Annotated in this window: 32 protein-coding genes, 1 tRNA gene and 1 pseudogene (1 of these 34 running past the window's edge); 15 read left to right on the plus strand and 19 right to left on the minus strand. The window is 67.5% G+C overall.

Features of this window, described 5'->3' with window-relative positions:
• Positions 1 to 88: 88 nt before the first annotated feature.
• The gene (locus GOOTI_RS13865) at positions 89 to 634 is read right to left on the minus strand and encodes a YbhB/YbcL family Raf kinase inhibitor-like protein (protein WP_007239226.1); all 546 of its coding nucleotides are present in this window, start codon (positions 632 to 634) and stop codon (positions 89 to 91) included.
• 327 nt (positions 635 to 961) lie between these two features.
• Between GOOTI_RS13865 and GOOTI_RS13870 the strand changes: the two genes are divergently transcribed.
• Together GOOTI_RS13870 and GOOTI_RS13875 are read left to right on the plus strand one after the other, a co-directional pair.
• Positions 962 to 2194: an alanine racemase gene (locus tag GOOTI_RS13870; RefSeq protein ID WP_007239227.1), complete on the plus strand. Its 1233-nt coding sequence runs from the start codon at positions 962 to 964 to the stop codon at positions 2192 to 2194.
• A 14-nt stretch (positions 2195 to 2208) separates the two neighbouring features.
• Positions 2209 to 3510, plus strand: a complete 1302-nt coding sequence (locus GOOTI_RS13875) for a D-arabinono-1,4-lactone oxidase (protein ID WP_039994119.1) — start codon at positions 2209 to 2211, stop codon at positions 3508 to 3510.
• Between the two features lie 45 nt (positions 3511 to 3555).
• Here GOOTI_RS13875 and GOOTI_RS13880 read toward each other — a convergent pair whose 3' ends face one another.
• On the minus strand, positions 3556 to 4914 hold the full coding sequence (locus GOOTI_RS13880; protein WP_007239229.1) for a M20/M25/M40 family metallo-hydrolase: 1359 nt from the start codon (positions 4912 to 4914) through the stop codon (positions 3556 to 3558).
• A 97-nt stretch (positions 4915 to 5011) separates the two neighbouring features.
• Between GOOTI_RS13880 and GOOTI_RS13885 the strand changes: the two genes are divergently transcribed.
• Positions 5012 to 5097 (plus strand) — tRNA-Leu (locus GOOTI_RS13885).
• Positions 5098 to 5262: 165 nt separating this feature from the next.
• Here the strand turns inward: GOOTI_RS13885 and GOOTI_RS13890 are convergent.
• Positions 5263 to 6186: a mechanosensitive ion channel family protein gene (locus GOOTI_RS13890; RefSeq protein WP_174299143.1), complete on the minus strand. Its 924-nt coding sequence runs from the start codon at positions 6184 to 6186 to the stop codon at positions 5263 to 5265.
• Between the two features lie 45 nt (positions 6187 to 6231).
• On the opposite strand from GOOTI_RS13890, the gene GOOTI_RS13895 reads away from it, so the two are divergent.
• Positions 6232 to 7266 carry a nucleoside hydrolase gene (locus GOOTI_RS13895; protein ID WP_007239231.1) on the plus strand — a complete coding sequence of 345 codons (1035 nt, stop codon included), beginning with the start codon at positions 6232 to 6234 and terminating at the stop codon, positions 7264 to 7266.
• A 77-nt stretch (positions 7267 to 7343) separates the two neighbouring features.
• Positions 7344 to 8294 (plus strand): LLM class F420-dependent oxidoreductase, encoded by a 951-nt coding sequence (locus tag GOOTI_RS13900; RefSeq protein WP_007239232.1) that lies wholly within the window; start codon positions 7344 to 7346, stop codon positions 8292 to 8294.
• A 34-nt stretch (positions 8295 to 8328) separates the two neighbouring features.
• Here the strand turns inward: GOOTI_RS13900 and GOOTI_RS13905 are convergent, their stop codons facing one another.
• Both GOOTI_RS13905 and GOOTI_RS13910 read right to left on the minus strand, forming a co-directional pair.
• Positions 8329 to 9198: a siderophore-interacting protein gene (locus tag GOOTI_RS13905; RefSeq protein WP_007239233.1), complete on the minus strand. Its 870-nt coding sequence runs from the start codon at positions 9196 to 9198 to the stop codon at positions 8329 to 8331.
• 5 nt (positions 9199 to 9203) lie between these two features.
• Positions 9204 to 10544: a lysine N(6)-hydroxylase/L-ornithine N(5)-oxygenase family protein gene (locus GOOTI_RS13910; RefSeq protein ID WP_007239234.1), complete on the minus strand. Its 1341-nt coding sequence runs from the start codon at positions 10542 to 10544 to the stop codon at positions 9204 to 9206.
• 221 nt (positions 10545 to 10765) lie between these two features.
• On the opposite strand from GOOTI_RS13910, the gene GOOTI_RS13915 reads away from it, so the two are divergent.
• Entirely contained in the window at positions 10766 to 12019 is a 1254-nt protein-coding gene (locus GOOTI_RS13915; RefSeq protein WP_007239235.1) for an isochorismate synthase, read from the plus strand.
• A 54-nt stretch (positions 12020 to 12073) separates the two neighbouring features.
• Here GOOTI_RS13915 and GOOTI_RS13920 read toward each other — a convergent pair whose 3' ends face one another.
• Genes GOOTI_RS13920 through GOOTI_RS13930 form a run of 3 tightly spaced genes read right to left on the minus strand, consistent with a single transcriptional unit; the run spans position 12074 to position 15109 of the window.
• Positions 12074 to 13303, minus strand: a complete 1230-nt coding sequence (locus GOOTI_RS13920) for a cation:proton antiporter (protein ID WP_007239236.1) — start codon at positions 13301 to 13303, stop codon at positions 12074 to 12076.
• 16 nt (positions 13304 to 13319) lie between these two features.
• Positions 13320 to 14846, minus strand: a complete 1527-nt coding sequence (locus GOOTI_RS13925; RefSeq protein WP_007239237.1) for a tryptophan 7-halogenase — start codon at positions 14844 to 14846, stop codon at positions 13320 to 13322.
• Entirely contained in the window at positions 14843 to 15109 is a 267-nt protein-coding gene (locus GOOTI_RS13930; RefSeq protein WP_007239238.1) for a phosphopantetheine-binding protein, read from the minus strand. The genes GOOTI_RS13925 and GOOTI_RS13930 overlap by 4 nt, the downstream gene beginning before the upstream one ends.
• Before the next feature lie 192 nt (positions 15110 to 15301).
• Here GOOTI_RS13930 and GOOTI_RS13935 point away from each other — a divergent pair, with 192 nt between their 5' ends.
• From GOOTI_RS13935 to entS, 4 genes are read left to right on the plus strand one after another with little or no spacing between them, the layout of a single operon-like run.
• The gene (locus GOOTI_RS13935) at positions 15302 to 18349 is read left to right on the plus strand and encodes a non-ribosomal peptide synthetase (RefSeq protein ID WP_007239239.1); all 3048 of its coding nucleotides are present in this window, start codon (positions 15302 to 15304) and stop codon (positions 18347 to 18349) included.
• Positions 18346 to 25824, plus strand: coding sequence for a non-ribosomal peptide synthetase (locus tag GOOTI_RS13940; protein WP_007239240.1), 7479 nt, complete (start codon positions 18346 to 18348; stop codon positions 25822 to 25824). The genes GOOTI_RS13935 and GOOTI_RS13940 overlap by 4 nt, the downstream gene beginning before the upstream one ends.
• A complete protein-coding gene (locus tag GOOTI_RS13945; protein ID WP_007239241.1) occupies positions 25821 to 39290 on the plus strand; it encodes a non-ribosomal peptide synthetase in 13470 nt (4489 codons plus the stop codon). Before GOOTI_RS13940 ends, GOOTI_RS13945 begins: the two co-directional genes overlap by 4 nt.
• Positions 39287 to 40594, plus strand: coding sequence for an enterobactin transporter EntS (entS, locus tag GOOTI_RS13950; RefSeq protein ID WP_007239242.1), 1308 nt, complete (start codon positions 39287 to 39289; stop codon positions 40592 to 40594). The genes GOOTI_RS13945 and entS overlap by 4 nt, the downstream gene beginning before the upstream one ends.
• Positions 40595 to 40654: 60 nt before the next feature.
• Here the strand turns inward: entS and GOOTI_RS13955 are convergent, their stop codons facing one another.
• Positions 40655 to 42232, minus strand: coding sequence for a (2,3-dihydroxybenzoyl)adenylate synthase (locus GOOTI_RS13955; protein WP_007239243.1), 1578 nt, complete (start codon positions 42230 to 42232; stop codon positions 40655 to 40657).
• 23 nt (positions 42233 to 42255) lie between these two features.
• Between GOOTI_RS13955 and GOOTI_RS13960 the strand changes: the two genes are divergently transcribed.
• The 3 genes from GOOTI_RS13960 to GOOTI_RS13970 are packed head-to-tail and all read left to right on the plus strand — an operon-like array spanning position 42256 to position 44701.
• Positions 42256 to 42960, plus strand: coding sequence for an isochorismatase family protein (locus GOOTI_RS13960; RefSeq protein WP_007239244.1), 705 nt, complete (start codon positions 42256 to 42258; stop codon positions 42958 to 42960).
• Positions 42953 to 43666 (plus strand): 2,3-dihydro-2,3-dihydroxybenzoate dehydrogenase, encoded by a 714-nt coding sequence (locus tag GOOTI_RS13965; protein ID WP_007239245.1) that lies wholly within the window; start codon positions 42953 to 42955, stop codon positions 43664 to 43666. The genes GOOTI_RS13960 and GOOTI_RS13965 overlap by 8 nt, the downstream gene beginning before the upstream one ends.
• An 18-nt stretch (positions 43667 to 43684) precedes the next feature.
• A complete protein-coding gene (locus GOOTI_RS13970; protein ID WP_007239246.1) occupies positions 43685 to 44701 on the plus strand; it encodes an ABC transporter substrate-binding protein in 1017 nt (338 codons plus the stop codon).
• A gap of 102 nt (positions 44702 to 44803) precedes the next feature.
• On the opposite strand, the gene GOOTI_RS13975 is transcribed toward GOOTI_RS13970, so the two are convergent.
• The 4 genes from GOOTI_RS13975 to GOOTI_RS13990 all read right to left on the minus strand — a co-directional run bounded on the left by GOOTI_RS13975 (position 44804) and on the right by GOOTI_RS13990 (position 51322).
• The gene (locus GOOTI_RS13975) at positions 44804 to 45997 is read right to left on the minus strand and encodes a lipase family protein (protein WP_083835921.1); all 1194 of its coding nucleotides are present in this window, start codon (positions 45995 to 45997) and stop codon (positions 44804 to 44806) included.
• 93 nt (positions 45998 to 46090) lie between these two features.
• Positions 46091 to 47083: a methylmalonyl Co-A mutase-associated GTPase MeaB gene (gene meaB, locus GOOTI_RS13980; RefSeq protein ID WP_007239248.1), complete on the minus strand. Its 993-nt coding sequence runs from the start codon at positions 47081 to 47083 to the stop codon at positions 46091 to 46093.
• A gap of 16 nt (positions 47084 to 47099) precedes the next feature.
• Positions 47100 to 49391 (minus strand): methylmalonyl-CoA mutase, encoded by a 2292-nt coding sequence (scpA, locus tag GOOTI_RS13985; RefSeq protein WP_007239249.1) that lies wholly within the window; start codon positions 49389 to 49391, stop codon positions 47100 to 47102.
• Positions 49388 to 51322, minus strand: coding sequence for a methylmalonyl-CoA mutase family protein (locus GOOTI_RS13990; protein WP_007239250.1), 1935 nt, complete (start codon positions 51320 to 51322; stop codon positions 49388 to 49390). Before GOOTI_RS13990 ends, scpA begins: the two co-directional genes overlap by 4 nt.
• Positions 51323 to 51466: 144 nt before the next feature.
• On the opposite strand from GOOTI_RS13990, the gene GOOTI_RS13995 reads away from it, so the two are divergent.
• Positions 51467 to 52177 carry a TVP38/TMEM64 family protein gene (locus GOOTI_RS13995; RefSeq protein WP_051997978.1) on the plus strand — a complete coding sequence of 237 codons (711 nt, stop codon included), beginning with the start codon at positions 51467 to 51469 and terminating at the stop codon, positions 52175 to 52177.
• A 25-nt stretch (positions 52178 to 52202) separates the two neighbouring features.
• Here GOOTI_RS13995 and GOOTI_RS14000 read toward each other — a convergent pair whose 3' ends face one another.
• Genes GOOTI_RS14000 through GOOTI_RS14010 form a run of 3 tightly spaced genes read right to left on the minus strand, consistent with a single transcriptional unit; the run spans position 52203 to position 54752 of the window.
• Positions 52203 to 53432 carry an SPFH domain-containing protein gene (locus GOOTI_RS14000; protein WP_007239252.1) on the minus strand — a complete coding sequence of 410 codons (1230 nt, stop codon included), beginning with the start codon at positions 53430 to 53432 and terminating at the stop codon, positions 52203 to 52205.
• A complete protein-coding gene (locus GOOTI_RS14005; RefSeq protein WP_007239253.1) occupies positions 53433 to 53861 on the minus strand; it encodes an NfeD family protein in 429 nt (142 codons plus the stop codon).
• A 60-nt stretch (positions 53862 to 53921) separates the two neighbouring features.
• Entirely contained in the window at positions 53922 to 54752 is an 831-nt protein-coding gene (locus tag GOOTI_RS14010) for a DUF3097 domain-containing protein (protein ID WP_174299144.1), read from the minus strand.
• Between the two features lie 108 nt (positions 54753 to 54860).
• On the opposite strand from GOOTI_RS14010, the gene GOOTI_RS14015 reads away from it, so the two are divergent.
• On the plus strand, positions 54861 to 55655 hold the full coding sequence (locus GOOTI_RS14015) for an Rv1486c family protein (RefSeq protein WP_039994124.1): 795 nt from the start codon (positions 54861 to 54863) through the stop codon (positions 55653 to 55655).
• A 42-nt stretch (positions 55656 to 55697) separates the two neighbouring features.
• Here the strand turns inward: GOOTI_RS14015 and GOOTI_RS14020 are convergent.
• The 3 genes and pseudogenes from GOOTI_RS14020 to inhA all read right to left on the minus strand — a co-directional run.
• Positions 55698 to 56072, minus strand: a pseudogene (locus GOOTI_RS14020) (SAM-dependent methyltransferase); the annotation flags it as partial.
• 135 nt (positions 56073 to 56207) lie between these two features.
• Positions 56208 to 57371, minus strand: a complete 1164-nt coding sequence (locus tag GOOTI_RS14025; RefSeq protein WP_007239257.1) for a ferrochelatase — start codon at positions 57369 to 57371, stop codon at positions 56208 to 56210.
• Positions 57368 to 57671, minus strand: partial view of an NADH-dependent enoyl-ACP reductase InhA gene (inhA, locus tag GOOTI_RS14030; protein WP_007239258.1) — the final stretch only. It continues 533 nt past the right edge of the window; the window shows 304 of its 837 coding nt (coding positions 534-837); the start codon falls outside the window, past its right edge; it ends in the stop codon at positions 57368 to 57370. The genes GOOTI_RS14025 and inhA overlap by 4 nt, the downstream gene beginning before the upstream one ends.

Here is a 57671-nt window from a genome sequence, read left to right on the forward strand (position 1 = left end):
CGAAGGACTCGCAGCCCGCGTGCGCGCCGCCGGATTCGCCACCATCTCCGAGGCGATCGGCAGCGCGACGCGCAGCTGACGAGGGTGCTCAGACGTTCTCGGCGGGCAGTTCGTAGGTTCCGATGATCCGCGCCCGCCCGATCGCGTGCGAGAACAGGTTGAACCCGAGGTAGGCCGGCGTCGCGTTCTCCGGGAGTTCGAGGGAGTCGACGTCGACGGCGTGCACGACGATCATGTAGCGATGCGGGCCGTGCCCGGGAGGCGGGGCTGCCCCGACGAAACGCTTCAGGGACGCATCATTGGCCAGGGTGACCGCGCCTGCGGGCAGTCCGCTACCGTCCTCGTCGCCCGCACCCTCGGCCAGACTGGTCACGGATGCGGGGATGTCGGCGACAGCCCAGTGCCAGAAACCAGCGGCAGTCGGAGCGTCGGGATCGTAGACGGTGACTGCGAAACTCTTGGTGTCCGAAGGGAATCCGGACCACGAGAGTTGTGGGGAGGCGTCGTCGCCGCCCGCACCCATGATTCCGCTCACCTGCGGATTCGCCAACGGTGCGCCATCGGTGACATTCTCCGACGTCACCGTGAACGTCGGCAGGCTGGGTAGGTCTGCATAAGGGTCGTACGAGGTCATCGAACACCTTTCTCTCGCGAGCGTGGCCCTGGATGGCCGAGCGTGCGTGCACTCGTTCGCGAGTCTAAACCGCGTCGCCGCGATCGACGCCCACCACGGGCGAGCCGATCTCGGCTGCAGCACGGATGCACCCGCGCGCCGTCGGGTGAACTCGCAGAGTTCTCGGCCTGATGCCCGCTTTCACATCTCGCGCCTCCCGCGTGTGTAGTACGGTCAGTTGACCAAATGGTCAACTTTGGGAACTGGCCCCGGTTTCCAGCCACGACACCCCTGGGAGCAGCACTTATGCGTCGTCTCGACGCCCCGCCCGGCCGAGCAGTCCCGCGCATGTGGGAGAAGGATTCGGCGGCCCACTACGCAGAGATCGACTCGGCCGTCCGCGACGCAGGACTCGACGCACCTGTCCTGGCGCTCGACCTGTCCGCGCTCGAACACAACGTCGCCGATCTCCTCGCGCGCGCAGGGGGCGTCCCGATCCGACTCGCGAGCAAATCACTGCGGGTCCGCAGGATCATCGACGACGTGGTCGCACGCGACGGCTTCGCCGGTGTCCTCGCGTTCGACGTCGCGGAGGCGAGGTGGCTGGCGACCGAATCGGGAATCTCCGACGTGCTCCTCGGCTATCCGACGGTCCGGCGCGCCGCCCTGGCCGATCTACTCGCCGACCCGCTCGCCCTGACACGCGTGACGCTGCTCGTCGACGACATCGCCCAGTTGGACATCGTCGATTCCGTTGTGTCGCCCAACCTCCGCCCGACGGTCCGCGTCGCCATCGACCTCGACGCCTCGCTACGCCTGTTCGGTGGTCGCGTCCACCTCGGCGTCCGACGCTCCCCTGTCCACGACTCGACGGCTGCACTGACGCTCGCCCGAGCGATCGTCGCGCGCCCCGGATTCGCACTCGTCGGCGTCATGTCCTACGAGGCGCAGGTGGCCGGGGTCGCCGACGATGTCGACGGCAGATTCCTGATGAACAGGACCACGCGCGCCATGCAACGCATCTCCATGCTCGAATTGCGTCGTCGGCGCGGTGCGATCGTCACGTCGTTGCGCGAGATCGCCGACATCGAGATCGTCAATGCAGGCGGAACAGGCTCACTCGAGGAGACCTCCCGTGATGACTCGGTCACCGACATCGCTGCCGGCAGTGGACTTTTCGGCGGCCATCTCTTCGACGGATACCGCCGCTTCCAACCCGCCCCGGCATTGACCTTCGGACTCGACGTGACACGCAGGCCCGCACCGGGAATCGTCACGTGCGCGGGAGGCGGCTGGATTGCATCCGGGCCACCCGCCGCCGATCGTCTGCCGCGACCAGTCTGGCCCGAGGGCCTCTCGTACATCACGACCGAGGCGGCGGGCGAGGTGCAGACGCCGTTGACCGGCGCAGCGGCGTCGAATCTGGTACCTGGGGACCGGGTATGGTTCCGCCACACCAAATCAGGTGAGGTCTGCGAACGCGCGAGGACTGTTGCACTGATAGGTCGGGACGCGAACGGGCACGCCCGTGTCGACGATCTCGTTCCGACATACCGAGGGGAAGGGCGGTGCTACCTGTGACCACACAGCAGCAGATGACGGACAAGCAGTGGCACAACTGGAGCGGAAACCAGTCCGCCACAACCACAGTCGCCGCCCCCGACAGCATCGACGCTGTCGCCGAGCTGGTTCGCAAGGCGGCAGCCGACGGGACCAGGGTCAAGCCGATCGGTTCGGGTCACAGTTTCACCGGTATCGGTGTGCCTGAGGGCATTCAGCTCGATATGTCGGCACTGCGCGGGATCGTCGGCGTCGACGGCCGTCGCGTGCGGATGCGTGCGGGCACGCGGCTGCACGAGATCCCCGCGCTGCTCGCACCGTACGGACTCGGGATGCGCAACCTCGGCGACATCGACCGCCAGACGATCACCGGAGCCACCTCGACCGGCACCCACGGAACAGGCCTGGCGTTCGGCGGCATCTCCACCCAGATCGTCGGTGCGACGATCGTCACCGGTACCGGCGAAGTGGTCACCGTGACCGATGAGGACGACGAACTACGCGCTGTCGCATTGGGGTTGGGCGCACTGGGAGTCATCGTCGATCTCACCATCGAGTGCGTCGATGCCTTCAGTCTTCGAGCCCACGACCAGCCCCTCGACCTCGACGACGCCGTCGGTGGATTCGTGGATCGTGTCGAGAGCTGTGATCACCACGAGTTCTACTGGTTTCCCCACACGCGGCGGGCACTGGCCAAGACCAACACCAGGCTTCCCGCCACGGCAATGCGGAGTGGCCCGGGCAGGGTACGCAGGTACATCGACGACGAGGTGATCAGCAACAAGGTCTACGGCGTGGTCTGTGAGCTCGGACGGCGGCTGCCCTCGACCGTGCCGACACTCAATCGTGTTGCGAGCCACGCACTGTCGGAGCGCACCTACACGGCACCATCCGCAGAGGTGTTCGCGTCGATCCGCGACGTACGTTTCCGCGAGATGGAGTACGCCGTGGAGTTGCCCGCCGTCGCCGAGGTGCTCACCGAGATCGACAGGCTCATCGAGCGGAAGGGGTACAAGGTCAGCTTCCCCGTGGAGGTGCGCGCGGCCGCCGCCGACGATCTGATGCTCTCGACCGCGTCGGGCCGCACCACCGGCTACATCGCCGTCCACCGCTACCATCGCGACGATCCCGCCGACATCGCCGCGTTCTTCGCCGACGTCGAGGAGATCATGGTCGCCCATCACGGGCGGCCACACTGGGGCAAGCTGCACACCCGCGACGCGGAGTACCTCCGGAGTGTCTACCCACGTTTCGACGAGTTCCTCGCCCTGCGTGACGAATTCGACCCCGAGCGCGTCTTCGGCAACGCGTACCTCAGACGCGTACTCGGAAGCTGACCCAGCCGACCTGCGCCGCAGCTGAACAGTAGGTCGGGGGACCGCTCAGCTGTGGTGCAGGAAGTGCTCGAACACACGGGTGCCGAAGAGAACGGACTCCACGGGGACACGCTCGTCGACGCCGTGGAACAGCGCGGCGAAGTCGAGCTCCGGCGGCAGCCGCAGCGGCGCGAATCCGAAGCACCTGATGCCGAGCTTGGCGAATGCCTTGGCGTCTGTCCCGCCCGACATCATGTACGGCACGGTGCGCCCGTCGTCGTCGTAGGCGAGGATGGCGTCGTTCATCGCGTCGACGAGATGTCCGTCGAATGTCGTCTCGTAGGAGTCGAGGTGCGTGATCCATTCTCGTCGAACGTTGGGGCCGATTAACTCGTCGATCTCAGCCTCGAATGCCTTCTGGCGTCCGGGCAGCACACGACAATCGACGACTGCCTCGGCCTTCTGCGGGATGACGTTGGCCTTGTAGCCGGCCTTGAGCATGGTCGGGTTCGCCGTGTCGCGCAGCGTCGCACCGAGGATCCGGGCGAGGCTGCCCAGCTTGAACAGCGCGGTCTCGAGGTCTGGTGTGTCTGGACCGAGATCCCAGCCGGTCTCCTCCGACACCGCCTCGAGGAACTCGGCCACCGACTCGCTGATGACGAGGGGGAACGTGTGGTTGCCGATCCGGGAGACCGCCGAGGCGATCTCGGTGACCGCGTTGTCGGAGTGCAGGAACGATCCGTGTCCGGCACTGGCTTCCGCGGTCAGGCGCATCCACGACAGGCCTTTCTCGGCTGTCTCCACCAGATAGAGGCGACGCTGTGTGCCGTCGGGACGGTCGACCGTCAGCGAATAGCCACCGACCTCGCCGACGGCCTCGGTGATGCCGTCGAACAGTTCTGGCCGATGCTCGACGAGCCAGTGCGAACCCCACGTGCCGCCGGCCTCCTCGTCGGCCAGGAACGCGAAGACCAGTTCGCGCGGCGGGACGGTGCCCTCACGCGCGAACTGTCGCGCAAGTGCCAGCGCCATGCCCGCCATGTCCTTCATGTCGACGGCGCCGCGGCCCCAGATGTAGCCGTCGGAGACCGATCCCGAGAAGGGATGGACGCTCCAGTCGGCGGGCTCTGCGGGCACGACGTCGAGGTGGGCGTGAATCAGGAGCGCCCCGCGATCGGAATCGGGCGGACCGGGCAGGCGGGCGAAGACGTTCCCGCGTCCCGCACGTCCGGACTCCACGTACTGGGTGGTGTAGCCCACCTCCTCGAGCATTCCCGCGACCCACTTGGCGCAGTCTTCCTCGCCTTTGGTCGTCTCGGGCTCGCCTGTGTTCGTGGTGTCGAAGCGAATCAGTTTGCTCACGATGTCGACGACTTCGTCGACGGCCTTGATGGTCTCGGTGGGGTTCTCGGGCTCCGAAGTCACCCCTCACTCCTACGGGATTTGGGATACGGGGGCAACCTCGGTTAGTGTTATCCGGCCCGGTGCGAAACGGAGAAAGCCGCGAGTACCGAAGCACCGAGTCCGAGTGGCGGAATGGCAGACGCGCTAGCTTGAGGTGCTAGTGCCCTATTAACGGGCGTGGGGGTTCAAGTCCCCCCTCGGACACCGCACGAGCCCGCCGGAAGCAATTGCTCCCGGCGGGCTCGTTTCGTTTCGTGGGCACGAACACGCGGGTCCGCCACCGGCCGCACATGGTGGCACTCGCGCTTGTCGCAAGCACGTGTCCCGACCCCGAGCATCGGTCAAGGCGCGAGTGCCGACGATGGCAGCCTAGTTCGGCGAGGTGGTGATCAGCTGCCCGCGCGGATAGGGCAGTTCGATGCCGTTCTCGTCGTAGGCACGCAGGATCTCGCGGCGCAGGGTGCGCTGGACCTTCCACTGTGAGTTCGGTCGTGTGGTGACCGTCATCCGCAGCGTCAACTGGTCCGCGGAGAGCTCCTGGACGCCGAGCATCTCCGGTTCCCCGGTGACGTCGTCGCTCAGTGACGACGATTCGGCGGCCTCGTGCGCGGCGTCGAGCGCGACCTCCTGCGCTCTGTCGACGTCGGCGGTGAGTGCCACGGGAACCTCGACGCGTGCGACCGCGTACTCCTGGCTCATGTTGCCCACTCGCGCGATCTCACCGTTCCGGACATACCAGAGCGTGCCGTCGAGGTCGCGCACCGTGGTGATGCGCAGTCCGACGGACTCGACCTCACCGACGGCCTCCCCCAGATCGACGACGTCGCCCACGCCGTACTGGTCCTCGAGGAGCATGAAGATCCCCGTGACGAAATCACGCACCAGGTTCTGTGCACCGAAGCCGATGGCGAGACCGATCACACCCGCCGACGCGATGAACGGCGCGATGTTCACGCCCAGTACAGACAGCACCGCCAGCACCACCCACGTGAGCAACACGATCGACACGACCGACTTGAGCACCGACCCGATGGTGCGGGCGCGCTGTGCACGCCGCTCGTTGATCACGGCGCGACTGGCGCCCGACGGAGCGCGATCGCGTAGGTGGCGCAGCAACGGCGGCACAGAACCCTTCTGGCTCGGCTGACGCCGAGTGACGCGGTCGATGAGGCGATTGCAGAGGAACCGCACGACGAGCGCCACGACCACGTATCCGACGATCCTGATCGGGTTCTCGATCAGCCATTCTCGATTTGTCTCCGTCCATTCGAAAGCCGTTGTGTACGTTGCCATGAACCCGACCGTACGTACTCGACGCGAATCCATCAGAATCGACTCGTGACACAGCACCTGTTCTTCGACTGCGACACCGGCATCGACGATTCGGTCGCACTGCTGTATCTGCTGGCACGCACGGATGTCGACATCGTCGGAATCGCCAGCACCGCGGGCAACGTGCCGGTCGACGTCGTGGTGGCGAACAACCTCGCGTGGTTGTCGCTGTGCGGTCGTGGTGAGATCCCCGTACATCGGGGGCCCGATGGGCCTCTTGTCGCACCTCTCATGACCACCGAGGAGACGCACGGTCCGCTCGGCGTCGGCTATGCCGAACTGCCCACCTCCGATCTACCGGTTGCCGACACCGACGCCGTCGATGCCTGGCTCGACGCCGCGCACGCGCATGACGGCGAGCTCGTCGGGCTGGTCACCGGGCCTCTCACGTCGTTGGCCTCCGCGGTGAGGCGCGACCCCGGTCTGCCGCGTCGACTGCGGCGACTGGTGATCATGGGCGGCGCATTCCACGTCCACGGGAACACCACGCCTGTCGCCGAATGGAACGTCGCCGTCGATCCGGAGGCGGCCGCCGAGGTCTTCGCGGCATTCGGAGTCGACGGAGCGCCAGCACCCATCATCTGTCCGCTCGACCTCACCGAAACCGTCGCGCTCCTGCCCGACCACCTGGTCAGGCTCGCCGCCGCGGCGGGCAGCCATCCTGTCGAATACCTCGATCCGACCGACGAGCGAGGTATCCGGTCTGTCGCCGACAACCCGCTCGTACGTCACCTCGTCGACGCCATGCGCTTCTACCTGGAATTCCACGACGCGCACGACGAGGGCTACCTGGCACACCTGCACGACCCGTTCGCTGCGATCGTTGCGCTCGATCCCGCGGTGGCCCGAACGATGCCGGCCCAGGTGGGTGTCGAATTGTCCGGTGCACTCACTCGCGGCATGACCGTCGCCGACGAACGCGGCATGTGGGGCGGTGCACCGAATGCCGCTATCGCCACCGCGACCGACGTCGACGCGGTGTTCGACCACCTCATCGAGACGATAGCCACACTCGCACGGCAGCTCAGCGCAGCTCCGTAGCCTCGCCGAATCCCCACCTCGCCGAATCCCAACCTCGCCGAATCCCAGCCTCGCGCGATCGCGGTAACGTCGGCGAGGTGACGACACTCGGCTACCAGATCCCGAACTTCACCTACCCCGACACCGCTCCCGACCGACTCTTCCCGACCATCGCCGCTCAGGCTGTCGAGGCGGAGAACTCCGGCTTCGACACCGTCCTGGTGATGGACCACTTCTATCAACTACCCATGCTCGGCGCGCCTGACGAGCCGATGATCGAGTGCTACACGCTGCTGTCGGCGCTCGCCCAACACACATCGCGGGTCCGACTCTCCGCTCTCGTCACCGGAAACACCTATCGCAACCCGACGCTGCTCGCCAAGACCGTCACCGCCCTCGACGTCGTGTCCGGCGGCAGAGCCCAATTGGGTATCGGCGCAGGGTGGTTCGAGTTCGAGCACGAGTCCCTCGGCTTCGACTTCGGTACCTTCACCGATCGATTCGAGAAGCTCGAGGAAGCCCTCCAGATCATCCTGCCGATGCTGCGCGACGAGCGGCCCTCGCTCGACGGTCGGTGGTACCGGGTCCACGACGCCATGAATTCACCAGCACCGCTCAGCCGTATCCCCGTCATGATCGGCGGCGGCGGTGAGAAGAAGACGCTACGGATGGTCGCGCAGTACGCAGACGAATCGAATCTGCTCGCCGCCCCCGCGGATATCCCCCGCAAACTCGACGTCCTGGCGGCGCACTGCGAACGTCTGGGACGCGACCGATCGGAGATCACGGTGACCGCGCAGACCTCGGCCTGTGTCGCTCCCACCGAGGACGAGGCGAGAGCGGAGTTCGAGTCCTACGTGGCACGCAATCCGGCAGCCGAGGGGCGTCGTGCCTCGACCGTCATCGGTTCGCCTGAGCAAGTGGCTGCTCAATACTCCGAACTGCTCGCCACGGGTATCGACGGAGTGACGGTCAACGCGCCGGCCAACGGTCACATACCGGGTCGGGTGACCCTCCTCGGTCAGACCCTCTCCCCGCTCATCGGCTGAATTCGACCGTCGGCGCACCGAACGTGCGTGCCGATCAGTGCTCGGAGTCGTCGTCTGCGACGTGGTGGTCGAGGTTGACCGTTCCGGTGCGCCAGTAACCGTCGACCTTGACGCAGTCCTTCGGTCTGCCCAACTCGCGTCGCAGATGGCGCCGAATCGGTTTGAGGGACAGGGCTTCTCCAGCGAACCAACTGTAGAAATCGCCGTCGGGGAGCTCTAGTTCCTCCAGAGCGCGCAGCATGTTGACACCACGCCCGACGTGATCGGCTCCGCGGTGCACGAAATGCACGCGGGCATTCGGACGTTCGGGAAGCTCGATCTCGGTCTCGGGCCCGGTGACCTCGGCGAAGGCGATCACAGGCTTGTCGGCGGGGAGTTCCTCCAGCCATCTCGCCAGCGCGGGCAGGGCGGTGTCGTCTGCGCCGAGGAGATACCAGTCGTAGCCGGTGGGATAGATGTGGGAGCCACGCGGACCGAGCATGCCGAGTCGGTCGCCTGCGACTGCATTGCCTGCCCACTTGCCCGCAACTCCGTGGTCATGGAGCACGAAGTCGATGTCGAGTACACCGCGTGCGCGGTCGAATGCGCGGATCGTGTAGTCACGGTAGATCGGAAATCTGCCCTCGGTCGGCAGACGCATCCCCTCGGCCCCGACCCCGGGCATGAGGATCTCGCCGGTATCCGGGTCAGGGAAGAACAACTTGATGTGGTCGTCGGGTGCCATGTGCACCACGACGAAACTCTCGGGCGAGCTGATGGAGAAGCGCACCCGACGCATGTCCGCGCTCAGGTCGATGGTCTCGACCACCTCGACCGTGCGGGGCAGCAGGTCGTACATGGTCATCTTGACCTCGGTCGGGTGGGGTGTGGTGTCCTGCCCCTCCACGGTTTCCAGCCCGGTCACACTACTCACCTCTCGAGAATCGACGCGCCGCGCGCGCTGTGGCCAACAGGGACGGCCGTCGTGATCGGTTCGTCCGCACCATGTCGCACGATGGCGTCGAGGATCTCGCCCGATCGGATGGCCACATTCGACAGTAGCGTCGACGTCAGTCCGTGTGTGTGTTCCGAGTTTCCCTGGACGAAGATCTGCCCGGTGATCTCGGAGGCGGTCTGCAACCTGTAGGCGCGGTCGAGCACGGGACGACCGTGTTGATCGGCCGCGCAATGCGCAGCGAGTTCGCCCAGCATGGCCGCGACCGGCGTCGGCTCGAATCCTGTCGCGAACACGACGGCATCACAGTCGAGGTCGAGTTCTTCGCCGGTGGTGCGATGTGCGACGCGCAACCGTGCGGTGTCGTCGGTCTCATCGAGATCGATGACCTCGGTGGCGCCGTGTACGAACAGTCGCCGATCCCCCGACACCCGCTCGGTGTACTCGCGCCGATACAGGTCCTCGATCAGAACGGGGTCGACGGCCGAGTAGTTCGTACTGCGGTGGTACTGGAGCAGCCGATCACGCCATGCGGGCTCGGCTGAGAAGTATTCGTCGACGGCCTCCGCGTCGAAGATTCGGTTCGCGTACGGGCTGTCGTCCGCCGGCGTGTAGCCGTACTTGGAGAAGACGGCGTGCACTTCGGCATCGGTGGTCTCGTGCAGGAAGGCTGCGACCTCTGCTGCGCTCTGTCCGGCACCCACGACGGCAAACCTCCGGTGGGTCAACGGCGGTAGCCGGGTCAGATTGGGCAGGACGTGGTGGTTGTGGAAGACACGGCTACCCGCGACGACACCTGCGGGCAACTTTGCCCGAAGGCCGCCTCCAAGAACGAGATTGCGCGTTCGAACGTTTTCACCCGCCGCCGAGGTGAGCTCGAAGGCGCCGTCGGAGAAGCCGACGGAGGTGATCTCCGCGCCGTACTCGACGGGAACGCCCACGCGGTCGGCAGCCCAGCGGAGATAGTCGTGGAACTCGGCGCGCAGCGGGAAGAAGTCCTGGCGGTTGATGAAGTGGCCCAGCCGGTCATGCTCGGCGAGGTAATTGAGAAATGAGTAGGAACTCGACGTGTTGCGTTGCGTCACCAGATCTTTGAGGAAAGACACCTGCATGGTGGCACCGGGGAGAAGCATGCCGGGGTGCCATCCGAACTGTGCCTTCTTCTCGAAGAATCGGGCCTCGAGCGCCCGCCTGCGCGCCGTGTCGTCACGTCGTATCGCGTCGTTGTGCTCCTCGACCGCGATGGCCAGAGCCAGGTTCGACGGTCCGAATCCGATGCCGACGACATCGAGTTCGGAGTTCCGCTCACTACACACGCGCCGCTCCTAGATCGTCGTGATACCCGCGCGGTGCGGGTTGTCGTGCTGGTGTCCCCGACGCCGTCCGGGACAGTTGTCTACGGCAGTGCACTCTGTGCCGCGTGTTGCATCGGCATGGGTCTCCGCCACCTGAAGTGCTAGGTAAGTCTAACCTAATCATCAGCTGGCGTTCACATACCCCCGCGAGACGCGGCATCACCCGAGGAGGAACCGGCACGATGAGCCTCTCGACCCCGTCGGTCACACGCGGCCACGCCGACAACGGCGACACTCGACGCGTCGACAAGGCGTCCACCACTCACTTCGACCTGGCCGGGACCAGCCACCACGTCATCGCGAGCGGCACGCTGGCCTCGTTCGACGACCCCGCGCGTGCCGCCGAAGCGCTGGCGCGGGGTACCTACACAGCGGTCGTGGGCGCTCTCGCGTTCGACACCGACTCGCCCAGCGCGCTGACCGCACCCGTGTGTCTCCGCATCGATGCGCCCGGGGTGTCGCAGGCGCTCGAGTCGCCGGCACCGCGGCAAGTGGTCCGCACACGAATCCGCGGGGCCGATCCGTCAGCGGCTGGCCATCGCGGACGGGTCGCGGCCGCGGTCGCGGTGCTCGCAGACCCGGCAACACCACTCGCCAAGGTGGTGTTGGCGCGAAAACTGCTGTTACACAGCACCCCTGCCCTGACCCCCGAGCTCCTCGCGTCGATCCTCGCCGCACAGAACCCGCACTCGCCGATCTTCCGCACCGACCTCACCCCTGCGGGCGGAAACCACCGCGACAGGCATCTGGTCGGCGCGAGCCCCGAGGTTCTCGTCCGTCGACGCGGGAACCAGGTGAGCGCGCACCCCCTCGCCGGATCGGCGCCGCGCCACCCCGACCCCGCCGTCGACGCCGAACGTGCCAGGGCACTGGGCGCGTCGATCAAGGATCTCGGCGAGCATCACTACGTCGTCGACGCGCTTCGGAATGCACTCGCGCCGCTGTGCAACCACCTCGAGGTACCCGAAAGGCCGAGCGTCGTGAGCACCGCGTCGATGTGGCACCTGGGCACACCGATCATCGGTCGGCTGGCCGATGAGTCAACCACCGCACTCGACCTCGCGCTCGCCGTGCATCCCACTCCGGCGGTGTGTGGCACACCGACGAAGGCAGCGCGCGACTACATACTCACCACGGAGGGCGACCGGGGGTTCTACGGGGGCGCGGTCGGCTGGTGCGTCGGTGATGTGTCCGCGGGCGTGCGCAGCGGAGCGCTGAGCGGCCCGGCCGACGGCACCGCGCCGGTCGGTGTCACCGCAGGCGACGGAGAATGGCTCGTCGCGATCCGATGTGCCGAAATCGATTCGAGGACAGGCGATGCGACGACCTGGGCCGGAGGCGGGATCGTCGCCGGTTCCGACCCGGACGACGAACTGGCCGAGACCACGGCCAAATTCCGCACCGTGCTCCGTGCTCTCGGAGTCGAGGACGCCTGACCGATCGGCTACCACCGAGTGTGTGGCAGCAAGCGCGCTCGGGGGGCAGCGGTCTCAGTCGCCGACGAGGAGCGAACGGCGAGCCGTCGGCCGCGCTCGTCTGGCCGCCGCAGCAACCATCGGGCCGGCCATCACCGAAGTCACCACGGCCATCACGACGATGATCATGTAGGTCTCCTCGCTGAAGACAGCCAGAGTCAATCCCGTTGTCGCGATGATGATCTCGACCACGCCTCGCGCATTCAGACCACTGCCGACCGCCAGCGAATCCCATCTCGACAGCTGGGCGAGCCGTGCTCCGAGGTATCCACCGAGGAGCTTTGCCGACACGGCCACCGCGATCACACCGACCGCGACACCCGCCACCGCCGGACTGCCGAGGGTTCGGAGATCGACGTGCAGTCCGGCAGAGGCGAGGAACACCGGCGCCAGTACGGATGTGGTGACGATACGCAGCGGTGCGACCACCCTCTCGGGACGTCGGCCACAGGCGATTCCCGCGAGCAGTGCGCCGAGCACCGCCTCGAGATGCATGGCGTCGGTCGCGGCGGCGCCAGCGACCATCGCGATCACCATGACCGCCGCCGACTGTGCGTCGTGCCCGGCCGTCTCCAGACGTGTCAGGACCCGGCCGATCACCGGTCGCAGAATCAAGGCAACGGCGATCGAACCGGCCGTGGCAAGCAGCGTCAGCGGGAGGTGCCACCCGCGGAGCCCGACGGTGACGACGGCCGACACGGCCGCGAGCATGACCCAGGCAGCCAGGTCGGTCAGCGTGCCGACGGACAGGATGAGCCGGCCCAGAGTGCTTCGTAACAGGTCGAGATCCCCCAGAATCCGCGCGATCACCGGGATCGCACTCACCGACATCGCCACGCCGAGCAGCACCGCGAATGCGGTTGTGCTCGCGGCCTGTCCGATGTAGCGCGCGGGTAGGACGAACCCGAGAGCAACCCCTGCGGCAAGTGGCACAACGAAGGAGACCGCACCCACGACACCGATGGTGCGTGCATGTCCACGGAGGAACTGGGCGTCGAGCTCGGTCGCTGCCAGGCCGACGAGCAACACCACGGCGAGGGTGGCGACGGCCGCGACCGCCGTCGTCGGGGTGCCGTCGGAATCGACCACGAGCCCCGTCACCGTAGGAGCCACTAGCCCGAGCACCGAGGGGCCGAGCAGCACTCCCGCAACCAATTCTCCTGCCATCGCGGGGAATCCGAGCCGGCGCGCCAGTGCGCCGCACACGAGGGCTGCGCCGAGAATCAGAGCCAGTGCCGTCAGCATGGCCTGTGCCGGTGGGTCAGACCGCAGCCGGAGAGGGCTCCGCCCAGCTCAGGCCGTCCGCCGAGGGTACGAGACCACCGTCGAGCAGCGGGGGTTCACTGCCGTCGGCACCCGTCGCGCCGCGGGCCTGCAGCGCGTTCATCTCTTCCATCACGTCGCGGACGACCTGCGTACCGAAGAGATGGCCCATCCGTTGGCCGGAGTCCGTATCCATGCCGCCGGTACGCGTCGAGGCCTCGGTGAGCGCCGCCGTCGACGCGGAGAACCGCTTCACGATCTGGTCGGGATCGGTCAATGCTTGTTCACCCGAGTAGGCACCTGCGACCAACGACACGAACGCCGTCATGTCGTTGCGGTCGAAGTTGGTCACCTTGCGGGCCTTCCAGAAGTACGAATCCTCCGACTGCTCCATGTCGTAGAAAGCGGAGAGGAATTCGTAGAACACGGCGTATTCGCGGCGGTAGCGGCCCTCGAACTCGGTGAACGCACGTTCCTCGGTCAGCGCACCTGTCAGCACACTGTTGATCGACCGTGCCGCAAGGACTCCGGAGTAGGTCGCGAGGTGCACACCGGTGGAGAACACGGGGTCGATGAAGCATGCGGCGTCGCCGACGAGGACCATGCCGTTGCCCCAGAAACGAGTGTTGGCATAGGAGTAGTCCTTGCGGATACGGATCTCGCCGTACGTGCCCTCGGTGACACGTGTGGCGTCGGCGAGCATGTCCTTCACGATCTCGCAGCGATCGATGTAGTGCAGCAGTGTCTCCTCCTGCGCATTGAGCGCGTGCTCGGCCTTCTCGCGCGAGATGACCGCGCCGACACTGGTCAGGCTGTCCGACAACGGGATGTACCAGATCCACCCCTCGTCGAAAGCGGCGCACAGGATGTTGCCGCTATCGGGTGCGGGGAAGCGCTTACCGTTCTCGAAGTATCCGAACACCGCGACATTCTGGAAGAAGTCGGAGTAGATACGTTCTCCGCCTGCGTGTTTCGACAGCCGCGTCGTGTTCCCCGACGCGTCGACGACGAACCGCGCGTCGATCTGGTGCTCGACCCGGTCTGCGTCCAGGTAACGGACACCTGTGACCCGACCCGTCTCGTCGGTGATGGTCTGGTTCACGCGGCACCGTTGACGCACGTCGACGCCCTTGTGCGCGGCGTTCTCGAGCAATATCTGGTCGAACTTCATGCGTTCGACCTGATAGGCGTACGACCCCTCACCCGCGAACTCGGGCGAGATGGCGAACAGGAAGTTCCACGGCACGGGATTCTTGCCCCACCGGAAGCTCCCGCCGCGCTTGTGCATGAACCCGGCGTTCTTGATCTCCTCGTCGACGCCGAGGAGCTTGCACACGCCGTGAATCGTTGACGGGAGCAGGGATTCACCGATCTGGTACCTGGGGAACGTCTCCTTCTCCAGAAGCACCACACGATGCCCGCTGCGCGCCAGCAACGTCGCGACGGTCGAACCGCCCGGGCCACCACCGACAACCACCACGTCCGCGGATTCGGAGGCGCGCGCGTTCGATCGGGCGTCGCTCACCGGTTCTCTCCTTCGTGACCGGACTCGTCGGTCAGTTCACGAATCCACGACCCGACGACCGGGTCGGCGGCCATGCTGACCAGGTCGGCCCTGTGTGCGCCTGCGGCACGCCAGCGTTCGATCAGCGACATGAGACGGACCGAATCCAAGCCGACATCGAGAACGTTTGTCTCGTCGGTGATTTCGCTCTCCTGCACGCCGAGGATGCCCGCGATGTCCGCGATGATCCGTTCTCGGGTGAGTACCGTGTTCGTGGTGGCCATGCCGTCCTCTCTCGTGACATGCTGCGAATGGCGAGCAGCGGAGCCCGTCTTCTGGTAAGCATAGGCTTACCAAATTCACACACGGGGGCCACCCCTGCGCTTCGTTAAGGCTAGGGTAAGCTAACTTTTCATGGTTGGCTGCAGTCGAGTGCCCGAGAGCGCGGCCTCACGGTTTCCCGGGGCGGGATGTTGATGCGCGCCACGTCTGCGCAGCAGGGATTGTGGTTCGCTCACCGGGTTGCGCCGAGCCCCGACGTCTTCACCATCGGTCAGCTCATCGACTTCGACGGGCAGCCCGATCTCGTCCGTCTCACCGCTGCCGTGCACGCCGCCCTCGACGAAGCCGACGGCCTGCGGTCGCGGTTCACCGAACGGAACGGGTCGGTCATCGTGAGCCTCGGCGACGCCATCGACGTCCCCGTCCGCGAGCTCGGGGGCGATCCGGACGCGATCGACGCCTACGCCCATTCCGCCGTGCGGGTGCCGATCGATCCCGCAGCCGGTCCGTGCGCGGCAATCGAGATCCTCGTCGCCGGTGACCGCATCGCCCTGCTCGTGGTGGCACACCACATCGTGCTCGACGCCTACGGACTAGGGCTTCTCGTTCGACGCGTCGGCAGGCTGTACTCAGATCCACGCGATGATAAGCGACTCGGGAGCGTCGCCGATCTTCCGCGCGAGCCCGACGTCGGGACAGACGCGATCTTCTGGGAGCGCGAACTCGACGGAGTCCATGGAGCACTCACTCTCGGCAGCGTGCCGCGCAGCCACCGCGTTGCGGCCGACACACACTCGGTCAGCATTGCCGTCCCCGGCGCCGGTGCGCTGGCGATGTCACCCGAGCGTCTCGTCGCGGCAGTCGCTGCATTCTGTGCGCGCACGACAGGGACCGATGATGTGGTGATCGGATTCCCGATGATGAACCGATTCGGCTCCCCCACAGCCAATGTCGCGTGCACGACGGTCAACGTGGTTCCGTTGCGGGTCGCTGTTTCCCCCGCGGCCACCGCGGACGACCTCGCCGCTGACGCCGCAGACGGCATACGTCGAATCGCACCACACGCGCGTTATCGTGGCGAGGACATCGTGCGAGACGCACGCCGTCGTGGAGTCGACGGAGTCGTGGGACCCACGGTGAACGTCAAACCCTTCGGCTCCACGATCTCATTCGGATCGCTCGACGCAACCGTGCGCTCGCTGCGTCGCGGACCGGTCGTCGACCTGTCGATCACGGCGCTCGACCTCGGATCGGGATCGCGCGACCACACCGATCTCGAACTGACGCTCGACGCCGACACCGCGCTCTACAGTCGGGCCGACGTCACGCGCATCGCGAAGTCCCTCGCCTCGTTCGTCGCCGCGCTCCTCGACGAGCCGACGCGCCCGGTCGGCGCCCTGCGACTCGACGACGACGTCCAGAACACGCCTCCGTCGGGCACGTCCGCACCGATCGACCCGACCCCCCTCGACGTCCGTATCGCGGCCGCCCCATCCGATGCCGTAGCAGTGCGTCACGGCGACGACGTCGTGGACTACCGCGAACTCAATCGTCGGGCCGACGAACTCGCCGGCCGCCTCGGGTCCATCGGAACCGAGGCCATCGTCGCCATCGCCCTCCCCCGTGGTGTCGACTTGATCGTCGCGCTCCTCGCTGTGATGCGCAGTGGCGCAGCCTTTCTCCCGCTGGACCCAGGTTTTCCCGCCGATCGCAACGCGGCCGCCATCGCCGATGCGTCGCCGGTCGCGGTACTCGAACAAGGCGACGACGGGATCTCACTGCGTCGACTCGACGGCCGGAGCGACACCGCGGTGTCGGGCACCGACAACCGCGACGGCGCTGCCTACCTGATCTACACGTCGGGGTCGACTGGAACACCCAAGGGTGTCGTGATCCCGCGCCGCGCGCTGGCGAACTTCACCGACCACATGATCGGCGACCTCGGTCTCGGGCCCGGCCGTGCCGTACTCGCGGTGACCACCATCTCGTTCGACATCGCGATACTCGAGACGCTGGTTCCCCTTGCGGCCGGCGCCTGCGTGGTTCTCGCGAGCAACGACGACGTCCACGATCCGGCACGACTCGCTGCACTCGTCACCCGACATCGACCGGATGTCATCCAGGCGACGCCGTCCCTGTGGTCGGCGTTTCTCGAAGCGGGCCACGGCCCCTCACTTGCCGCTGTCGACGTGCTCGTCGGCGGTGAGCAGTTGCCGACCGACGTCGCGCGGGGACTCGCGTCCCACGCGCGGTCGGTGCGCAACATGTACGGCCCGACAGAGACGACCATCTGGTCCACGACGGCATGGGTCGACGACGCCGACGACATCACGGTGGGTACACCGATCGCCAACACCGGCGTGCGTGTGCTCGATGCGACACTGCACCAGGTCGGCCATGGGCACGTCGGAGAGATGTATCTGAGCGGCGCCGGAGTGGCACGCGGATATCGGAACCGTCCGGATCTGACCGCCACCCGTTTCGTCGCCGATCCGTTCTCCGACGGCGCGCGCATGTACCGGACCGGTGACCTGGCACGCGTCCGCCCCGACGGACGCGTCGAATGTCTCGGACGCACCGATCATCAGGTCAAGGTGCGGGGCTTCAGGGTCGAACTCGGCGACATCGAAACGGCACTCACGGCGCTTTCCGGGGTGTCCGGCGCCGTCGTCAGCTCGGTGGACGGCCGGCTGGTCGCGTATGTGACCGCTGACTCCTCCTGCACGGAAGTCGATCTCGCGCAGTCGACCTGGCGACGCGATCTCGCTGCGGTCCTGCCCGACTACATGGTTCCCTCGGCATTGGTCGTCCTCGACGCCTTTCCCCTCACGCCCAACGGCAAGATCGATCGACGGGCACTGCCCGCGCCTGACTACGCGGCATACGCCGCTCGGTCGCGTCCTCCGTCGAGCCCGGCCGAGCGCGATCTCGCCGGGGCCTTCGCCGCTGTTCTCGGCCTTCCCGCGGTCGGCGCCGAGGACGACTTCTTCGCCCTCGGCGGTGACAGCATCGTCGCCGTCCGGGTGGTGAGCGCTGCGGCCCAGGCCGGGTGGGAGATCACGCCACTGCAGGTCTTCGACCATCCGACGGTCGCCGCACTCGCCACCGTCGCACGACGTCGCGCGTCTTCCGACCCGCTCGACCGGTCGCGGGCACCGCGCAATGCCGTCGAGAGCGCAACCACCGCTATGGGGATCGACGAGGACGAACTCTCTGAACTGATGCAGGAGGATCTGCTGTGACCGCGGCGCTCGAGGATGTTCTGCCCCTCACCGGTCTGCAGGAAGCGATCGTCTACCGGTCGACGTCGCCGCGAGTGCAGGGCGACGTCGACCCCTACCTGATCCTCGCCGATCTCGCGCTCGACATGACACCCGGCGACACGGTCGACGTCGAGCGACTGCGCCAGGCGATTTCCGCGGTCGTCGCGCGACATGCCATGCTGCGGACCTCCTTCACCAGGCGTCGGAGCGGCGAACCCGTCGCACGGGTACACACGGACGTGGAGATCGAGCTCCCAGTGGTCGACATCGCCACCGTCGACGGCGGGCTCGTCGGATTCCGCGACCGTGCCCGAGCCGACGGCATCGCGTTGAATACGCCTCCCCCGCTACGGTTCACACTCCTCACGGAAGACGACGGTCCGCACCGGCTCTTCGTCGTCGCGCATCATGTCGCGCTCGACGGCTGGTCGCTGCATCTGATGCTCAGCGAGATCGTGCGGACCTATCGCGGAGACGCACTGCCGCCGGTGCGCGCGATCAGCGAGTACTCACGCTGGCTTGCCGACCGCGGGCGCGAGGTCGCACCGTGGGTCGAGGCTCTCGACGGTGTCGAAGCATCGACGACCGTCGACATCGTCGGACCGCCCATCCCCGCGACCCCGTTGCGCAGACGTCTCGACGCCGAGCTGTCCACATCGCTCCGGTCATTGGCCGCAGGCTGCACCGCAACGCTCAACACCGTGGTCCAGCTGGCATGGGCGCTCGTCCTCGCCGACTCGAACGACTCCGACGACGTCGTGTTCGGAACGGTGGTGTCCGGTCGTGACCCGTCGGTGCCCGGTGTGGACGAGATGATCGGCATGCTCGTCAACACCATCCCGGTCCGCGTACGCATCGACCCGACGGAGACCGTCGGCCGCGCTCTGACCCGGCTGCAGCGCGAGCAACTCGCCCTGCTGGCCGGCCACCACGTCCCGCTCGCCGACATCACCTCCGCGGTCGGCATCGACGGGCTGATCACCTCACTGGTCGTGTTCGAGAGCTTCCCGCGCGGCGAGGTACGTCCCCGCATCGAGGACGACAACGACTTCGCCGCAACACTTCTCGTCGAGGACGATCCCGAGATCGGACTCGTTCTCGAACGTCGCGGCGCCGATGCACGACTGCTCGACGACGCCGTCGCGTGGCTCGAGGTGCTCGCGTCGTCCCGCGACATCCCACTCGGACGGTTATCCGTCTCGTCGTGGTCTGAGCCGCTACCGGCGCCGCAGTCCGTGCCCTACGTCCCGGTGGGCGAGCAGATCTCGGCGGCGGCACGCCGATCGCCACGGCGTACGGCCCTGATCGCGGGCGAGCGCAGCGTCGGCTACCGCGAACTCGATGCCATGGCGGGCCGGTTGGCCCACGTGCTCTCCGCGCGCGGTGTCGGCACCGAATCCGTTGTCGCCGTCGCACTGCCACGCGGCGTCGACATGGTCGTCGCGCTTCTCGCCGGTGTGCGACTCGGCGCGGTCGTCATGCCGATCGATCCCTCCTATCCCGAGCGTCGTATCCGATTCATGCTCGACGACGCCGCACCCGACATCGTGCTCGACGACGAGGAATACGCCCGGCTCCGCACGGCAGCGCTCGACGCGCCGATCTCCGAACCCGCAGCACCGCATCCTGAGTCAGCCGCGTACCTCATCTACACGTCGGGGTCGACCGGCGTCCCGAAGGGCGTCGTAGGGACCGCAGCGGCACTGGCGAACCGCATCGCGTGGGCCGCCCGACGCTGGGACGGTTCGGTCGTGCTCGCCAAGAGCGCCATCGCCTTCATCGACGGCACCACCGAGATCCTCGGCGCGCTGGCGGCGGGCGCGACCGTCGTCGTCGCCGACGACGATGCCGCCCGCGATGCATCCGCGCTCATCGATCTCGCCGCCCGCCACAGCGTCGACCAGATCACGGCGGTGCCCTCTCTCGCGCGGGCGATGGTCGACGTCGCCGCCGCGGGCGAGGCATGCTCGATCGGCCGCTGGATCGTCTCCGGTGAGCCACTGCCCGCCACCACCGCAACCCGACTCGTCTCGACCGCTGACACCGTGATCAATTCTTACGGCTCCTCGGAGGTCGCCGGGGACGTCACGACCGAGACGATCACGAAGAGCGCCGGCCCCATCACCGTGGGCGCGCCAGTACCCGGCGCTGATGTCGTGGTGCTCGACCGTCACCTGCACCCCGTGTCGGCCGGTCGCCCCGGCGAGGTCTACGTGACCGGCGTTCAACTCGCACGCGGTTACCACGGGCACTCCGATTGGACGGCGACCAGATTCGTCGCCAACCCCGATGGCACCGGCGGTCGCATGTACCGCACCGGTGATCGCGGGATCATCGGCGCCGACGGAGCGCTGCGCCTCCTCGGGCGGTCCGACTCACAGGTCAAGATCCGCGGCGTACGGGTCGAGCTGGGTGAGGTCGAACAGGCACTTCTCGCCCTCGACGGCGTCGACGACGCCGCCGTGACGGTCGGTCACGACCACGACGGCACAACCCGGCTCGATGCGTACGTCACGGGAGACCTGGCACCCGACACGCTGTCCACCGAGTTGTTCGAGTCGGTATCTGCGGCGATGGTCCCGGCTACCTGGACCCGACTCGCCGCCCTCCCACGCACACCCGGCGGAAAGATCGACCGCACGGCGTTGCCCGAACCACGGGTGTCGCGGACGGCTTCGCGGCGCGAGCCGACCACCGATCTCGAGAAGCTCGTCGTCGACACCGTGGCAGATGTGCTCGGGATCGACACCCCCGGCCTGGACGACAGCTTCTTCGAGGTGGGCGGCAACTCGCTGTCGGCAACCCGCGTTCTCACACGGCTGCGGGTGGCCACGGGCCGTGTCGTTCCCGTCGCGGACGTCTTCGCGCACCCCGTACTGGCAGAGCTTGCGGCGTTGTTCGCCGACACGGGAGCCTCGATCGAGAACGACATGACCGACCGCACCCCCTCGGTGCCGCGTCCGGAACGCGTACCCCTGTCGCCCGCGCAGCGTCGACTCGCGTTCCAGAACGGTGTCGGCGACGCCGCCTACACGATCCCCTTCGCGGTCAGATTCGACGGCGCACTCGATCTCGCACGACTGAGCTGCGCACTCGATGGCATCGTGGCACGTCACGAGGTACTGCGCACGCGGATCGTCGACGACACGCAACACGTCGATCCGGTGGAGGATGCGAGAATTCAGATCACCGAACACGCCATCGCGCCGACGCAACTGGATGTGACGATCGCCGATCTGATCGGCCGCCCGTTCCACCTGGCGGACGACCTTCCACTGCGCGCCGACCTCCTGCGCACCGCCGCGGATTGCGCCGTCCTGCTGCTCACGGTGCACCACATCGCCGCGGACGAATGGTCGGCGGGCACACTCTTCGACGAACTCGCCGCCGGATACAACGGCGTCGACGTGCAGGCACCCGACGTCCAGTACGCCGACCACACGGTGGCCGAACTCGCCCGCCTCGGCAGCACCGACGATCCGGACTCCCTGTCGTCACGTCAGCTCGACTACTGGCGCCGACAACTCTCTGGCGCTCCGGCCGAACTCGGGCTGCCCTACGACCGGCCGAGGCCGCTCGACCCGGATCCGTGCGGCGGTCAGGTCGAGATCGTCGTCGGCGCAGAGATTCTCGACGGACTACGTGCTGCGGTCCGTGCGCTCGACGCCACCGTGTTCATGGGCGCACATGCCGCCGTCGCGCTCGCACTCAACGCCTCGGGAGCGGGCAGGGACATCGTGGTCGGAACCCCGGCCGCCGGGCGCTCGTCGGCAGCGGCCCACTCGCTCATCGGCATGTTCGTCAACACACTCGCGCTACGGACGGACCTCTCCGGGAATCCGACGCTCGTCGAAGTGCTCGGCCGCGTGCGCGAGACGGATGTCGCCGCACTGGCACACCAGGACGTGCCGTTCGACGAGATCGTCACCGCTCTCTCGCCTGAGCGCTCGCTCACCCGGCACCCGGTCTTCCAGACGATGGTGCAGTATCGAGATCCCATCGTGGCGCCCACTTTCGACGGCCTGGACGCCGAACCGGTCTTCCCACGGTCGGCGACCGCGAAATTCGACCTGACCTTCGAGTTCGTCGAACTCCCCGAGTCGGCCGGGATCCGGCTGCGCGTCGAATACGCTGCCGCACTCTTCGACGAGCAGACCGTGATGGACCTCGCCGAGCGGGTCCACGACGTCCTGCGTGCGATGGTGCAAGCCCCCACACGACACCTCGCGCAGCTACGACTCGGCCCGACGGCCGCGCTGCCCGTCCTCGACGCTCCCACTCACTCCACCGATCCGGAATCCGGCAGGAGCACCCTGGTCGACGTGTTCGCCGCCACGGCGGACAGGTTCGCCGACCGTGCGGCGGTCACCGCGGGTTCGACCACACTCTCCTACCGCGAGTTGGACGCACGGAGCGCGGCCATCGCGTCACAGCTGCACCGTGACGGTGTCCGACGGGGCGACCTCGTCGCGCTTGTCCTCGACCGGTCAGCCGACCTCGTGGCCGCGATCATCGGCGTGTTGCGTGCAGGGGCTGCCTACGTTCCGATCGACCCCGCCTACCCGCAGGAGCGGATCGCGACCACCCTCGCCGACGCCGATCCCGCGATCGTGGTCGACGCCGATTATCTCGACGGTGTCGCTCCATCCGACAGGAATGTCCCGGCCCGCGACAGCGAGATCGTCACCCCGGCGATCGGGACGGCCGATCCCGCATACGTGATCTTCACCTCCGGCTCCACCGGCAGGCCCAAGGGTGTCACCGTCACACACGGCAACGTCCTCGCGCTCCTCGACGCCACCGCCGACCTGTTCGACGTCGACGAGCGGGACGTGTGGACGCTGTTCCACTCGTACGCATTCGATTTCTCCGTCTGGGAGCTGTGGGGTCCACTGTCCACCGGAGCTCGCATCGTCGTACCCGACCGCGCCACGACGCGTTCGCCTGCCGACTTCGCGGCCCTCATCGAGTCCGAGGCAGTCTCGGTGCTCAACCAGACGCCGTCGGCGTTCTTCGCGCTCGATGCCACCGACACGGAGAAGGCTGATCGCGATCTCCGCTCGGTGCGCTACGTGATCTTCGGCGGAGAGTCGCTCGACCTTCCGCGACTGGCCGGGTTCGCCCACCGCTATCCGGACACGCGGTTGGTGAACATGTACGGGATCACCGAAATCACAGTTCACGCAACCTATCTCGCTATCAGCGAGGAAACCGTCACCGGGACGGTGGGCAGCGACGTCGGAGCCCTGTTGCCCGGGTTCACCGGTGATCTGCTCGACGACCACCTGCGCCCCGTGCCGGTGGGCGCGGTCGGCGAACTCTACCTCGCGGGCCCCCAGGTTGCGGCGGGCTATTCCGGCCGACCCGCGCTGCACACGACTCGTTTCGTCGCCGACCCGGCTGGCGACGGCTCGGTGCTCTACCGCACCGGCGACCTGTTCCGCCGGACCAGGCAGGGCGCATTGATCTATCTCGGCCGCGCCGACACCCAGATCAAGATCCGCGGTTTCCGTATCGAACTCGGCGAGATCCGGGCTGCGCTCACGGCGCTGCCGGGTGTCCGCGACGCAGCCGTCATCACGCGGCCCGGGCCCACGGGCGCCGACCGGATTCTGGGTTATGCGGTCACGACGGAACTCGATGGCCAGGCGCTCCGCTCGCAACTGAGCGACGTGCTTCCCGAACACGAAGTGCCCTCGGTGGTCACCGTGCTCGACTCGATTCCGCTGACGGTCAACGGAAAGGTGGACAGCCGTTCATTACCGGAGCCCGAGGTGGTCTCCGGCGCCAGTCGGACACCCGAGTCGCCCCTCGAGGTGGCACTTGCCGACATCTTCGCCGACACGTTGGGGCTATCAGATCCGCCCGGCGTCGACGACGACTTCTTCGCGCTCGGTGGCGACAGTATCGTCTCGACGACTTTGGTCAACCGCGCACGGCGAGAGGGCATCCGGTTCACGCCACGCGACGTGTTCGGTCACCGCACCGTCGCCGGACTCGCCACGGTCGCCGAGTGGATCGTCGATACCCCGCCGGTCGCCGCAGCAGAGCACTCAGCGGGGGCACTGAACTCGACGAACACCCGGCCGACCCCGATACCACTCCTGCCCGTCGTGCACCGGCTCCGCGAGATCGGGGGAACGATCGACCGATTCAACCAGGCACTCGTCGTCGACACCCCACCGGAGCTCGACGTCGACACCCTCCGTGTCATCCTCACGGCCCTCGTGGATTCCCATGAGGCACTGCGCAGTTCGTTGCAGGTCGTCGCGGGCGTGCTCTGGAGTATGCAGAGCACGCCGCCCGGCTCCGTCGACGTGGACGATGTCGTGCAGGTCGTCCCCGTCGACCGGCCGGTCTTCGACGATGACGATGCGCTCTCGGCCGTCGTCACAGCCGAATCGTCCGCGGCCACACGCCGATTGGCACCCACGTCCGGCAGGATGATCGCCGCGACGTGGTTGACGCCCAGTTCACCGGAGGATTCGGTGGCTGGACGACTCATCCTCGTCATCCACCACCTCGCGGTCGACGGTGTTTCGCGGCGAATCTTGCTCGACGACCTGCATGCACTGTGGGACGCCACGCGCAACGGAGGCGACACGCTTCGGCTCGCGACGCCGACGCCCCTGCATCGATTCACGACGGCGGTCACCGAGCGAGCAGCCGATCCGGCGCTTCTCGACGAGGCGACGCACTGGGCGCAGGTGTTGGCGCCCGGCGGCGAGCTCGTACCGGGCCGACCGCCCGTAACCGGCACAGTCGCCGGCCAGCGTCGCCACGTCGTCACCCTGTCCGCGAGCACCTCCGCGGCACTGGTGTCGGACCTGCCCGCGCGACGCGGGGTGGGGATCACATCGCTGCTCATCGGAGCCCTACGCGTCGCCGCGACCCGCGTCCTCGGCACCGCAGATCTCATCATCGACACCGAACGTCACGGTCGTGACGCGCACGAATTCGGTATCGACGCCGACCTGTCCCACACCGTCGGGTGGTTCACCACCATCGCACCGATCCGTCTGGACCCAACCGACGACATCGACACCGCCATCCACGCCGCAGAGGAGGCGTGGACGACGATGCCGTCCGCGGGCGCAGGATTCGGCATGCTCCGCTACCTCAATCCGCAGTTGTCCGCAGCACTCGCCGCCATGTCCCGACCGTCGGTGCTGCTGAACTACCTGGGCCGCTTCACCGTCGGCGGAGGCTCGCCATGGCAACCGTCCGCAGAATCGACAGCTCTCGCCGCAGACCCTGATCCGGGCCTCGGCGTCGCATATCCACTCGAGATCGACATCGTCTGTCGTGACGAGACGACGGGCCCCGTCGTCGCCGCGACACTGCGCTACCTCCCCGACCACCTCGACGACGCCGCCGTGCGCGCACTCGCCGACGAACTGTGCGCGACGCTCGACTCGCTCTCGGCGTCGGCAGAATCCGGAGCCGATCAGTGACCTCGACCCCGCCGGACACATCCGCCGACGACGCGGGATACGCGACCGCCGACACCGACGGTCCGCACGCCACGCTGCCGACGCTCGCCGGACAGCGCGACATCTACCTGTCGATGCAGGCGTCGCCGGATCCGACCCTGTACATCACGGGCCTCTACGTCGAGGTCGATGCCGGCATCGACGTCGAGCGTCTCCGGACGTCGCTGCTGGCGGTCCTCGACTCCGCGGAGGCCATGCGTGCGGTGTTCGTCGAGGAGGCGGGCCAGGTACGCCAGAGAATACTGCCGACAGCGGATTTCGACGTCCCGTTCCGCGACATCCCCGCTGCCGAGGTGGACCAGTGGATGACCGCCGAGTTGTCGCGGCCGATGGACGTCACGGTTGGCCCGCTCACCGAGTGCACGATCATCAGGAGCCTGGCACCGGACGGTCGTGTCGAGGCCGTCCTGGCACTCCTCAAGGTCCACCACCTCGTGTGCGACGGAATGGGTCTCGGATTCTTCACCCAGGCGGTGCAAGAGCACTACGACAGCACACGCATCCCCGCTGACGGAACCGACCCGGCCGACCGGTCGGGTGCCGAGACATCGACGGGCACCAGGGACTGGAGGTTGCGGCCGGTCCTCGACGCCGAAGCACAGTACCGCGAGGGACCCGATTTCGCCGCTGACGCCGACTACTGGCTCGAGCGAATGGGTGACCGACCGCAACCCGTGCGTCTGCTCGACGACGATCTCGCTCCCGGCCGCGGAGTCGTGGCCGCGCGCTTCGACATCCCACTCGACGATCTCGAAGCACTACGCGCCGTGGCGCGGGGTGCGGGGGTGCGACCCACCGTGCTGTTGATCGCAGCCGTCGCAGCGTTCGCACACGTGCGGACCGGGCAGACCGACCTTGTCCTCGCACTTCCGGTGACCGGACGCCTCGACCGCAGCGCTCGCACGACCCCGTCGATGGTGACGAGTGTGCTACCGCTGCGCGTCGACGCCGGTCCGCGCGACAACCTCGCCGACCTCGCCGCGCGAACCGAACGTGCGGTGTTCGCGGTGGTCGCCCACAGTCGTTTCCGCGGCGAGGATCTCGGTCGCGCACTCGCCGCGCAGGAGAGTCGGGCCGGCGGGCCGGCTGCGTCCGTTCAGCCTTACCGCATGTTCGGTCTCGGCGTGAACGTCATGGCCAACACCTCCCGGCAGACCATCGGCGGACAACCGCTCGCCCTGCACGCGCTCGCCTCGGGACCCGTGTCCGACATCGAGATCCAGATCCAGGTGCGGCGGCGAGAACGCCCGGCCGAGGTGGTCATCCGCACGGTCGACGACGCACGCGACGAGGCCCGACTCGTCGGTGCGGAGTTCGCCGTGTTCCTGCACTCACTCGCCATGAATCCGGGCGCACGGCTGCGCGCCTTCTCGCCCGACGGTCGAATCGACGCTCCCGCGCCGTCCGCGGGCCCGGTGGTGGCCGACGACGGTGTCGGCGCGGTACCACTCACACCGGCTGTAGCACGGTTGCGCGAACGGCAGATCGACCCGGAGTCGCTACCGCCGCGCGTCGTGCGAGCACGAGCCGCCTCGTCGGTGTCCGTCGATGATGTCCGTGAGATCGCCGCAGCACTGGTCGCCAAGCACCCGGCGCTGCGCACGACACTGAACCGCCCGGCACCCATCCTGTGGACGATGACGACAGGCGCCGTCGGCGACGTGGTGCTTCCCGTCACCGAGGCCGACGTCGAGCCGACCGACCCGTCGGCACCCGGAGTGACACTTGTGCCCGCGACCGGCGACGTGATCGCCGCATTCGACCCCGTGCTCGTCGACCCGACGTCCGCGGAGATCCTGCGCGCGGATCTACAGACCGCACTCGACGACGCGGCTGGGGCACGGCACATCGAGTTCGACGTTCCGAGCGCTGGACTCCGCACGCTGGCAACGGCATTGGCCGCTCAGGCAGCCGATGTCGCCGGACTGCCGCACTATCTCGAGACCCTGGCGCCAGGCGCTACCCTCCCGAGGGTCGGGGATGAATCCGCATCATCGCCATGCGATCGCGCGACAGTCACCTCACGTATCGACGTCGACGATCCGAGTATCCCGGCCCCGACGCGACAGGCCCTGGTACTCGCCGTCGCGCGTGCCACCGCTGATGTGTACGGATCCGATGCACCCACCCACCTGCTCATCGACGTCGCGCTCGACCTACGCAACGCAGAGGGGGCGGGTACGGTCGGCCCCCTGCAGGCACTCGAACCGCTACGTGTCGATCTGGCGAACCCGTCGGTCCCCGACACGCGCGCGAACACCACCGGTCCGTGCCTCGACGTCGTGCGCTACCTGTCACCGCAGGTGAGTGCTGCGCTGACGGCCGCCGCCACCGCGGGTCAGATCGTCGAGCCCGACGTGCTCGTCGGGGATCACGGGTTGCCGACCGCACATCCCGTGACGATCCGTCTGTCCCGCAACGCTTCCCGGGGCTGGTCGGTGATCGCCGAGGCCGATCCCCGTGTGGTCGCGCACGCCGAGGTTCTCACACGCGCACTCGCGGACGCGGTGGTTGCCGACGCCGATCGACGCCTCGTCACCGTCGATGAGTCGACGCTGGAGCGACTCACCGGTGTCCACGGGGTGATCGACGACATCTGGCCGCTGACCCCGCTGCAGGAGGGACTGTTCTTCCAGTCGCAGGTCGATGCGGGTGACGACATCTACACCGCCCAGTTCTGGCTCGATTTCGGCCACCGTATCGACAAGGACTCGCTACGGGCGGCCGCTCGGTCGTTGCTGCATGAGAATCCCGAGCTACGTGCCGTGTTCGTCGAGATCGACGGCGCCCCGGTGCAACTCATCATCCGCGACGTCGAGCCCGTGGTCGACGTCGTCGATCTCATCGACACCCCCGCCGACCTCGTCGACTTCGAACTCGACGCCGTGCTCGATGCCGACCGCACCGCGGACATACCGATCGACACGGCCCCGCTGTGGCGCATGACGTTGATCCACCTGCCGGGCGACCGCGACCGAATCGTCGTCAATCGTCGATTCCTGTTGTGGGACGGCTGGTCTGGTGGACTTGTCGTATCGCGCCTACTCGCCCACCTCGAAGGCGTCGCCGCCACGACACCCGAAGCGTCACTCCGCGACTATCTGGCCTGGATTGCAGCAACCTCCGACGCCGAGGCGCTCGACGCGTGGCGGGCACATCTCGACGGCTACACCGAACCGGCACTCGTCGCGCCGCGGGCCGTCAATGTGGCGCCACGAGCACCGCGTCGGATCGAGGTCGACCTGGGCGTCGACGTGTCGGATGCGCTGCGGGCAGACGCGCGGGCCGCCGGCGTCACGCTAAACACGGTCGTCTCCGGCGCGCTCACGCTGACCCTGTCACGCGTTCTCGGTGTCACCGATGTCGCGTTCGGCTCCACGGTGGCGGGCAGGCCGACCGAGGTCGCGGGCCTCGACACGGTGATCGGGCTGTTCCTCAACACCGTGCCCGTACGAACCGCGCTCCGACCCGACGAGACGGTACGAGAATTCTTGCGCCGCAGTCAGGACGCGCGCGTCGCGTTGATGGCCTACGACCACATCGGGCTGGCCAGACTGCAACAGGAAACCGGCCATCCGGTGCTGTTCGATGTGCTCTACGTGTTGCAGAACTTCCGCACCGAGGACGAGGAGCGCGAACAGTCGCGCCTGCACGACGTCATCGGGGAGGGCAGCCTCGATCACACCCATTACCCGCTCGCGCTGGTCGTGACGCCCGGCCGGTCGATCCGATTCCGTCTCGAATACCGTGACGATCTCATCGATCATCGGCACGCGAACGGCTTCGTCACGAGGTTCAGAAACGCGCTCGAATCGATCGGACGCGGCCTCGACGACTCGGTGGCCGCCCTCGATCTGACCCTCGACTCGGACGCGCCGTTGATCGGCCCGAGCCACCCACTGCCCGACACCACCGTCTCAGGACTACTCGCCGAACGCGCGGCCACCATCCCCGACGCAGTCGCCCTGGTCTTCGACGACCGTCGACTCACCTACGCGCAACTCGACGCCGAGGTCGACCGCGTCGCCCATATTATCGCCGACCACGGAGTTGGCGCGGAAACCATTGTCGCACTGGCTATTCCCCGATCCATCGAGACCGTGGTCGCGTTGTTCGCGATTCTGCGGACCGGCGGCGCCTACCTGCCACTGGAACTCGACCACCCCGACGCCCGGCTCCATCAGATCATTGCCGACGCCTCTCCCGTGTTGATCCTCACCCACAGCCGGGTGTCTACGCGGTTCGCCACTCTCGCCCTACCGACACTGCACATCGACGCACTTCCCCACCCCGACTCCCCGACCTGGGTCGCCCCGTCGGTCGATCCCGCGCAGCCCGCCTACGTGATCTACACATCGGGCTCCACCGGCAAGCCGAAGGGCGTCATCACGCCCTACCGCGGCTTGACGAACATGCAGCTCAACCACCGCGAGAAGGTGTTCGAGCCCGCGATCGCCCTCGCCCGAGAAGCAGGGGTGCGAGGCCGGCTCCGGATCGCGCACACCGTGTCCTTCGCGTTCGACATGTCCTGGGAAGAACTGCTGTGGCTCGTCGAGGGCCACGAGGTCCACATCGCCGACGAGCAACTGCGAGCCGACTCCGCCGCGCTCGTCGACTACTGCGCGACGCACCGCATCGACGTCATCAACGTCACGCCGACCTACGCGGCGCAACTGGTCGCCGACGGACTGCTCGACGGCGCGCACGTCCCCCCGCTCGTCCTGCTCGGTGGTGAGGCGGTGCCCGAACCGGTGTGGACGAGACTGCGCCAACATCCGCACACGCTGGGCTACAACCTGTACGGGCCGACCGAGTACACGATCAACACCCTCGGCGTCGGCACCGACGAGACACGGACATCGTCCGTCGGCACGCCGATCTGGAACACCACAGCACATCTCCTCGACCCCTGGCTGCGTCCGGTGCCCGCGGGAGTGCAGGGCGAGCTGTACATCAGCGGCGCGGGACTCGCCCGCGGTTACCTCGGACGTCCCGATCTGACGGCCGAGCGGTTCGTCGCCGATCCGTTCTCCTACGGCGGCCGGCTGTACCGCACCGGCGACGCGATGAGGATCAGACCCGACGGCAATCTCGACTTCCTCGGGCGCACCGACGACCAGGTCAAGGTGCGGGGCCATCGTGTCGAACTCGCCGAGATCGACGCAGCACTCACCTCTCTCGACGAGATCGCGGCGTCGGCCGTCGTCGCCGGCTCCGACCCAGCGACACCCGACGTCAAACGTCTTGTCGCCTATGTCATCCCGGCCGATCCGGCGCGTGAGCTCGACTACCAGGAGGTGCGCAGGCAGCTCGGCGCATCGCTGCCCGACTACATGGTCCCGACGCTGTTCGCCACCGTGCAGGGATTCCCGATGACCGTCAACGGCAAGCTCGACGTCAAGGCGCTGCCCGCGCCAGAGGTCGGCGGTACGCGTCGCGCGCCCCGCACCGAGCTCGAGCGACGCCTGTGCGAGATCTTCGCCGACGTGCTCGGACTACCCGACACCGACGACGGATGTCCCGTGGGCATCGACGACGACTTCTTCGCTCTCGGTGGCCACTCCATGGCGGCCATGCGGCTGGTCTCCACCCTGCGCGCCGACCTGGGCGCCGAGCTGGCCATCCGTGATCTGTTCGAGGCCAGGACTCCCGCCGACATCGCACTGCGCGCAGAGCTGACCGGTTCGAGCAGCGACATCCCGACCGGCGAGCGACCCGAGCACATTCCGCTCTCACCGGCGCAGGAGCGGCTCTGGGTGCTCTACGAGCTCGACCCCGACGACATCTCCTACCACTACGGCCACGTGGTGCGGCTGCACGACGAGATCGACGCCGCCGCACTGTCCGGGGCGGTCCGCGACGTGCTGATGCGTCACGAGAGTCTGCGCACCGTGTTCGACACCAGCCGCGACGGGGAGGTGTACCAACGCGTACTCGGTCCGGCCGACGTGCCCGACGTCGTCGAGATCCACACCCTCGACACAGCGACCGTCGCTGACACCGGACCGCAAGCGAGCGAGCTCGCCCGCGAATTCCTCACCCGCCCTTTCGATCTGCGATCCGCTCCGCCCATCCGGGTGCAACTCGTGCGGTTGCCCGCCGACAACGAGGCGTCGGACACCGGGGCACCGGATACGGCCCTGCTGACCATCGCGATGCACCACATCGCCACCGACGAGTGGTCGGACCGGCCGCTGCTCACCGATCTCACCGCGGCGTACGCGGCCAGGGTAGCCGGCGCCACCCCCGACTTCGCCGCACTACCCGTCCAGTACCCGGACTACGCGCTGTGGCAACGTGACCGCGTCGCCACGCGTCGCGTGGACCAGCTCCAGTTCTGGGCCGAGGCACTAGCCGACCTGCCCGACGAGTTGGCCCTCCCCCGGGATCGGCCACGACGACCGTCGGGTCTCGGTCCGGCGGCCACCGAGACGGCCGTCGTCGACGCGGACACCCGCGCCGCGCTGGCACAACTCGCCACGGCGCACGCCGCGAGCATGTTCATGGTCACCCAGGCCGCCGTGGCGCTACTGCTCCACCGCTCGGGTGCAGGCGACGACATCCCGCTCGGGTCACCGGTCTCGGGACGCAACGACCCCGCGCTCGACGACCTCGTCGGCTTCTTCGTCGACACCCAGGTGCTGCGGACCGACGTCAGTGGCCACCCCACCTTCGGTGAGCTCGTCGATCGCGTGCGCGCCGTCGACCTGGCCGCATTCGACAACCAGGACATCCCGTTCCAGCAGATCGTCGAACACTGCGCGCCGCCGCGTGTTCCCGGACGTAACCCGCTCTTCCAGGTCAGTGTCGGATACCTGCCACTCGGTGCGGTGCCCGACCGATTCCTCGGCATACCGGCGACTTTCGAGCACTTGACGTCGGCGTCGGCGAAGTTCGATCTCGCGTTCACCGTTGTCGACAACACCGAATCCGGTGAGTTGACCGTCGCGCTCGAGTACGCCACCGAGATGTTCGACGCGACGACGGCCCACGACCTGCTCGCCCGCCTCGTGCGCATTCTGCGGACCGTCGCCACCACACCAGACGTCGTCGTCGATGCCGTCGAGCTCGTCGGCCCCGACGATGTCGAGTCGATCCGTGCCGGAGAGCACGGCGGGCATGCACTGTCTGACGACGAGACGACGGTGGCCGACCTCTTCGCCGCGACCACACGTGCCCATTCCACTCAGATCGCGTTGCGCGACACCGACGGTCACGCCGTCACCTACGCGCAACTCGACGCTGCAACCGGGCAACTGGCCGCGTGGCTCGTCGACTCCGGGGTGCAACCCGGGGACGTCGTGGCCGTCGTGATGTCGCGCAGTATGGCTCAGCTCGCCGCCCTGCACGCGGTCCTTCGTGCCGGAGCGGCATATCTGCCGATCGACACGGATGTTCCCACCGAGCGCGTCGCAACGATCCTCGACGACGCCCGCCACGCGGCCGTCGTCTGCGACCCCACAGCGGTCGACGCCTTCGCCGACGGCGCCATGCCCGTGGTCGGCGTCGACGACACCCTCTTCGACAGGGCCCTCGTCGGTGCCGCCGGGCGGCGCCCGCTCGAGGACACCACGGCCGTCGGCGGACGGGTGCACCCCGATCAGCCGGCGTACGTCGTCTACACCTCGGGGTCCACCGGCAGGCCCAAGGGTGTTGTGGTCACGCATCGCAGTGTGGTCAACGTCCTGCGTTGGCGCCTGCAGACCATGCCGGCGGGCGGCCTCGGCCCCGGTGACACGGTACTGGCCAAGACCCCCGTCGGATTCGACGGCGCGGTCTGGGAACTGTTGCTGCCCTTCGCAGCGGGCGCAGCCGTGCTGGTCGCCGAGCCGGGTGCGCAGCGCGATCCCCGGCGGCTCGCCGAGCTCATCTCCGAGCACGAGGTGACCACGACGGTGTTCGTGCCGTCACTTCTCGAGCACTTCGTCACCTACCTGGATGTCGCGAACTCGTTGCGCCACATGATCGTCGGTGGTGAGGCGTTGCGTTCCGACCTGGTCGACGCGGTACTCGATGCCGCGCCGACGCTCGCGGTGATCAATGCCTACGGCCCGACCGAGACCACCGTCGTCGTCACCGACCACGTCGCCACGCGTGGCTGTGACGCCACCACCTCGCCGATCGGCCGACCCATCGCCGGTGCCGACCTGCTCGTGCTCGACACCTCGCTACGCCGGGTACCCGACGGCGGGGTCGGCGAACTGTACGTGCGCGGAACACCGCTCGCACGCGGCTATCACGCCAGGCCGGGACGCACCGCCGGTGCGTTCGTCGCCGACCCGACGGGTGAGTTCCCCGGCGGACGGGTGTACCGGACAGGCGATCTGGTCCGCCGCCGAGGCGACGACCTCGAGTACGTCGGCCGGACCGACAGTCAGGTGAAAGTGCGGGGTAATCGTGTCGAACTCGGTGAGATCGAGTCGGCTATGCGCTCCCTTCCCCAGGTCGCGGACGCGGCTGCGGCGGTCGACGCCGACCGGGTGGTCGGCTGGATCGTCGCCGCGCGCGACGAGATGACGGGTGACCCGGCGACACTGGTGGCGTCGGTGACCGAGCAGTTGTCCGCACTCCTGCCGGAGTACATGATCCCCGCGCCGCTCGCGGTGCTGGAATCCTTTCCGCTCAATCACACCGGCAAGCTGGACCGGCGTGCGCTGCCGACGCCCGGCGGCGCCGCCACGTCGGGAACCCCGCCGCGCACACGGCTCGAGACCGACCTCGCGGAGATCTTCTCGTCGGTGCTCGGCACCGACGTCGACGACGTCCACGCGAACTTCTTCGCCATCGGCGGACACTCGCTGGCGGCGATCAAACTCGTCAACCTGATCCGCGGTTCGCTCGGCTACGACGTCGGTGTGCGCACGGTGTTCGACGAACCGACGATCGCGCGACTCGCCACATCGCTCGTCGCCGACGGTGCGGGCGGCGCGGAGAGACCGGACGCCACCCCGTCGCAGGTACCGCCGTTGCGGCGGCGTCCCGGTGCCGCACCCGTGCTGTCGTACGGCCAGGAGCAGATGCTCACCCTTGCCGGCGTCTCCGGACCGACGAGCACCTACAACGTGCCGCTGCTCTGGCGGCCGGGCGGACCCGCCGGCACGACGCCCATCGATCCCGAGACCATGCGCGCGGCGATCCACGACGTCGTCGCCCGCCACGAGATCCTGCGTACCCGATACCCGGACGATCGCCCGGACGTCGTCGACGATCCGGCGGTTCCGTTGCTCGTGGCCGCGACTGCGGACGAACTGTTCGCCGACTCCGCGCACGCCTTCGATCTGGCGACCGAGATACCGATCCGGGTTGCAATGACGTCGCAGGTTGCAGTGGTGACGATCCATCACATCGCCACCGACGAGTGGTCGGCGGCGCCGCTGCGCGCCGACCTCGACACCGCCTACCGCGCACGCAGCGCAGGGCATGCACCGAAGTGGGACGCGCTCGAGCTCCAGTACTCCGATTTCGCTGCGTGGCAACGGGACCTACTCGCCGACGAGCGCGGCACGCGGCAGGTGCGGTTCTGGCGTGCGGCGCTCGACGGATCGCCGGAGGAGCTCTCGCTTCCCTACGACCGACCTCGCCCCCCGCGTCCGTCCGGGCGCGGCGACGGAGTGCTCGTCGCTCTCGCCCCCGACACCGTGCAGGCGCTCAAGACGTTGGCCGCATCGACCGGCACGTCGATGTTCATGGTGCTGCAGACCGCCGTCGCGGTGCTGCTCTCCCGCCTCGGCGCGGGCACCGACATCCCGCTCGGCTCACCGGTCACCGTCCGCGACGATGCGCGGCTCGATCGTCTGGTCGGCTTCTTCCTCAACACGCTCGTGCTGCGCACCGACGTGTCGGGGAATCCGACGGTGAGCGAACTGCTCGCCCGCGTACGCGCAGGCAACTTGTCGGCGCTCGAGAACAAGGACGTCCCGTTCGAGCAGGTCGTCGAAGCCGTCGCGCCATCCCGGTCGGCGGCCCTCAACCCGCTGTTCCAGACGATGGTGGTCTACGTCGAGGGACGACTGCCGGACGCGTCGCCTGCCGAAGGCAGCCCAGCCGCGCCCCCGCTCCCGACGACCGCGAAGTTCGACCTCTCCTTCGACTTCACCGAGGATCCGTCCGGCGACACTCCGCGCGTGGGCGGTGTCATCGAGTACAGCACCGACCTCTTCGATCGTGTGACCGTGGAAGCCATGGGACAGCGCCTCGTCACGGTCCTGGAATTCATGGCCGCACAACCGGATCGGGCACTGCGCGACCTCGACATCCGCATCCCCGCCGAACACCGCGATCTGCATCGCGCAGCCGCTCCCGCGGCGACCTTCCCCGAACTGTTCGACGCCGTCGTCGCACGCGACCCCAACGCGCCTGCGCTGCGCGGTCCAGACGGCACTCGCACGTTCGGTGAACTCGACACCCGGGTGACGGCGATCGCGACGCGACTCGTGGCCGAGGGCATCGGTCCAGAAGACGTGGTGGTCGTCGCACTGCCGCGCGGGGTGCTGGCCCTCGAGGCGATCTTCTCTGTCCTCGTCGCAGGCGCCGCCTACCTGCCGATCGAACCCGACACACCTGCCGAACGCGTGGCCGCCATGACCGCGGTCGCCCGACCGCGCCGGGTGATCGACGACGTCGCCGACCCCGTGCTCGCCGACCCCGATCCAGCCGATCCGATGCCGATCGGCGACCTGAGTTCTGCTGCAGTGCAGACGGATTCGCGACACACCGGCTCTGTGCGCTCGGTCGTCCCGAGAACCCCGTTGCGTCCGGACCATCCCGCGTATGTCATCTTCACCTCCGGCTCTACCGGCACCCCCAAGGGCGTGGTCGTACCTCATCGCGGACTCACCAATCTGTTCGCGAGTCACCGGCGAATGCTGTACGAGCCTGCGCGTCGACGCGCCGGGCGCGAGCGCCTGCGCGTCGGGCACGCCTGGTCGCTGGCCTTCGACGCCTCGTGGCAACCCCAGTTGTGGATGCTCGACGGCCACGAGGTCTCCATCGTCGACGCCGAGACCCAGCACGACGCCCAGTCGCTCGCCGAGCAACTACGCGCCGAGCACTGGGACTTCCTCGAGCTCACGCCGTCCCATCTGCGCCACCTCGACGGTGCCGAGGAGACGTTGAGCGCCGTCGGCTTCGGCGGGGAGGCGATCCCCGACGCCCAGTGGCAGCGTTACCGAGCCCTGCCCCGCACCGACGCCTACAACCTGTACGGGCCCACCGAGGCGACCGTCGATGCTCTCGTAGCCCGTGCGGCAGACGCCGAGCATCCCGTCGTGGGGCGCCCGGTGGACGGGGCACGGGCCTACGTACTCGACGCCGCGTTGCGTCCGGTCCCCGATGGCGTCGACGGCGAGTTGTATCTCGCGGGTGCAGGATTGGCGCGCGGCTACCTCGGTCGCGGCGACCTCACCGCCGAGCGTTTCGTCGCGGATCCGTTCACGGCCGACGGTGCCCGCATGTATCGCACGGGTGACACCGTGCGGTGGACCCGCGACGGTCAGCTCGACTACCGAGGTCGGCGCGACGACCAGGTGAAGATCCGCGGCTTCCGTGTCGAACTCGGCGAGGTCGAGGCGGCGCTCGCGGCGATCCCCGGCGTCACCTCGGCTCTCGTCGTCGCGCGGGCCGGGAGACTCGTCGGCTACGTAGTCGTCGCTGATCTACGCAGCGAAAGCGGCGCGGGGCAGGTCGAGCCCGCAACTCTCCGCGCCAGAGTGCGGTCGCTACTGCCCGACTACATGGTTCCCGCGGTCGTCGTCATCCTCGACGCGCTGCCCACACTTCCCAACGGCAAGATCGACCGCCGCGCGCTCCCGGAGCCGGACTTCGAGCACGAGGTCAGAGCGCCGGAGACGCCGGTGCAGCGCAGTGTCTGCCGCGCGGTCGCCGATGTTCTCGCCGTGGGGATCGACCGTGTCGGTCTCGACGAGGACTTCGCCGAACTCGGTGGTGACAGCATCGTCGCCATGCAGCTCGTCGCGCGACTGCGCGCCGAGGGATTCACCGTGAGCCCACGTGTCGTGATGACCACGAGGTCCCTCGCGGCGCTGGCCGATGCGCTGGAGAGCACCACTGGTACGCCGACCCTGGCGCAGGTCAGCACCGGTGAGGTCCCGGCGACACCGATCGTGCGGTGGCTTGAAGAGCTCACCGACGGCAGTGCTGAGCACATCGGCGGGTTCCATCAGTCCGTACTGCTGACGGTGCCGTCCGGTCTCGACGTCGACGCTCTCGCAGCGGCGACAACGACGCTTGTCGCACGGCATCACATGCTGCGCGCGCGACTCGTGACCCGGTCACGCCCGTGGCGCTTCGAGATCCCCGAGTCGGCGTCGGCCGTCGAGGTGGTCCGTGAGACCGACCGCGACGTGACCGCCGTGGCACATCGCACCCGTGACCGTCTCGATCCCCGTGCGGGCCAGATGCTCGCGGCCACCTGGATCGACCACGGAGACGAATCGGGGCGCCTGTTGCTCGCGATCCATCACCTCGTCGTCGACGGGGTGTCGTGGCGAGTGCTCGTACCGGAGTTACTGGCCGCCTACTCGCAGCTGACGAATGGCGTTGCCGCCGAGAACATCTCACTGGCGGACGTCTCGACCGACTTCGGCGCGTGGGCACGTGCGCTGGTGACGACCGACCGCAGTGCAGAACTCGACCTGTGGCGCGGTGCCGGCGCCGGTGCGGACCCGACCGCGATCTTTGTGCGTCCGCTCGACACGACGTGCGATACCCAGGGCTCCGCCGCACGTCACCGCGTCGAGGTGGACGCCGAGACCGCGCGGGCCGTTCTCGGTCCGGTGGGTGCCCGTCTCGGCGTCGGCGTCGACGACGTACTGCTCGGCGCCTTCGGAGCCGCGGTCGGCACACCGACCATCGTCGACTCCGAGGGGCACGGTCGTGTCGAGCACCTGGTAACCGGGGCCGATCTCACCGGCACTGTCGGATGGTTCACCGCGGTGCACCCGATCCGGATCGGAGACACCGACGACCCGCTCGAGCAGGCACGTCGCCTCGCTGCGCAGCGGGCTGCGATACCCGACGAGGGCGTGGGGTACGGTCTGCTCCGGTACGGATCCGATCTCGGCGACGGTGCCGTCCGTCGTGCACAGACTGACCTACCCACTGCGGCGATCGAGTTCAATTACGTCGGCCGGTACCGCGAATTCGCGTTCGACGGGTGGGCGATGGCGCCGGAATCGGTCGACATCGGCCCAGACGACGCGATGCCGGCCGGTTACGGGCTCATCGTCGACGTCGCCACCGTCGACGGAACGGACGGGCCGAGACTCTCGGCGACGTGGACCTATCAGCCGGGCATGATCGACGCTCACGCGGTGACAGCCCTGGCGGATCGGTGGCTGGCCGCACTCGTGAACCTGGCAGAGGTCACGACCGACAAGACGAACGGTACGACGGAAGGTGGTCGATGAGCGGGCGGATGCGCGGGGTTCTGATCGACATCAGTCCCCTGCGAGAGAGCGCCGCCTTCCGACGCATCTTCTGCGCACGACTGATCTCGATCATTGGAATCGGCCTGCTGATGGTGTCGGTGCCGATCCAGATGTACGACCTCACGCGATCGTCGGCACAGGTCGGCGCGGCAACCGCCGTCACGGGCATCACAACCTTCGTCGGGATGTTGATCGGTGGTGTGCTCGCCGACCGGTTCGATCGCAAGCGGCTGATCCTGCTGGGTCGCACCGGTGCTGCACTGAGCTTCGCGGGCCTCGCACTCAACGCGTTCGGCGTCTTCGGGACAACCTCGGTCGTGGCCCTCTACGTGCTGGCGGGGATCGACGGACTGATCGGGTCACTGTCGACGTCGGCACTGATGGCGGCCGTTCCGACGCTGATCCCGCGCGACAAACTCGTCGCCGTCGGTGCGCTCAGTTCGCTCACGGTTCGCGTGGGCACGGCGATCTCCCCCGCCATCGCGGGCTTCATCATCGCCGCGGCAGGCGTCGAGTGGGCCTACACGGTCGCGGCTGTGTTGGCGACGGCGACGGTGCTCATCCTGCTCGGACTCCCGTCGATGCCACCGTCGGCACCGACACTCGACGCACGACCCGAGCCGGGAGCCTCTGACGAGAACGCCGCCGACGCCGCACACCGTGACGCGCCCCAGTCGCTCATGGGATTTCTGACCTCGCAGCGAGTGGTCCTCGGCGTGATGATCGTCGGCGTGCTCGCGATGCTCGGGGCCGGATTGGTCGCTCTGCTTCCCGCACTGGTCGCCGAGCGGTTCGGGGGCGACGCCAGAGCCACCGGCCTGCTCTACGCCGCGGTCGCGTGCGGCGCCATGCTCGGTGCCCTCACGAGCGGCTGGCTCGCGGGCGTCGCGCGTCCGGGGATCGTGCTGCTCGGTGCGCTCACTGCCGCGGCTGTGGTCCAGATCGGGTTCGGATTCGCCCCCGTGGCGTGGCTTGCGATCGTGCTCCTGTGCGTCGTCGGCTATCTGGAAGCCACGCAGGAGGTCCTGAGGTACTCGCTCATCCAGCACCACACGCCCGGGCCGCTGCTCGGCCGGGTGAACGGGATCTGGATGGCACAGGAGGTCGGTGGCGTGACCATCGGCGCACTCGTCGCCGGCGCGTTCGGCACGATCTGGACGGCATCGGACGCGATCGTCTACTACGGTCTCGCGCTACTCGTGCTGTCGATCATCGCCGCCTGCGTACTCAGAGCCGTCGTGAAAGTCCGCTCCGAGCGTCCAGTCGAGAGCAGCATTTCCTGAGCCGCTCAGCTGGCGAGCGACTCCCGCAACTCCTTGCGGCTCACCTCGCGTTTTTCCCGCTCAGCCAGCGAGCAACTCCCGCAACTTCTTGCGGCTCACCTTGCCGACGCCGGTTTCGGGGAATGATTCGACGATCTTGACGGCGTCGGGGAGCTTCCACTCGGCGAGACCGTTCTCACGTACGAACCGTCGGATGCCGGCGAGATCCGGCGGATCGTCGACATCGTCGGGGATCAGGTAGGCGCACGTCCGCTCGCCCAGATACTCGTCGGCGACGGCAACGACGATCGCATCGCGCACCGCGGGATGGGTCAGCAGCTGTTCCTCGAGCTGTTCGGCCGACACCTTCTCACCCCCACGGTTGACCCGATCACCACCACGCCCGCGAACGACGACGTTCCCGTCGGCGGTGAGTTCGACGATGTCCCCGGTGCGATACCAACCGTCGGGTGCGAACGATGCCGGACTCGCCCCCTGCCAGTACGCCCGGATCGTGTACGGCCCCTGGGTCTCGAGGAAGCCGGGCCCCGAGCCGGCGTCGTCGCCGTTCTCGTCGACGAGTCGGATCTGGTCGGCACCCGACATCGGACGCCCCTGCGTCGTGGTGATCGCCTCGATCGGATCGTCGAGCCTCGTGTAACAGACGAGCCCTTCGGCCATCCCGAACACCTGCTGCAACCGCACTCCGAGCGCAGGCCCGATCCGGCGCGCGAGTTCGTCGGGACAGCGGGCCCCACCGACCTGAATGGTCTCCAGCGACGAGATGTCGAAGTCCGTTCCCGCTTCCGCGGTCTCGGTCCACAGTCGCGCCAGCGGGGGCACCAGTCCGGTCATGGTGACCCGCTCGCGCTCCACCATCTGCCAGGCCACCGAGGGTGCCGGTGACGCGGTGAGAGCGATGGTTCCGCCCGCGCACATCGCGCCGAGGATGCCGGGCGAACTCATCGGGAAATTGTGTGCGACCGGAAGTGTCGCAAGATAGACCGTCTCGGCGTCGACCCCGCACAGTTCGTTGCTCCGCCGGACGCTGTAGAGGTAATCGTCGTGGGTGCGCGGGATGAGTTTCGGGATCCCCGTGCTCCCGCCTGAGAGCTGTAGAAAGGCCAGAGCTGCGGGATCGGCACGTGGATGCTCGACGGGGTCGGCACAGATCGCGTCGAGGTCGTCGGCGTCGACCCAGTGCCGCACCGAATCAACCTGCGCTGCAATGGTGTCCGCCAGACTCGCATAGTCGAAACCGGCGTCGTGACGTGGCGAGATGACGGCGACCGCCCCGGCGGCACGGGCGATACCGACGAGTTCACCCGCACGATGGGCCGGCAGCGTGAACACCGGGATGGCACCCACGCGGAACAGTGCGAAGACCGCTTCGACATAGCAGGCGCGGTTGGGGATCTGCACGATCACCCGATCGGTGGGTGCGATGCCGAGAGCGACGAGTCCCGCCGCGATCCGACCCACCCGCGCGTCGAGGTCTGCGTACGTCAGTCGACGGTCGATGTCGACCACGGCTGTCCGGTGTGCGGTGTCGGGTGCAGCGGCGCGCGCGTGCAGCACGTCGTCGAACGTCTCCCCGGCCCACAGGCCGTTCGCCCGATATTCTGCGTCGAGTTCCGGGGGCCATGCAGACACGAACATAAAGGTGAGGCTACCCTAACGGGGTGGCTATCCCGACGATCACCCCGTATCAGATCCCCGAGGGGCCGTTCCCTGCCCGAGTTGACTGGCAGCTGAATCCCGCACGCGCCGCGCTGCTGATCCACGACATGCAGAACTACTTCATCGACGCCTACGACACGCAGGCCGAGCCGATGGCGACCGTGCTGCCGAACATGGTCGCGATCCGCGAGGCGTGTGCGTCGGCTGGCGTGCCGGTCGTCTACACGGCACAACCCGGCGACCAGCATCCGTCGCGGCGCGGCATTCTCGCCGACTTCTGGGGCAGAGGCCTCGATTCCGGGCGCGACGAGAACATCATCGACGAGTTGGCGCCGCGACCCGGCGACATCACGGTCACCAAGTGGCGATACTCCGGATTCCAGCGCACCGATCTGCGACACCTGCTGGCTCACCACGGGCGCGACCAGCTGATCGTCATCGGCGTCTACGCCCACATGGGCTGCATGATCAGCGCCACCGAGGCCTTCATGATGGATGTCCAGCCGTTCTTCGTCGCCGACGCCGTTGCCGACTTCACACGGGAAGAACACGAGATGGCGTGCAGCTACGTGGGCAAGCGTGCCGGACGAATCCTGAACTCCCGCAACGTCGTCGACGCACTGCGTCAGCGTTCGGACACCGACGCACTGCGCCAGCGTTCGGACACCGACGTGAGGCCGTCGCACGCGAGCCATACGCATGTCTGACCCCGGAACTCTCTCGGGGTTGCGTGCCGTCGTGACCGGCGCCGCGGGAGGTATCGGTGCCGCCGTCACCGCCGCACTGCGCAGCGACGGAGCGCTGGTCGATGCGTGGGACATTCTGGCGCGCAACGATCTTCGTACCGTAGATGTCACCGACCGAGCGGCGGTGATCGACGCGTGGCACGCAGCAAGCTCGAGCGGTCCCATCGACATCGTCGTCTCGGCGGCGGGCGTGATGTCCGACGACTGGGACACATGCATGGCCGTCAACGCCGACGGGGTACGCAACCTGCTCGACGTCGCGATCGACGACCTGACCGGCCGAAAAAGCGGTGCCGTCGTGGTGATCTCGAGCAATGCCGGTGCCATCCCACGATCAGGATTGGCCGCGTACGCCGCATCGAAAGCCGCCGCGACGTCGTATACGCGGAGCCTTGGGTTGCGCGCCGCGCCCGACGGAGTGCGGGTCAACATCGTGTCCCCCGGCTCGACGGACACACCGATGCTTCGCGGCATGTGGTCCGACGACACAGCCCACGACCGGGTACTCGCCGGGGAACCCGAGGCCTTCCGTCTCGGAATCCCGCTGGGGCGCATCGCAACTCCCGAGGACATAGCCGCCGCCGTCGTGTTCCTGGCGTCCGACGCCGCGCGTCATATCACCATGCACGACCTGCGCGTTGACGGAGGTGCAACGTTGGACATGTGATGTGCGATATACACCTCTGTGGAACCAGACAAAACCGTCATCGACGATTGGATTGAAGTGAAACACACGCGCCGCACCACGCGGGCACTCGCAGTCCTGCTCACCGCAGGATTGATCGGCTTCCTGGCAGCATGCTCTTCCTCGGACGACGACAACGCGTCGTCCTCGTCATCGGAATCGTTCACCCCGGTGACGATCGATCACGAGTTCGGCAGCACGAAGATCGACAAGAAGCCCACCAAGGTGGTCTCGCTGATCACCGACTGGACCGATACCCTCGCCGCTCTGAACGTGCCGATCACCGCGGAATTCGTGCCCCAGGGCAGCAAATCGTTCGAGTGGACACCCAAGCACGACAGCGAAGTGGTGCAGGTTGCTGACCCCTCGCAGGTGAGTGTCGGCGAACTCGCCAAGTACCAGCCGGATCTGATCCTTGCCGGCTACCTCGGCGACAAGAGCCGCTACGACAAGCTCGCCGAGATCGCGCCGACCATCCCGGTCCTGGTGAAGGGCGCGACGGCCGACACGTGGGAGAAGATCACCACCACCGCGGGTGAGATCTTCGGCAAGCAGCAGCAGGCGACCGAACTCGTCGACTCGACCAACAAGAAGATCGCCGATTTCAAGTCCCAGCATCCGGCCGCAATGGGCAAGACCTTCACCTTTGCGCAGGTCGGTCCGACCGGTCAGGTCGGCGCGATCAACACGACCGAGGATGCGGCCGCAGGCCTGATCGCACAACTCGGGTTCACCCTGAATCCGAAGGTCGCCGAGCAGCACAAGGAGGGCTCGACCCGCTCGTTGATCTCTGCCGAGCGCATCGACCTTCTCGATTCGGATCTGCTCGTGGTCTACGTCCCGGGTGGCGATCCCGCAGTCGCCGAGCGCGTTCCGGGATGGTCGTCGCTGCCCGCGGTCAAGAACGGCACCGTGATCTTCCTCGATGACAACACACAGCCGGCCTTCAGTGTGCCCAGCGCGCCGTCGGTCGGATTCGTCATCGACAAGCTCGACCCCGTGGCCGCCAAGCTGTGAGATAGACCCCGGGCTCATACGACGAGGAGCGCTCGGCTGGACGTCCAGCCGAGCGCTCCTCGCATCTGTACCGCTCGGTGCGTGTGACCTCGCGTGGTCTCGCTAGCCCTTCGGCCAGTTCAGTCCCTGCGACCACGCGAGGGCATTGGTCTCCGCGTACACCCCGACACCGTGACCGGCCTGATAGGTCCGCAGATCGACGGTGACACCGTTGCCGCGTGCGCGGTCGACCCACTGTTGGGTCAGCGGAGCGAACGCGACCGGGTCCAGGGTGCCCTGCTGCACCAGGATCGGCGCCGGGTAGCCCTTCTCCGGAACCGAGGTCACCGACCGGAGCGCGGGGATCAGCGGACCCTCGTTGAACGGCCTGGCCACCAGTTGACCGACGCTCATACCCTTCGTGGCGCGTCCCTGGTTCGGGTAGCACAGCGTCTGCGCGTCCTCGACCACCTTGCGTCCCTGCGGGGTCAGATAGGAGTCGACGTCGACGTCGGGGCGGGCAACCTTCAGCCCGGCGAGCACGTAGGAGAAGTAGGTCACGTAATCGGGGACCTCGACGGGCGGCACGCCCGGTCGGATGACGGAGAAGTAGTCGGCGATGTCGACCGGCGGGGAGGTCGCTGCCACACCGACGTTGGTGAGTTCGGGAGCGTAGGACGGCGCGAGGTGACCTGCCCACAACGAGGCATGTGCGCCCTGCGAGCCTCCCGACGACAAGAAGCCCCGGGACACCGCGGAGTTCGTGTACCGAGGCGTCACCACGCGGGCCGCGCGCACCGAATCGATGATGTTCTTACCCGCAACGTCGCCGTCGAGGTAGGCATGGACGCCCGGTCCGCCGATACCTGCGTACTCGGTCGCCGCGATCACATAGCCCTTCTTCAACCACGGTCCGAGCCAATCGTCGTACCGACCCTGATGTCCCATGCGATCGGTGACAGTGCAGTCGTCGCCGAGACCTGCGGTGCCGTGTCCGTACGCGAGTACGCGATAACCACCTGCCGGCGCCGTGACAGCCGGAATCATGATCGTGGCGCGCACCGGGACGAGCCGGCCGTCCGACTGCGCCGAGAGATAGGTCACCGCAATGACTTTGCCCGCACCGGCGACCTTCGCGTCTGGTCGGTCGGTGATGTCCTCGGCAGTGAGTACGGTGCCCGCAGTCGACGGCGCGGCGTCGGCCGGTGCCGACGTCACGGTGAGTGCGAGCCCCACGACGAGGGCCAACAGCATCGACACACCCGCTCCGAGTGTCGCGGCGACACGGCGTCGCGGGATCCGGGCCTGAGAACTCATGAGACCGCCTTCCATACGCAGAGACCGCCCGAGATTAGGCGACCCTAAGCAACCTAGCAGGCCTAACTGTCCGATCGGTGCGCGCCCCGGATGTCACGCGCGGTCGAAAGCCGTGAGGATCTCCTGCGCCGCAAGAGCGGGTGTGACGTCTCCGGACGCAATACGCCTCTCGACATCTGTTCTGACCGCAGCGACGTCGGGGCTTGCCGCGAGGCGATTGAGTACCTCGTCGCGCACCATCGTCCAGGTCCAATCGATCTGTTGACGACTGCGTCGGGCGTCGAACTCCCCCGCTTCGACCAATGCGGAGTGGTGACGTTCGACCGTCGACCAGAACTCGTCGATGCCGGTCTTCTCGAGTGCACTCATCGTCAGCACCGGGGGCACCCAGAGCGCGTCGTGGGGGTAGATCAGCTTCAGTGCGTTCTTCAGTTCGCGCGCAGCACCTTTGGCCTCGGTGAGATGCGAGCCATCCGCCTTGTTGACCACGATCACGTCGGCGAGTTCGAGGACACCCTTCTTGATGCCCTGCAGCGAGTCGCCGGTGCGCGCAAGTGTGAGGAACGTGAAGGTGTCCACCATGTTGGCCACGGTCACCTCCGACTGGCCGACTCCCACCGTCTCGACCAGCGCGACGTCGAATCCGGCGGCCTCCACGAGCACGATGGTCTCGCGCGTCGCCTTGGCGACACCGCCGAGCGTCCCGGAGGTGGGTGACGGACGGATGTAGGCGTCGGGGTGCACGGCGAGCGTGCCCATCCGGGTTTTGTCGCCGAGGATCGATCCCCCGGTGCGCGTGGACGACGGATCGACAGCGAGGACCGCCACCCGATGCCCCTGCTCGATCAGATGCATGCCGAGGGCTTCGATCGTCGTCGACTTGCCCACTCCGGGTACCCCGGTGATGCCGACCCGGAACGACTTCCCCGCGTGGGGCGTCACCCGCAACAGAAGCTCTTGCGCCGCCCGCCGGTGATCGGCCCGGGTGGACTCGACGAGCGTGATCGCGCGAGCGAGGTCGGCGCGACGATCACCGAGGACGCCGTCGGCCAACGCATCGACGTCGACCCGGCGCTGCACACCCATCAGATCTGCACACCCATCAGCCGGCAGCCACCTCCGGTAGCTCGAGTTCGAGGTTGTCGGCGAGTTTGGAGATCAACTCGACGGCGGAGTCGGCGATCACGCTGCCCGGCGGGAAGATCGCCGCAGCGCCTGCCTCGTAGAGCTCGTCGAAATCTCCCGGTGGGATGACCCCGCCGACGACGATCATGATGTCGTCGCGACCGACCTCGGCCAGCGCCTTGCGCAGTGCGGGCACGAGCGTGAGATGGCCTGCGGCGAGCGACGAGACCCCGACGACGTGCACGTCGTTGTCGGCTGCCTGCGCTGCGACCTCCTCCGGTGTGGCGAACAGCGGGCCGACGTCGACGTCGAATCCGAGGTCGGCGAATGCCGTGGCGATCACCTTCTGGCCACGGTCGTGGCCGTCCTGGCCCATCTTCGCGACGAGGACACGGGGGCGTCGACCCTCGGCTTCGGCGAAGCGTCGGACGATGTCGGTCGCCGCATCGATGTTGCTCACGTCGCCTGCCTCATGCCGGTATACCCCGCTGATGGTCTTGATCTGCGCTTGATGGCGACCATAGACCTTTTCCAACGCCGCGGAGATCTCGCCGACCGTCGCCTGGTGGCGCGCCGCCTCGATCGCGAGGGCCATCAGGTTGTCGTCGAGGCCGTCGGAGCTGCCGGTCGACGCCGCCGCGCGGGTCAGATCGGCGAGTGCCTTGTCGACAGCGACCGGATCGCGTTGCGCGCGAAGCCGCTCGAGCTTCTCGAGTTGTTCGGCCCGAACCTTGGAGTTCTCGACCTTGAGGACCTCGATCTCCTCGTCGTCGTCGACCCGATACTTGTTGACGCCGATGAGCGGTTGCTGCCCGGAATCGATCCGAGCCTGTGTGCGGGCTGCGGCTTCTTCGATGCGCAGCTTGGGTAGGCCCTCGTTGATGGCCTGGGTCATGCCGCCGGTCTCCTCGACCTCGGCGATGTGGCGGCGTGCCTTCTCGGCAAGCTGTGCGGTGAGCCATTCGACGTAGTTCGAGCCTGCCCAGGGATCGATCGCGCGGGTCGTCCCTGACTCCTGCTGCAGGAGTAGCTGTGTGTTGCGGGCGATGCGCGCCGAGAAGTCGGTCGGTAGCGCGATGGCCTCGTCAAGGGCGTTGGTGTGCAACGACTGCGTGTGCCCCTGAGTCGCTGCCATGGCCTCGACGCACGTTCGTGCCACGTTGTTGAAGACGTCCTGTGCGGTCAACGACCAGCCGGAGGTCTGCGAATGTGTGCGCAGTGACAGCGATTTCGGGTTCTTCGGCTCGAACTGTGCGACCAGTTCACTCCACAGCAGGCGTGCCGCGCGCAGCTTGGCGACTTCCATGAAGAAGTTCATGCCGATACCCCAGAAGAAGGATAGGCGCGGCGCGAACTTGTCGATGTCGAGTCCCGCCTCGATACCCGCACGGATGTACTCGACGCCGTCGGCGAGGGTGTACGCGAGCTCGAGATCGGCTGTGGCCCCGGCCTCCTGGATGTGATAGCCGGAGATGGAGATCGAGTTGAACCTCGGCATCCTGGCGCTGGTGTAGGAGAAGATGTCGGAGATGATCCGCATCGACGGCTTCGGCGGATAGATGTAGGTGTTGCGGACCATGAACTCTTTGAGAATGTCGTTCTGGATGGTCCCCGCCAGCTTCTCCGGTGGCACGCCCTGTTCTTCTGCGGCAACGACATACAGCGCCAGAATAGGCAGCACGGCCCCGTTCATCGTCATCGACACCGAGACCGAACCGAGGTCGATACCGTCGAACAACTGACGCATGTCGAGGATCGAGTCGATCGCGACGCCCGCCATACCGACATCACCCGCGACGCGCGGGTGATCGGAATCGTAGCCGCGGTGGGTCGCGAGGTCGAAGGCCACCGACAGACCCTTCTGGCCCGCCGCGAGATTCCTGCGGTAGAAGGCATTTGACTCCGCTGCCGTGGAGAACCCCGCGTACTGGCGGATCGTCCACGGCTGGTTCACATACATCGTCGGGTACGGACCGCGGATGAAGGGCGCGGTGCCCGGGATCGAGTCCAGCGGATAGGGGTGCTCGCCGTCACGGGTGACGGCGTCGCGGTCGGCGCGGGTATAGATCGGTTTGACGTCGATGTGCTCGGGCGTGCTCCAGACCACCTGCTCTGTCGAGTACCCGTTCGCCGCTGCCAGCGAGTCGATCGCCTCGTCGACGTCTGCGAAGTGGACCTTCGCCACCGGGTCGTCGGAACCGTCGAGCGCGACGTCGGCGAAGCTGCCGATCGTCGAGGCGTGTTCGGTGGTGTGCTGTGTGTCGGTCATGCCGAGACTCCCGAGGTGGTCGACCCCGCAGGAGTCGATGCTGTCAGCGTGTCGAAGAGATCGCGCAGTGTGGCGACGGCGTCGATGCCGACGCGCAGTGAACCGTCAGGGCTGTCGGATTCCGTTGACGGCCATTCCTTGTCGGCACCGGCGAGCAGCACGGTGGAGACCCCGGCAGCCCGAGCGGCGGCCAACACAGCGGGTCCGTCGTCGGCATAGCGGCGCGTGGTGCCGCAGATCACCGCGACGGGACTGTCGGCGCCCGCGACGAGATCCGCGACGTCGTCCGCGGTGACCGGTCCCGGATTGATCACCGCGATACCGCCCGCGGCGAGGAGGTTCGCCACGAAGGTGGTACGGGCGTTGTGTTCTGCGACGCTGCCGAGCGGGAGCAGCAGCACCGTCGGACGTCTGCCGGTGTCGGCGAGCACGGCATCCGATCGGTCACGCAGTTCCTCGAACGCCCGACCGACGCGTGCGAGGCGCGGAGTGCCGGTGACGAGGTCGGTTGCATCGGCGACGTCGGAGCCGAGAGGTCTCTCGTCGAGGTTCGGGAACTCGCTCACCCCGGTGACCGGTTTACGGCGGTGGGCGACCTCGACGTCGCGTCTGGCCAGCGATTCGCCGACGCGATCGGTGATCCAGCCTGATTCGAGCGCCGCGCGGTAACCTCCACCCGCTTCGATGTCGGTGAACACGGCCCAGGCGTTCGACGCGAGGTCGTCGGTGAGGCTCTCCACGAACCACGAACCACCGGCGGGGTCGAGGACTCGCCCGATGTTGGATTCCTCGAGGAGCAGCAGCTGCGTGTTGCGGGCGATGCGTCGGGTGAACGTCGGACCTGACGTCCGCTGCGCCGCAGGCAGTGCCGCGTCATAGCCGAGCACCGTCACCTGATCAGCGCCTCCGACACCGGCACCGAAGGCGGCGACCGTGCTGCGCAGCATGTTGACCCAGGGATCGCGCTGCGAATACATCGACAACGCGGTGACCGCATGTGTCAGTGCGCCACCGGCATCCCTGGCGTCGACGACCTGCGCGACACGGGCCCAGATCTTGCGCAGGGCACGCAACTTGGCGGTGGAGGCGAACTGGTCGTCGTCGACCGACACACCGAACGTGATCTGTGTCAAGGCCTGCGCCGCGGTCAGTCCCGCGTCGGTGAGGTCACGCAGATGGGTGACCGCCGCGGCGACGACGAGCGCGATCTCGAGCCCGTTGTCGGCTCCTGCGGTCGCGAAGTCGGTGCCGTCGACGCGAAAGGCTCGGACGGCCGGATCGGGGTCGGCGGCCGCGAACGCCGTGGCGCGCTCCGCCTCGACGCTCGGGCGGCCGCTGAACGCCGCGGTCAGCGGCGACAGGCCGAGCGAATGTGTCGTACTCGCGGTGGGCGTGGTGGCGACCGGCGGTTGCGGTGCCCCAGCGCGGATCGCGGCGAACGCCTCGGCGGCGGCGATCCCGTCGGCACCTGCGTCGAACGTCACCGGTACCAGGTCGAGGATGACGTCGGCGAGCACTGCGGGTAGGTCGTCGGGCGTGAGCGTCCCTCCCAGAGCGATCCACAGTCCGCTCGTGCCGTTGTTCATCGCTTCGAGAATCTCGGTGTTGACCGCAGCGGGAGAGTCGGTGGAGTCGCCGAACCGCTCGGTCACCCGCCAGCCCATCGTCACGTCGCGGGCCGGGTCGGCGCCGCGGATGTAGGGAAACGCCCCCGGCAGGCCAGCCTCGGTTGTTTCGTCCTTACGGGTGTAGAGCGGGCGAATGGTGAGACCGTCGGCGGTCGTCGTCGACAGGAGTGCTTCGGGGGTATCGGGAAGGTCGTCGACGTCGACGCGACGCGATTTCGCGAGCACCGCCGCTGCAGACTCCGACCACGTGCGGTAAGTGGCGTCGAGGTCGGCGGCTTCGGACTGCACAGGCTGATCGTTCATGTGGTCTGACTAACCTCCGTGAGGCTCCTGTCGGGTGCGTAACCGAACCTTAGCCGATCGCTCGCTCGGTCTGGCATCGGCTCCCGCGGAAAACCCGGGCGCTGCGCACCGGGAACACGCGTCACGACCGAGTACAGTGGCCCGGTGCCTGCTGAGACCGTGTCGCCGTCGCCCCCGCGGGGTGTCGGGGAGAGGACAGCACGGCGTCGAGTGGTCCGTAACGCGGTGATCGCGTTCGGAGCAGTGTGCGTGCTGCTGGCCGTGTCGTATCTGGTGCCCATACCCACGGTCGCACATGTACGTAGCTGGGGCGAGAACCTCGGCCCCGTCTTCGTCTGGGTCTTTTTCACCGCCTATGCGCTACTCACCGTGTTCCCCATCCCACGCACCGTCTTCACCGTGTCCGCCGGTGCACTGTTCGGGCCGGTGGTCGGCCTCGTCGGCGCACTTATCGCAACCGCGATTGCCGCGACGCTCGGGTTTCTTCTCGCGCGGTGGGCCGGACGCGACCGCGTCACCCCGTTCCTTCATCGCCCGGTCGTGATCACCATCGACAACCGCCTCGCAGCACGCGGGTGGTTGGCGATCGGCTCACTTCGGCTGATCCCGGTCTGTCCGTTCTGGCTGTTGAACTGGTGTGCCGGACTCTCGTCGGTGCGTCTGCTCCCCTACCTGGTCGCATCGGTGGTCGCCTCCGCGCCGGGCACTGTCGCCGTGGTCCTGCTCGGCGATGCACTGACCGGCCAGCGCAATCCCCTGCTGATCCTGCTCAGCGGGACCTTCTTCGCCGTCGGTGTCGTCGGGTTGATCCTCGACGTCCGACTCCCCGTTCGACGACAGGCGGACGCCGACTGAGTGACCCCCCGCAGGGCTCAGGCCGTCACTGGCTGCCGGATGCCGGTTCTTCGGACTGGGCCTTCGCCCCGGGTTCGGTCGACGCGGGGTCGGTCGACGCGGGTTCGGCACCCGTGTAGGGCAACGACGATCGGGCGGGGCGGGTGGTCACCTCCGGCGCGACAGGCTTGCGCGCCACGGCTTCGGCTTCCGCGACCGCCTGCGCCACCTTGGGATCTGAGGCCAGGGAGAACCAGTCGTCGGTCTCGGCGTCGTCGACGGTCGGCGGCGACTCGTCGTGGTTGGGCTCGTAACGGAACACACCGTCGTCGCCCTGATTCGCAAACGACCTGGCAAAGCCCTGCAGTGCCGACCCGAAGTCGGTCGGCAGCACCCAGACCTTGTTGGCCTCACCCTTGGCCATCTCAGGAATCTGCTGGAGATACTGATAGGCGAGGACTTCCGGGGTCGGCTTACTGGTCTTCACCGCGGCGAACGTCTTCTCGATCGCCTTCGCTTCACCCTGCGCCTTGAGGTACACTGCGGCCCGATCACCCTGCGCGCGCAGAATCCGGGACTGCCGGTCGGCCTCCGCAGCGAGGATCGCGGCTTGCTTCGCGCCTTCGGCCGCGAGGATCTGGCTCTGCTTGTTTCCTTCTGCGGTCTTGATCGCAGACTCACGCTGACCCTCGGCTGCGAGGATCGTCGCACGCTTCTCTCGATCGGCCTTCATCTGCTTCTCCATCGACTCCTGAATCGATGGCGGGGGCATGATCGACTTCAATTCGACGCGGGCGACCCGCAGACCCCAGCGTCCCGTCGCCTCGTCGAGAACACCACGCAGCTGCCCGTTGATGGAGTCACGGGAGGTCAGCGTCTCCTCCAGCGTCATGCCACCGACGACGTTGCGCAGGGTCGTGATGGTGAGTTGCTCGACACCCGCGATGTAGTCGTCGATCTCGTACACCGCTGAGCGGGGGTTGGTCACCTGGAAGTAGACGACGGTGTCGATGGACAGTGTCAGGTTGTCCTCGGTGATCACCGGCTGCGGGGGAAACGACACGACGCGCTCACGGATGTCGACGCGCGCACGGATGCGATCGATGAACGGCAACAGGAGCGTCAGCTGGCCCGAGACGGTCCGCGTGTACCGACCGAGTCGCTCGATCACCGCTGCCTCGGCCTGCGGGATCAGTGCGACCGATTTCGCCAGCACCACCACGACGAGCAGTACCAGCAGGATCACCACGGCCAAGCCAACGTATTCCATTGCCATTCATCCCTTCCAGACGACGGCGGTGGCGCCGTCGATCTGCACGATCGTCACGTGCTCTCCCGGCTCGATGGTTTCTTCGGGATCCATCGACCGTGCCGACCAGATCTCACCGCCGATCTTGACCCGTCCATCGCGGCCGTCGACCAGCTCGGTCACCACCGCCTGCTTGCCTTCCAAGGCCTCGGTGTTCGTCAGTACCCGCGGACGACTGAGCATGTGGCGCTTGGCGACAGGACGTACGACGGCGACGAGCAGGATCGACACGACGGCGAAGACCACGCCGTCGACCCAGATGGGCGGGTCGAACGCGACGTCGACTCCAGCCGCGGCGAGCGCGCCACCTCCGAGCATGAGAAGGACGAGATCGCCACTGAAGATCTCTCCGATCAGCAGCACGATCGCGGCGGCAAGCCAGATCAGTGCGCTCATGTATTCATTGTGCCAGAGCGTATCCGGCAAATCGGACGTCGGCGTGGTCCGATTGCGGGGTCAGTCGTCGCCGGGGGTCAGCGTGACGAAGTCGATCAACTCCTCGACCGAGCGCAACAGCGGGACCTCGAGGTCGCGGAAGTCCTTGACCCCCGCCAGGACTCGGCGCCACCCGTCTTGCGGTGTACCCCAGCGCAACCGCGCGCATATCCCCGTTTTCCAGTCTTCGCCACGCGGAACATCCGGCCACGCGGTGATCCGCACCGACGCAGGTTTCACAGCCTGCCAGACGTCGATGTAGGGATGCCCGCACACCAGCACGTTCTCACCGACCTCGGCGGTCAATCGCTCCTCTTTCGAGCCGGCGACGAGATGGTCGACGAGGACACCGGCACGACGGTGCGGCGCGGGACCGAACTGTCCCAGCGCCGCCTCCAGATTGTCGAGGCCGTCGAGACTTTCGACGACGACGCCCTCCGCCCGCAGGTCGGCACCCCATACGCGTTCGATGAGCGTGGCGTCGTGTACGCCCTCCACGAAGATGCGGCTCGCACGCGCCTGCCGCGCGCGTTGGTGGGGCACGACGCGTGAACCCGAGGCGGTCCGCGTCGCGGCCTGCGGTCCCCTGGTGCGCGGACGCACCAGGGTCACCGGCTTGCCGTCGATGAGGAAGGCGGCAGGCATCATCAGGAACACCCGCGATTGTCCGTGACGGTCCTCGAGCCGCACCAGATCGCCGGAGTAGCTCTTCTCCAGTCCGATGACCGCGCCGCAGAATCCCGTGGCCGCATCCTCGACCACCAGATCGCGTTCGGCCGCGACCTCGGGCGCGCGGGGCTTGGCCCGCCGCGGGGTCGCGAGTACGTCTCGTACGTATCGGTCGTCGCTCACCAGCGATACGGTAGGTCGCCGCACGGTCGGAGTCTCCTCGCCACGCCGGTCGATCGGGACGCGAACGCGCGCAGCGTGACATCGCCGCTCTCGGTATCGTGGTTCCTCGTGACCAGTACCGACCACACCGTCGCGCGCGCGTGGCCCGCGTGTGCCCTCGGCGGCTGGTCGGCGGCGTGGCTCGCCGGCCGATGCTCCCCCGACGACGTCGCCGACACGCTCGCGACGTTCGCCGGTCGCCACATCGTCGATGACCGCACCGACCACCCCCGCGCCGACGGTGACGGTGTGCTGGGAATTCTCGGGATTCTGCGCGGCGCAACGGCGATGTCGGTTCGCCTGCCGTCTGCGGGCGATCCGCACGGCCTGCCTCCCGGACGGGCCACGTCGGCCGCCTTCGCAGCGGGCGAAGTGCTGTTGGTCGACGACGGTGTGGGCTCCGGCCCGCTGGCCCTCGTCCCCGCACTCGACGGTGACGCGTGCCGGTGGACCGTCGACCGGTACGCGTCGGCGCTGCCCGCAGACCCGTCGGCACCTGTCGGTGAAGTCGAATATCAACTGCGACAGTCGGTATCGGAGGCAGCATCCCTGGCGACCCGGGTCGGGTCGCGCGCGGGCAACCCTCCGGCCGATCTGCGCGGTTCCGTCCGCGCGCTCACCTTGCGGAATCAGGTCGATCTTCCACCCCACGACGACACTCGCGCGAGCAGAGTGATCGACACCGCCGCGCAGATCGAGGCCATCGTCACCGTCGCCGGTGCCGGCGACGTCACCTTCGGCTCCACGTCGAACGAATTGCATTCCGGCGACAGCGAATTGCGCCGACTCGTCGCACTTGCACGCGCCGCGCGCGGCGCCGCGGTCAACCGGGTCATCTCCGAGTACCTGCCGATCATCCCCTGAGCCACATCGGATGTGGAGCACTCGGTCCGACGAGGCCGAGGTTCAGCGTCGACGTGCCTCGATGAGATGGCGCGTCGAGTGTGCGACGAACGGTCCCTTGTCGTCGATCTGATCCTGCAGAGCGCGCAAGCGGTCACGATAGCTGTCGACAGTGAACCCTGGCACCCACCACACGAGCCTGCGGAGCAGGTAGACGACCGCCGCGACGTCGTGGATCTCGATGCGGAGTCGAGCGGTGCGAAGGTCGACGATCTCGAGTCCCGCCGCTTCCGCTGCCCGCACCTCGTCCGCGGGATGCCTGTCTCGACGCGCGTCCGGTTGTGGTCCGAGGAAGAATTCGATCAGTTCGAAGCCGCTGACCGGTCCGACGTGCTGAGCGAAGTACGTTCCGCCGGGAACGAGCACCCGAGCGATCTCCACGGCGGACGCTCCTCGGTGGCCTGTCCGTCGAGCCAGGAGAAATCCCACCCGGATACGTCGGCCCGGGCACCGACGTCGAGTAATGCATCGAACGATTCGGTACCCCGCTCGTCTGGCATGTCGACGGGCCGCTCAGTGACGCTGCGGACGACGCGCTGGAACGCAACAGTTCGGGCGGCACGTCGCACCGTTGTCGGCGCAGCCGAGTGCGCGGAGGTCGCCCCCGCCGTCGGCGTAGCGGTCGATGAGATCGGCGATCATGCTGATGAACCGCGGATCGGTGCCGACTGTGTCGGCACGCGCGTAGTCCATTCCGAGTTCTTCGGCCTGTTCAGCGGCTTCGTTGTCGAGGTCCCACACCACTTCGAGGTGATCGGAGATGAATCCGATGGGACTCACCACGACCCGACGTACGCCCGCGGCCGACAGCGATTGCAGGTGATCGCAGATGTCGGGTTCGAGCCACGGGATCTGCGGCGGCCCCGATCTCGACTGCCAGACCTGATCAACCGCCGTATCGCTGCCCTTGTGGTCGAGATCGTCGTCGAACCCACCCTCGCGGAGCGCCTCGACGACCGCGTCGGACGCGGCACGGACCTGACGCGAGTAGAGATGCCCTCCGCCCGCGGGAATGCCGTTTCCGGTGTGTTCGTCGGTGGCGTCGACCGGCCCCGACGCCGCGTCGGCCGACGTCGGCACCGAGTGCGCGGTGTAGACGAGGTGCGCGGGCATTTCCGACTGCGGCAGCGCCGCCACCGCGCGCCGGACGGCATCTCTGCCTGCCTCGACGAACGCCGGCTCGGCCCAGTACTGCGGGAGTTTGCGGAGCAGCAGCGGATCGTCGGCGACGCCGGGCATCCGCTCGACCAGTGCAGCGAGGGCGCGTCCGATGTCCTCGTGGTACTGGCGGCACCCGGAGTAACCGCCCCATGCCGACGTCGGGAACACGAGGACGCGCCGGTGACCGTCGGCGTACATCTGCGCAACGGTGTCCTCGACCATCGGCTCCCAGTTGCGGTTGCCGAAGTAGACCGGCAGGTCGCGGCCCCTGCGTGCGAGTTCGGCGCGTAACGAGTCGATCATGTCCAGGTTGAGCCGGTTGATCGGCGACACCCCACCGAAGTGGTGGTAGTGCTCGGCGACGGCCTCGAGGCGTTCGCGCGGTATGCCGCGACCCCGGGTGACGTTCTCGAGAAACGGCATCACCTCGTCGGGCCCGTTGGGTCCGCCGAACGAGAGGAACAGCACGGCGTCGAACGCCGCGCTGTTTTGCGTGGTCGATTCCCGGGAGATCACTCGCTGAGGAAGTTCTCCGGGAACCACGTGTTGTGGCTGGCCCCACCGTCGACGTAGACGATCGAGCCGGTGGTGCCCGGCAGCCAATCGCTCAGCAGGGTGCAGACGCTCTTGCCGACCACCGTCGGGTCGTTGACGTCCCATCCGATGGGCGACGCACCGTCCCAGTAGGTGTTGAGCATGGTGAGTTTCTTGGCGTCGTCGGTTGCCGTCCCCGAGATCGCCTTGGCTGCAAGGGTTTTGATGGGCCCGGCAGCGACGAGATTGGATCGGATCTTCTTCGCGTAGCCGACCTCGCGA

Origin of the sequence: Gordonia otitidis NBRC 100426 (assembly GCF_000248075.1) — a bacterium.
Lineage (GTDB): Bacteria > Actinomycetota > Actinomycetes > Mycobacteriales > Mycobacteriaceae > Gordonia > Gordonia otitidis.

Coding starts and splice junctions, on each gene's coding strand:
- GOOTI_RS13865 (WP_007239226.1), bottom strand. CDS start 634: ATGACCTCGTACGACCCTTATGCAGACCTACCCAGCCTGCCGACGTTC.
- GOOTI_RS13870 (WP_007239227.1), top strand. CDS start 962: ATGTGGGAGAAGGATTCGGCGGCCCACTACGCAGAGATCGACTCGGCC.
- GOOTI_RS13875 (WP_039994119.1), top strand. CDS start 2,209: ATGACGGACAAGCAGTGGCACAACTGGAGCGGAAACCAGTCCGCCACA.
- GOOTI_RS13890 (WP_174299143.1), bottom strand. CDS start 6,186: ATGGCAACGTACACAACGGCTTTCGAATGGACGGAGACAAATCGAGAA.
- GOOTI_RS13915 (WP_007239235.1), top strand. CDS start 10,766: ATGAGCCTCTCGACCCCGTCGGTCACACGCGGCCACGCCGACAACGGC.
- GOOTI_RS13920 (WP_007239236.1), bottom strand. CDS start 13,303: ATGCTGACGGCACTGGCTCTGATTCTCGGCGCAGCCCTCGTGTGCGGC.
- GOOTI_RS13930 (WP_007239238.1), bottom strand. CDS start 15,109: ATGGCCACCACGAACACGGTACTCACCCGAGAACGGATCATCGCGGAC.
- GOOTI_RS13935 (WP_007239239.1), top strand. CDS start 15,302: ATGCGCGCCACGTCTGCGCAGCAGGGATTGTGGTTCGCTCACCGGGTT.
- entS (WP_007239242.1), top strand. CDS start 39,287: ATGAGCGGGCGGATGCGCGGGGTTCTGATCGACATCAGTCCCCTGCGA.
- GOOTI_RS13955 (WP_007239243.1), bottom strand. CDS start 42,232: ATGTTCGTGTCTGCATGGCCCCCGGAACTCGACGCAGAATATCGGGCG.
- GOOTI_RS13965 (WP_007239245.1), top strand. CDS start 42,953: ATGTCTGACCCCGGAACTCTCTCGGGGTTGCGTGCCGTCGTGACCGGC.
- GOOTI_RS13975 (WP_083835921.1), bottom strand. CDS start 45,997: ATGAGTTCTCAGGCCCGGATCCCGCGACGCCGTGTCGCCGCGACACTC.
- meaB (WP_007239248.1), bottom strand. CDS start 47,083: ATGGGTGTGCAGCGCCGGGTCGACGTCGATGCGTTGGCCGACGGCGTC.
- scpA (WP_007239249.1), bottom strand. CDS start 49,391: ATGACCGACACACAGCACACCACCGAACACGCCTCGACGATCGGCAGC.
- GOOTI_RS13990 (WP_007239250.1), bottom strand. CDS start 51,322: ATGAACGATCAGCCTGTGCAGTCCGAAGCCGCCGACCTCGACGCCACT.
- GOOTI_RS14000 (WP_007239252.1), bottom strand. CDS start 53,432: ATGGCAATGGAATACGTTGGCTTGGCCGTGGTGATCCTGCTGGTACTG.
- GOOTI_RS14005 (WP_007239253.1), bottom strand. CDS start 53,861: ATGAGCGCACTGATCTGGCTTGCCGCCGCGATCGTGCTGCTGATCGGA.